The sequence below is a fragment of the Actinomyces sp. HMSC08A09 genome (assembly GCF_001807465.1).
In the GTDB taxonomy this organism is placed as follows: Bacteria; Actinomycetota; Actinomycetes; order Actinomycetales; family Actinomycetaceae; genus Actinomyces; species Actinomyces oris.
Genome location: NZ_KV789089.1, coordinates 1 through 56437, shown reverse-complemented (window position 1 = coordinate 56437; position 56437 = coordinate 1). Strand labels below are relative to the sequence as shown.

Sequence of the window (56437 nt, the reverse complement as noted above, 5' to 3'; positions counted from 1 at the left end):
CAGGGCGGCGGCAACTGAGCCGGTAGACCTGCGTTATCCGTCTGGCGAGGGCCTCGTAGCAGCAATGGCTGCGGCGAGGCCCTCGCCGGCTTTTCTCCACGGTTCGACGTCGGCCGCACCACGGCGCAACAGAGGCGAGCGAGGGGATCATGGCGACGTTGCGGCCCGGCCGCCTCCCGTGCCAGGCTTCCGAGAGGCCGGGCCGGTGGACAACGGACGACTAAGACACCGTTCGATCTGCAAGCCGTCCACCGGCCCGGTCTCTCGCCCTTCCCGTGGGTCGCCGGTGGGCAGACCTGGGCGGAGCACTTCTCCGAGGCGCTGGGGCACGTCATCTGATTGTGGTCGATCGAGCTCGTGCGTCGGGACGTGCGCAACCGCATCACCCACCAGCCCGACCCGTGGGTTCCGCTCGACGCCGAACCGGCCCGCTGAGCCCTCAAGGTCTGGCTCGTCTCTCGTAGCGTGGGCTGCACCGCATACAGCGGTGCAGCCCACGCTGTGTGGCTGTCACCCGCCCGTTCGTCCGATCACGAGGAGGAGCCCCCATGGTCACGCTCATCACCGGAGCGTCGTCGGGAATCGGTGAGGAGTTCTCCCGCCGCTACGCAGCCAAGAAGCACGAGCTTGTTCTGGTGGCCCGTCGGCAGGACAAGCTTGACGCCTTGGCTGAAGAACTCCGCGAGGAGCACGGCGTGGAGGTCACCACCATCTCCCTGGACCTGTCCGAGCCGGACGCCGCCCAACGGCTGTGGAACGAGACCGACCGCAGAGGTCTGCACGTTGACGTCCTGGTCAACAACGCCGGCTTCGGCACTGGGAAGGACGTCGCCGACGACGCCCCCGAACGCCTGGAGCAGGAGGTACGCCTCAACTGTCTTGCGGTGGTGGGCCTGACGGCCAGATACCTGCCGGCCATGCGCAAGCGCGGGAGCGGCACGATCATCAACATCTCCTCCGCCGCAGCCTTCCAACCGATGCCCCACATGGCCGTCTACGGGGCCACCAAGGCCTTCGTGCTCTCCTTCACCGAGGCGCTCTGGCGGGAGACGAGGAGGGACGGCATCCGTGTCCTGGCCGTGTGCCCCGGCTCCACAGACACCCCGTTCTTCCAGGTCGCCGACGAGGGCACGGTCGTCGGCAGACTCCGTTCCACGCGCCAGGTCCTCGATACGACGATGCGAGCCCTGAGAGGGAGCGGGCCCAGCGTTGTCGACGGGCTGGGGAACGTCGTCGTCGCACGATTCCTCACCCGTGTCCTTCCTCAGCGGGCGCTCCTGGCAGCAGTGGACCGGGTGTTCCGTCGCTAGGAGGGATCCGGCTCCGACCGCAGGCACCCGGAGGCGTGAGGTCCGGGCTACCAGGGAAGGAAGCCCGGGTAGGACTCGAAGGGGTAGAGCCGCCTGGGCAGGTACTGCTTCTGCTCCGCCCACTCGATGAGGGCGCGCCAATCGCGGGCGATACGCTCCTGAGCCTCCTGACGCCGGTCGTCAGGTCGAGACAGGCGCACGAATCCGGGGATGATCGTCGAAGTTCTGTCCAACCGCCAGAACGTGCCCTGCTTGCCGAATGCCTCGATCAGCGCCATGCGGTCCCTCGGCGGGAGACCCGCCAGCGGATCAGGGCGATCCCCCTGTACCGCCCCGGCCCCAACGAACCTGGCCCACTCCTCCATGGTCGTCAGATGCAACGCCAGATTGTGAGTATCGGGAGGTGTGAAGCCGTGGATGTCATAGGGTGCCTCCTGAAGGTCCACACGCGCCGTCTCGCGAAAGGCCACCCAGGGGATGTCCTTGCGCCACCACCAGCATCCGATGAACCGGAAGATGTGCACGCCCGAGGCGTTGAACACGGTGAAGCTCAGCAGCCGGATCCCCATGAGAGAGGCCACGAGCAGGGCCCCCAACACAAAGGCCCAGATCCCGTTCCCGTCGGGCACCCCCACCAGCTCCAGAAGCACTCCGATGGTGATTCCCACGACAGCCGCCAGAGGCGGGCCCGCAACGAGATGCAGCAGGATGTACCCCGGGTTGCGCAGTGCGGTGAAGATGAGGAATCGCCGCTCGATCCAGCGGGATGGAACCAGCGCCCAGTCGATGTACTTCGTTGACACCCTGAGATCTCCCCGCATGAGATGAACGCTCTCCAGAACCCGGGCTCACAGGGTGATGATGACGGTGGCGGCGGCGAAGACGACGCCGTAGGCCAGCTCCAGCAGGCCGGCGTCACGCAGGGAGGCAATAAGAGCGCGCCCCCGGGCGCCGGAGCGGACCGGCGCGGTGGCCCGGCGCACCAGTGGCAGGAGCATGAGCGGCGCCGCCAGCGCGATGACCAGGGTCAGCAGCGGACTGATGTGCCCACCGCCGTCGACGGGGCTGGCCGAACCGGTCTCGCGCGCCCACACCAGGGCGACCGGCCCCAGCAGCAGAGGCACGTGAAGCATGAGGGAGAAGGCGCGCCGGGCGCCCTCCTCCCCCAGGCGGACCGCCAGGGTCATCTTGCCGTGGGCGGGATCGGTGTCGATGTCGCGCAGGTTGTTGACCATGAGCAGGGAGCAGGCGAGCAGGCCGATCCCGCAGGCCGAGGGCCACAGCCACCCCGGCACCGTGCCGGCCTGGACATAGGTGGTGCCCACCGTGGCCACCAGGCCGAAGAAGACGAAGACGAAGACCTCCCCCAGGCCGGCGTAGCCGTAGGGGTGGGAGCCTCCGGTGTAGAACCAGGCGGCCGCGATCGCCGCGGCCCCGACGGCGAGCAGCCACCACTGGCCGCTGAGGACCACGAGTGCCAGGCCCAGGAGGGCTCCAATCCCGAAGCAGCCGAAGGCGGCGAGCTTGACGGTGCGGGGGGCGACCTGCCCGGAGGCGGTCAGGCGCGGCGGCCCGGTGCGATCGTCGTCGGTGCCGCGCACGCCGTCGGAGTAGTCATTGGCCAGGTTGCAGCCGATCTGCAGCGCCAGGGCCACGCCCGCGGCCAGCAGGCTCCGCAGCACTGAGAGCTCCCCCATCGCGGCGGCCGCCCCGGCGCCCAGGATGACGGGGGCGACGGCGGCCGGCAGGGTGCGCAGTCGCACCACCTCCCACCAGCTGGTGGCGCGGGGGACGCTGTTCTGCGCGTGCTCGCCGTTCTCGCCGCTCACGGCTTCCTCCGATCCTCTCGCAGTCCTCTAGGGTAGGCGGCAGTGACCCTACCAGCGCCGTGGCCCTCACCGGTGCGAGCGCCTGAGCCACACCTCGGCCGGTGAGGCAGCCGGCACCGCGATCGTCAGAAGGACCTCCGTGAGACAGCCCGATCCCCGCCCTCGCACTCCTTCACCCATGCCTGGGCCCGTGGCGGCTGAGCCCCCGGCACGCGAACGCGCCCTGGGAGCGCTGACCGGGCTGGCCCTCGGCGACGCACTGGGGATGCCCACCCAGTCGATGAGCCCGGCACAGATCCGCCGGTGCTACGGCGAGATCACCGGGCTGCGCGACGCCGTCGCCGAGCAGCCCATCGCCCCCTCAGTACCTGCCGGCACCGTCACCGATGACACCGAGCAGGCTCTCATCCTGGCCGGTCTCCTCATCGACGGTGGCGGCCGCATCGACCCCCACCAGCTCGCCGATGCCCTCCTGCGCTGGGAGGACGATATGCGCGCCCGCGGGTCCCTGGACCTGCTGGGCCCGTCCACCAAGCTCGCCCTGGAGCGGGTGCGCGCCGGGGCGGACCCGCACTGCACCGGAAGAGAGGGCACCACCAACGGCGCCGCGATGCGGGTGGCTCCAGTCGGCATCGCCTTCTCCGTGAGTGCCGACGGCGACGCACTGGCCCGGGCCGTTCAGGCCTCCTGCCTGGTCACCCACGACACCCGGCAGGGCTTCGAGGCCGCAGGTCTCCTCGCCGCAGCGGTCAGCGCGGCCATCGACGGCGTCGACGCGGCGGGGGCGTTGGGGGCGGCGCTGGACTTCGTGGCCGCCCACCCCGAGGCGGGCCACTGGACGGAGAAGGCCTCCGTCGCCGCCCGCACCCACCTGGCCCTGGAGACGAGTCGCGACCTGCACGGGGAGGCCCTGGCCGAGCATCTGCGCACCTACGTCGGAACCTCGGTGGAGTCGACCGAGTCGGTCCCCTGCGCGCTGGTGATCGTGCGGGAGTTCGCGCAGCGGCCCCTGGACGGACTGTGCTTCGCCGCTGAGCTCGGGGGAGATACTGACACCATTGCCGCGATGGCCGGTGCGGTCCTGGGGGCGAGCGCGCCCCACCTTCTCCCCGTCGAGCTGGTCGATCGGGTGCTGGAGCGCTCCGACCTGCGGCTCGAGCCGGTCTGTGATGCGCTGCTGGCGCTACGCGGCGGCGGGCGCTGTCAGCAAGACGCTCCGGAGCAGAGGCGACCATGATGGGACGGGTCATTCACACCGGCCAGGTCGTCATTGACCTGACCTTGCGCATCGAGGCGATTCCCGAGCCCGGCGGTGACGTGTTCGCCGACGAGTCCTCCATGGCGGTCGGTGGCGGCTTCAACGTGCTGGCCGCCGCCCGCCGGATGGGGGTCGAGACCCTGTACGCCGGGCCGCTGGGCGAGGGGCCCTTCGCCGAGGCGGCCCTGCGGGCCCTGGAGGAGATCGGGGTGGATCATGTCGGCCCGGTCGCAGCCGGCGACCAGGGCTACTGCGTGGCCATGACCGATGCGAGGGCTGAGCGCACCTTCATCTCCACCTGCGGGGCCGAGACTCGCGGCCCGGTGGATGCCTTCGACCACCTGGAGGTGAGTGGCGACGACGTCGTCTACCTCTCCGGCTACTCCCTGGCCGATGAGGCCTCCAGGGTGGCGCTGGAGCGGTTGGCCGGGAGACTGACCAAGGCCCGAGCGGGGTGCACGGCACTGTTCGACGTCTCCCCCATGGTTGGTTCGGTCCCCATGAGCTCGCTGGAGCACCTCGGTGCGCTGGGGCCCATCTGGTCTCTCAATGAGCGTGAGGCCGGGCTGCTCGCCGACCGTCTGGAGCTGCGGGTGGAGGCCGGTGACCACGCCGGCGTCTGCGAGGCACTATCGGGTCGGCTCGGCACCGTGCTGGTGCGGGTCGGGGAGCAGGGCTCCTGGTTCTCCGCCGGCGGCGCGGCGCGCCATACCCCAAGCACCCCGGTGACACCGGTGGACACCAACGGGGCCGGTGACGCGCACTCCGGTGTCCTGGCCGCGGCCCTGGCCCGGGGCATCGACCTGACGACGGCGCTGCGCTGGGCGAACGTGGCCGGTGCCTTGACCACGACGCACTTCGGCCCGGCCACCTGCCCGAGTGAGGCGGAGATCAGGGCTCTGGTGTAGAAGGCTCGGCGGTCACGCCTGTCGTGGTCGCGGCGAGGAGCCGGGCGACCTCGCGCCGGTCGACCTTCCCACTGGGACGCAACGGCAGGGCCTCCAAGACGACGACCCGTTTGGGGGCGTGGGCACCGTCCAGCCGGGCACGGGCGGCCTCGCGCAGAGCGGCTCCGTCCCGCCGCTTCAGGCTGCCCGGCCCCCTCCCCGTCTCAAGCACGACGGCGGCAACGACGGTGCTTCCCCACTGCTCGTCGGGCAGGCCGACGACGCAGGCCTCGGCCACGCCGTCGATACCGGTGAGGGCCTCCTCCACGTGGCGGGGCTCGACCTTGACGCCCCCGGTGATGATGACGTCGTCCAGGCGGCCCAGGACCTCCAGGCGCCCGTCGGGGTGCAGCCGGCCGCGGTCGGAGGTGGCCAGGAGGCGACTGGCGCCACTGCGGTGGAATCCCTCGCCGGCGTTGGGACTGCCTGCGGGGCTGTGGCCGGGGGTGTGGAGGTAGTCCTCGGCCAGGACGGGACCGGAGATGAGGATGCGGCCGGCGCCCTCGGCGTCGGGGGCCTCGATGGCGATCTCGACCCCCTCCAGGGGGCGGCCGTTGTAGACGCAGCCCCCGCCGGTCTCGCTCATGCCGTAGGTGGTGACCACGGTGACGCCCGCCCCGCGGGCCCGGTCCAGGAGCGCGGGGTCGGCGGCGGCGCCGCCCAGGAGGACGGCGTCGGCTCCTGCCAGGGTCTGGCGGGCCTGCGGGTCCTGCAGGACGCGCACCAGCTGGGTGGGGACCAGGGAGACGTAGAGCCGGGAGGCGGCCGCCCCGGTGGACCGGCGCGCCGAGCTCAGGGCCTCCGCGAGCGCCGTCGGGCTGAATCCTGCGCTCGTGTCGACCACGACGGGCTCGGTTCCTGCGTCCAGGGAGCGGATGAGGATCTGCAGGCCGGCGACGTGGTGGGCCGGCAGGGGCAGGAGCCAGGTTCCCGGGCCGCCGAGGCGCGCGTGGGTGGCGCGGGCGGAGGCCATGAGGGCGGCGGCGCTCATGGCGATGAGTCGGCCGGTACCGGTGGTGGAGCCCGACGTGCGCAGGATGAGGTCTGTGCGTGCGGGGACGCGGGTGATGCGGCGGGCCAGGTCGGACCGGACCTGCCCCTCGTCCTCCCCGGGGGCGATGGGGACGAGCAACGGGAGTGGTAAGCCCGTCCGGTGCTCCCCGTCCTCGGCGGTAGGGGCGGGACGGCCATCGCGGGTGGTGAGCAGGCCGCGCAGGGCCAGACGTTCGGCGAGGGCGGTGCGCAGGGCGGCGACGTCGTCGGGGGCGGTTCCGCCGGTCAGGAGGCGGAGGGCGGGCGGGGCGGGCACCCCACGATCGTGCCACGGCCCGGGCCGGCTGGGGATGAGGCGGGGGCACCGAGGGGCACCGAGAGGGTTCGGGCAGGTGAGGGGTCTGCGGGGCTCTCCGGCTCGGTTAGGGTTGGACCATGCGTATCGTCCTCATCGTCCTGGTGTTCGCTCTGACGCTGTACGCCCTGTTGGACTGCGCACGCACGCCGGATGAGAGCATGCCGGCGCGGATGCCGAAGTACCTGTGGATCACCCTGGTCGTCCTGTTCCCGACCATTGGCCCGATCGCCTGGATCATCTTCTCGCGGGTCAAGGCCGCTGAGGAGCGCGGCGGCTACGTCGAGCCCACCGTGTGGTCCTCCAAGGAGGGCACAACCTTCCGTCGCCCGCAGCGCCCCCGGCCCATGGCGCCCGACGACGACCCGGAGTTCCTCAGGGACCTGGAGCAGGACATCCGCCGTCGCAAGCACCACCCGCAAGAGCCCACCGGCGCTCCCGACGCCAGCAATAACGGAGCTGACGAGGATCCTGAGGCCGGCGAGACGGGCGGGACCGACCGCTCCGGGACCGACTCACACTGACCAGCACTGACGGGTGCGCGCCGGCCCGGCCTCTGCGCTCTGTTCTCAGGGCAGGGCGGGGCGGGCCTGGGGCCAGGGGGTGGTGTCGACGTCGTAGCCGTGGGCGGCGGCGTGGATGAGCCAGTCACCAGGGATCCAGGTGCGCCCGACGAGCTGGGGGTGCTCGGGCATGTAGCGCACCGACCACAGGATGAGGACGAGCTCGGCCCACTGGGCCCGGATCTTGAGGCGCACCGAGCCGGAGGCGTTGGCGGCGGCGACGACGATCTCACCGGTGGCGGTGAGCTGGACCTCCTGGATGTCGGCGTAGGAGATAGGCATGACGCCCTCCCCCGTGCCCAGGTAGATGCCGTGGGTGGACACACTCAGGCGGGCGCCGGCCAGGTGGCGCCACTTCTCGACGGCGTCGGCCTCGGCGGCGCGTCGGCGCCGGTGGTTGAGGTAGGCCTGTCCGCCGAAGAAGGCGGCCGTCAGGGCCAGGCCGACGGGGCCGCCCGCCAGGAAGAAGCCCCGGGAGGGGTTGTAGGCGGCGTCCCCGCGCCGCCACATGAGCAGCTCGGCGTCGCAGGTGGCCAGCATGACCTCCCCGGATCCCAGGGCCGGGCGCACGGGGTCGATGGTCGGTGAGACCGGGTTGGGGCGGCGGCCCTGTCGGGTGGCGGTCAGGACGGCGGCGGTGTGCCACCACACGAAGTCCTGTCCGGTCCAGGGGCGGCGCGGGGCGGGGCGGGCGCGGCCGGGGCGGCTGACCTCACCGGTCGGGCCGGTGCGCACGACCTCGCCGCCGAGCGGGCGCGAGGGCGGCTGCTGGGTCACCGGGCCGCCTCAGCGTGCCCGGCGGGGCTGACAGGGCTGGTGGGGCTGACGGGACTGACACTGCCCGCGGTCTGGGCGGAGGAGGTTCCGGGCACCATGTCGCGGGCCTGGCGCAGCAGGTCGCCGGCCGGCTCCCAGTAGGCCAGCCCCACCAGGGTGCGGTCCTCGAAGGTCAGGGAGGTCAGGGAGGCCAGGGCGCACTGGCGGCGGCGCGGGTCGTGGGCCAGGGGGCGGCCCTCCAGGAAGAGGCGCAGCGACCAGATGGGCAGCTGGTGGGAGACGAGGAGCGCTTCGTGGCCCTCGGCGAGGTCGAGCGCAGAGACGACGGCGCCGCGCATGCGTTCGACGATCTCCCGGTAGGGCTCGCCCCAGGAGGGGCGCAGCGGGTTGACGTAGCTGGACCAGTAGGTGGGGTGGGCCAGGATCCATCGGTTGCGGTTGACGGCCACGCCCTCGAAGGAGTTGCCGGCCTCGATGAGTCGGGGATCCGTCGTCGGCGCCAGGCCGAAGGCGGCGGCGGTGGGGGCGCCGGTCTCCCGGGCCCGCTCCAGGGGTGAGGTGATGACCCGGGTGATGTCGTGCCCGGAGGCGGACAGGACGTCGGCGACCTGCTGGGCCATCTGGTGCCCCAGGGTGGACAGGTGGTACCCGGGCAGACGGCCGTAGAGGATGCCCCCGGGGTTGTGCACCTCGCCGTGCCGCATGAGGTGGATCGTCGTGCGCGCCATGCGGTGATTCTCGCACGCCCACCGGCGACGGTCAGCCACCGGGGACCGTAGGGTGTTCCCATGACGACTCGCAGCGCATGGGGTCTCGGCCTGGCGACCGTGACCGACGACGGCAACACCCTCGACGTGTGGTACCCCCGACCGGTTCTCGGCGACGAGCCCGAGGACGGGCACGCCGACCTCCTGGCCTCCCTGAGCGCCATGGAGCGGCGCGATGAGGCCCGCGGCGTCCACACCACCGTGGTGCGCACCTGGGCCGACCTCGACGACGCCCCCCAGACCGTGGCCGGCGCCTACCTGCGCCTGCACACGCTGTCCCACCGCCTGGTCAAGCCCAACACGGTCAACCTGGACGGGATCTTCTCCCGCCTGCCCAATGTGGTGTGGACCTCCGCCGGCCCCTGCCGCGCCGAGGACTTCGAGACCACCCGTATGCGCCTGCGCGCCGCCGTGGGGCGCCCCATCCAGGTGCACTCGGTGGACAAGTTCCCCCGCATGACCGACTACGTGCTGCCCTCGGGGGTGCGCATCGGCAACGGCGCGAACGTGCGCCTGGGCGCCTACCTGTCCGAGGGCACCACGGTCATGCACGCCGGTTTCGTCAACTACAACGCCGGGACGCTGGGGCGCTCCATGGTCGAGGGCCGCATCTCTCAGGGGGTCGTCATCGGTGACGGCTCCGACGTCGGCGGCGGCGCTTCCACGATGGGCATGCTCTCGGGCGGCGGGCGCCAGCGCGTGGCCCTGGGCGAGCACTGCCTGCTGGGGGCGAACTCGGGGCTCGGGATCCCGCTGGGTGACGACTGCGTCGTCGAGGCCGGTCTGTACCTGACGGCCGGCACGAAGGTCTCCCTCATGCCGCAGGGCGGCGTGGTGCCCGGCAACCACGGCCTGTTCAAGGAGCCGCGCGTGGTCCCGGCCCGTGAGCTGGCGGGCACCTCCAACGTCCTGTTCCGCCGCAACTCCCAGTCCGGCGCCGTCGAGGCCCTGGCCCGCGGCGGCAAGAGCATCGAGCTGGGCTCACCCCAGCACGCCGGCCAGTAGGGCTCTTCTCCTACTCCCCCGCCGCCGCGCTTCTCGTACCGGCCGTCTTCCGCCTCAACCGCGGAAGGCGGCCGGTCGCGTCGGACGCCCCCGAAGGACAAGGTGCATTCCCCACACCAGCATCACAGTGTTCGTTATCATAGTGATGGGTTTTTCTACGCAATGGAGGGGAGGGCAGATGGCTGCGACACCCACGGCCACCCGCGTCCCCGAGGCTGCTCAGCCTGTTGGCGACGCGCTTCCTCCCCGGCGCAGGCGCCGCACCCCCGTGTGGGCCTCACAGCGCGTCCTCAAGGCGACGATGGCGATCACCGGCACGATCATGGCCCTGTTCGTCGTGGTCCACATGGTCGGCAACCTCAAGGTTCTCGCGGGCCCGCACGCCTTCAACGGCTACGCCGCCTGGCTGCGGCAGGTCGCCTACCCGCTCCTGCCGCACGAGGGGCTCCTGTGGGCGATGCGCCTGGCCCTGGGGGCCTGCGTCGTGGCGCACGTCGCGGCGGGAATCGCGCTGTGGCGACGGGCGAGGAGCGCTCGCGGGGCCTTCCGGCGCCGGGCCCTGCCCGCCCGCACCATCGGCGCCCGCTCCATGCTGGCGACCGGCGTCCTCATCGGGGTCTTCGTCCTCATCCACGTCCTCGACCTGACCATTGGCCGCTTCATCGCCCCTGAGGGCTTTCAGGCGCCGACGACGTCGAACGGCGAGCTGCAGGTCAGCGCCTACCACAACCTCGTGGCGAGCCTGTCGCGCCCCGGCATGGCGCTCTTCTACAGCCTGGTCATGCTGGCTCTGTCCCTCCATCTGGCGCAGGGCCTGTGGAACGTGGTCATCGACCTGGGCGGCACCGGCCCCAGGCTGCGCAAGGCCTGCCGCGCCCTCGCCCTGGGCGTGGCCCTGGCCGTCGCCGTCGTCAACGGCCTGCTGCCGGTGCTCATCTGCACGGGGGTGATCGGATGAGCGCGAGTGTGCCGGGTGCCGTCGGCGGCCTGTACGACGTCGGCGAGGATCTGGATGCACACCTGCCGGACTGTCCGCCCGAGCAGGCCTGGGCGCGCCGGCGCGACGAGTACCGCCTGGTCAATCCCGCCAACCGCCGCAAGCTGACCGTCATCGTGGTGGGCACCGGACTGGCCGGCGCCGGAGCGGCCGCGACCCTGGGACGCCTGGGTTACCGGGTGGAGTGCTTCAGCCTGCACGACGCCCCGCGCCGCGCCCACTCGGTGGCCGCGCAGGGCGGGATCAACGCCGCCCGGGCCCGCAAGGTCGACGGCGACTCCCTGGCGCGCTTCGTCAAGGACACCGTCAAGGGCGGGGACTACCGGGGGCGGGAGGCCGACGTCGTGCGCCTGGGGCTGGAGTCCGGCCGGGTCATCGACCACATGGAGGCGATCGGAGCGCCCTTCGCCCGCGAGTACGGCGGCCAGCTCGCCACCCGCTCCTTCGGCGGGGTGCAGGTCTCACGCACCTACTACACGCGCGGACAGACCGGCCAGCAGCTGGAGATCGCCTGCGCCCAGGCCCTCCAGGAGCAGGTCGCTGCCGGGAGCGTCCGTATGCACACCCGCACCGAGATGCTCGATCTCATCGTGGCCGACTCCCGCGCGCAGGGCATCGTCACCCGAGACCTGCTCTCCGGCGAGGTACAGGCCCACACCGCGCACGCCGTCGTGCTGGCCACCGGCGGCTACGGCAGCGTCTACCACTACTCGACCCTGGCCATGGCCTCCAACGCCACTGCCACCTGGCGCGCCCACCGACGCGGGGCGGCCTTCGCCTCGGCCTGCATGGTGCAGTTCCATCCCACGGCGCTGCCGGTGAGCTCCCACTGGCAGTCCAAGACGACGCTCATGAGCGAGTCGCTGCGCAACGACGGGCGCATCTGGGTGCCCGTGCGACCCGGGGACGAGCGGGCCCCGAACGAGATCCCCGAGGACGAGCGCGACTACTACCTGGAGCGCAAGTACCCGGCCTTCGGCAACCTCACCCCGCGCGACGTCGCCTCGCGCAACGCCCGCGAGCAGATCGAGTCCGGCCGCGGCGTCGGGCCGCTGCGCAACTCGGTCTACCTCGACTTCCGCGACGCACTGGAGCGGCTGGGCAAGGAGACCATCGCCTCGCGCTACGGCAACCTGTTCGAGATGTACCTCGATGCCACCGGGGAGGACCCCTACGAGGTGCCCATGCGCATCGCCCCGGGAGCCCACTTCACGATGGGCGGGCTGTGGGTGGACTTCGACCAGATGTCCACCATCCCGGGACTGTTCGTGGGCGGGGAGGCCTCGAACAACTACCACGGCGCCAACCGCCTGGGGGCGAACTCGCTGCTGAGCGCCAGCGTGGACGGCTGGTTCGTGCTTCCGCTGGCCGTGCCGAACTACCTGGCCGGGCTGGTGGGAAGCAAGCCCCTGAGCCCCGACGCGCCGGAGGCGCTTCAGGCCGTGGCCGACACCCGCGAGCGCATTGAGGCGCTCCTGGCGGTGGGCGGGACCCACCGTCCGGTGTGGTTCCATCGCCGGCTGGGTGAGATCCTCTACACCGGCTGCGGGGTCAGCCGTTCCGAGGCGGGACTGCTGCGCGCCCTGGAGGAGGTGCGCGCCCTGCGTGAGGAGTTCTGGGCCGACGTCACCGTGGTCGGTGGCCAGGCGCGCCTCAACCAGGAGCTGGAGAAGGCGCTGCGGGTCGCCGACTTCCTGGAGCTGGCGGAGGTCATGGTCCTCGACGCCCTGGACCGGCGCGAGTCCGCCGGCGCCCACTTCCGCGAGGAGTATGCGACCCAGGGCGGTGAGGCCCAGCGCAATGACGAGACCTGGTGCTCGGTATCGGCCTGGCAGACCGGGGACGACGGCGGGCACACGCGCCGCACGGAGCCGCTGAGCTTCTCGCTGGTGCCCATGCAGGTGAGGGACTACCGATGAGGATCGAGCTGGAGATCTGGCGGCAGGACGGGCCGCGGGCGCAGGGCTTCTTCGAGAGCCACGTGGTGGAGGACGCCGAGCCCCAGATGAGTCTGCTCGAACTGCTCGACCGCCTCAACGACCAGATCATCGAGGCCGGCGGCGAGCCGGTGGTCTTCGAGTCGGACTGCCGGGAGGGGGTGTGCGGGGCCTGCGGCTTCCTCGTCAACGGGGTGCCGCACGGCCCGCTGGACACGACCCCGGCCTGCCGTCAGCACCTGCGGGCCTTCCCGGGAGTGAGACGCTTCCGGCTGGAGCCGTGGAGGTCGGCGGCCTTCCCGGTCATCCGGGACCTGGTGGTGGACCGCACGGCACTCGACGAGCTCATCCGGGCGGGTGGGACCGTGGACGTGGCCGCGGGGACCGCACCGGATGCCGACGACATCGCCCAGGGGCACCTGCAGGCGGAGCGGGCGCTGGACTTCGCCGCCTGCATCGGCTGCGGGGCCTGTGTGGCGGCTTGCCCGAACGGGGCGGCGGCGCTCTTCGCGGGGGCGAAGCTGGCGCACCTGTCGCTCATGCCGCAGGGGCGTATCGAACGGGGGCGCCGGGCTCGGGCGATGACGCGGGAGCTCGATGCGCTCTTCGGGCCGTGCTCTGAGTTCGGCGAGTGCCTGCCGGCCTGCCCGGCGGGGATCCCGATCGAGGCGATCGCACTGCTCAACCGGGAGGTGCTGCGCGCCGGTCTGCGCGGGGCGACCCGCGACGACTAGGGCCCGTTGCACAAATAGGGACGCGTCCGCGAGTTCGTACCTTAGGTCGCGCGTTCGCACCCTTGACCTCTCGAACGCGCGAGCTAAGGTACGACCGCGACGTCGACGACCGGCGAGAAGCGGGGCTCAGGCTGCGGGCTTGTGGGCGACGAGGGAGATGCCGACCATGTCCTTCTCGTAGCGCTTGAAGGTGGCTGCCATCTCCCGGACGCGCTGGCGCAGCGCCTTGTCGGCGGCGACGTTGCGGGCGATCCGTAGGAAGCCTCCCAAACCCTCATCACGGATGTTGCGTCCGACCTTGAGCAGAGCCATGGGGGCGGTGTCGACCCAGTCGACGACGAGTCCGGCGCCCTCCATGAGCTCCTTCCAGGCGGCCGCCGTCATGGGGCGGGCGTTGACGTGGATGGAGCGGGCCAGGTCGCGGCGCAGCTGGGTGTAGTAGTCCTCGTCGATGTCGTCAGGGGTGACGCCGAGCTCGTGGATGGCGTAGCGCCCGCCGGGGCGCAGGACGCGGGCGGCCTCGGCGACGATGGCGGCCTTGCCCTTGTCCCCCTGCATGGTGAGCATGGCCTCGCCGACGACGACGTCGGCGCTGGCCTCGTCCAGGCCGGTGTCGGCGGCCTCGCCCTGGCGGACGGTGCCGAGGTCCCCGACGACGGCGGCCACGCGCCGGGCGGCGTCGGGGTCGCGGTCGATGGCCGTGTAGGAGGCGGGGTGGTCCTTGATGATCTCGGCGGCAGTGCGCCCCAGGCCCGGGGCGAGCTCGACGACGTCAGCGCCAGTCAGACCGGCATGGTTGAGCATGGCGGCGGACAGGGCCGCGCCGCCGGGACGCAGGACGCGCTTGCCGGCGCGGGCCAGGACCCAGTGGCCGGGGGCTGAGGCGATGGGGCGGTCGGCATGAGGCAGAGGCAGGTCGGTCGAGGCGGCAGAGGCAGCAGGCTTCTTGCTCATAAGGCCAGCCTAACCACAGTGGTTGCGGTTCGGACAGAGTTCGCCGTCGATGACTCTGCAACGCGAGCAGGACTCCCCGACGGCTCAGGCCTCAGAAGATAAACGCCAGCGTGGCAGCCAAGTTCGGCTCGCGCCCGCCAAGTAAGACACCAGCACGCAGCTATATGGCGGGCTAGGCAGATGCGACGTCTTGAAGGTTGTCGAGGAGGCTCCTGATGACCTCGGCGCCGCTCGCAAGCGCGTCAATCTGTTCTTCGACGTCGCGGAGCCGACGGCGCAGCTCGGGCGCGACCGAGGGGCACGCCCTCAACGCACCGCTTTCTGTGGCACATGGCAGCACCGTCCTGATGAGCGAGAGGGGCAAGCCGGCGTGGGACAGCGCGACGATCTGGCGGGCAGCGAGAACCTCTCCAGCACCGTAGTCGCGATAGCCGTTGTCACGACGCACGGGCGCCAGCAGCCCCTCAGCCTCGTAGTAGCGCAGCATCCGTGGACTGGTCCCAGCATGCCGGGCAGCTTCGTTGATGCGCATACGCCCCTCTTCGATCAACTTACTGGACCGCGCCAGCATCTCTTGACATTGACAGCACTGTCAAGGCTTAGCGTTGAGGCGCTCTCTACGGACTGGAGGACGGTATGGGCAGAAAACTTTCACTACTCGGGTTCGCGGTCATGTTCCTGATCGGTTCGGACACCTTCGTCGTCGCGCCACTGCTGCCGTCACTGGCCAAGACATTCGACGTGTCGACGACGCAGAGTGGCTGGCTGGTCAGCATCTATGCGATCGGATACGCGCTCACCGGCCTGGTGTCCGGACCAATCTCGGACCGAGGTAACCGCCGGATCATCCTTACGCTTGGGATGGTGGTTTTCGCATTGGCAACAGTCGCCTGCGCAGTCTCCCCAGAATTCTGGACGATGTTCATCTTCCGTTTCATCACTGGCGGTGCGGCGGCCATTGCTGCACCGCAAGTGTGGGCGATGATTCCCGCCCTCGTCGGCCCGGATCAGAAGCGCATTCTGCGCGTCATGGGATATACGACCGCCGGACTGTCCATCGCTCAGGTTGTCGGGGTCCCTCTCGGAAGTCTCCTCGCAATCATAGACTGGCGCATTGTCTTCCCCATCATCGGGGTCTGTTCGTTGGGGCTAACAGTCACGCTCTGGTACCAGATCCCTGATATCCACCCGACCGCGGCAGCTAAGAAGGTGCCATACCTGACCCTGCTCCACGCGCCGCAGGCGATCACACGATTCCTGTCCTACCTCGTGTACACGCTGGCGTTCTTCACCGTGTTCACATACGCACCGACCTGGTTGGAGGACGGCCTGGGCACGTCGAAGGTCACCGTGGCGCTCATCATCCTGGCCGGCGGGGTCGGTAACACGATCGGCAGCCTTTTCGGCGTCCGACTGACCGGCCGTATGACCCCCACCCAAGCCATCTACCTGAGCGCCGTAGTGATGGGCATCGCCTATCTGACGCTCGCCATATCTCCGCCTCCGATCGTTGTGGGGTTGGTATTCCTGCCCCTCTTCGCCTGCGGAGGCGCAATGCTCAGCGTCCGCATGCTCCACCTGCAGCAACTTGACAGCACAGCGCGCGGCACCATCTCCACCCTCACTAGCGCCGTGATGTACCTCGGTACAACGGTGGCAGGGATTATCGGCGGCCCACTGCTCACTCTCACCGGCAACTTCACCGCTATCGGCATCACCGCATTCTTACTGAGCACCTTCAGCGCGCTAATGATCCGTCCAAGCAGCCTCGGAGAGGAGATCAATCAGTAACATGGAAACGCACTGAGGTAGCCAGCATCCGTCATCGAAAGTGGAAAACAATCGCCGACATGTGCCAGCGAAACCAGTACCGACTTCGCTCCGTTCATGGAAGATAAAATTCTAGCCGATCAGGATACACAAATCGGTGACAGTACGTGGATCCGGTACGGCTCGGAGCTCCGTAATGCAGTGGACTCCCAGCACCCAGCCAACTCCTGCGCCCAGTGGAGGCTCGACACCCACTCCTGCCGTCGCACCAGCACCCACCCAGGCGCCCACGGCCGCTCCGACAACTACTGCTTCAAAGCGCTCCCTCCCCAACACAGGGATCAACGCGAGCAGGTTGACGGCCCTGGCGATCCTCGGGCTGCTCGCCGGCACAGCAGTTCTCCACTACCGCCGCAAGGTCACCTCGTAGCCGGTGATACCCAGGCATGACCCGGCTCGCCGATCACAGTGTTGGGGCCGTTCCTCTCCCGGAGCGACCCCAACACTTGTCACGCTACGGTGTTCACATGGACCAGCTCATCACTCCCGCCATCCGGTGCAACGGCAACGCCGATGAGGCAGCCCAGTTCTACGCCGACGTCTTCCGCGAGGGCTCCGTCGTCGAGCAGGTGCCCGGCTACGCGGCCACGGTCAGCATCCACGGATTCCAGCTCTCGCTTATCAACGGCGGCGACCAGGACGCCCCGAACCCGTCGATCAGCTGCATCCTGAACTTCGATCCGCTCCTGTTCGGTGGCGAGGAGCAGGCCCGGGCCTACCTCGATGAGCTCTATGAGCATCTCTCCGCCGGCGGTGTGCTCACGGAGCTGGGCGAGTACCCCTTCTCGCCGCGCTACGCCTGGGTTCGCGACCGCTTCGGCATGACCTGGCAGCTCATGCTCACCGACCCGGCCGGCGAGCCGCGCCCCTTCATCCTGCCCTCCTTCATGTTCGGCGGCACCAACCACGCCAACGCCGAGGAGGCCACCGAGGCCTGGATCGCTCTGTTCGACGACGCCCGCCGCGGGGCCCTGCGTCGCTACGGGGAGGGCGGGCCGATAGAGGCGGGGGCCGTCATGTTCACCGACTTCACGCTGCGCGGCACCTGGATGGCAGCCATGGACTCGGGGGCCTTCCACGACTTCACCTTCACACCCGGGGTTTCCATGATCGTCTCCTGCCGGGACCAGGAGGAGATCGACCGCTACTGGGCGGGGCTGTCGGCCGTGCCCGAGGCCGAGCACTGCGGCTGGTGCGTCGACCGCTGGGGCGTCTCCTGGCAGGTCGTCCCCCACAACATTGCCGAACTCATGGCCGACGCCGCCACCCGCGAGAAGCTCCTGCGCATGAGCAAGATCAACCTGGCCTGCCTGTAGGCGAGGAGACGCGCTGGACGGCCCAACGCCCTGATCGACGACGTACTTCTGCGTCGGGGACGTACTTCTCCCCCAAACCACTGCGGGCGGACCTCAGTGGTTTGGGGGAGAACGCAGTCCTCGTCGGGAATGTACGTTCCCGAACCGCATCGCCCGGCCCCAGACAACCGGCCACAGACAATCAGCCCTGGGCAACCGGCGTGGCCCGTGAAGCTCAGACTCTGGTGACTCAGACCCTGGTGACGCGGTCGAGGCTGGGGACACCGGCGCGGGTGGCCGGGTACTGGCCGTCGTCGTGCTTGCGGCGGTGCATGGCCACGTAGTGGCGCTCGGTGGAGCCGTCGTAAACCTGTCGGGGCCGCCCGATGCGCTTGGCGGGATCGGCGATCATCTCGCGGTACTGGGCGATCCAGCCCGGCAGGCGCCCCAGGGCGAACAGGGGCGTGAACATCTTCGTGGGGAAGCCCATCGCCTGGTAGATGAGGCCGGTGTAGAAGTCGACGTTCGGGTAGAGGCTGCGCGAGACGAAGTACTCGTCGCGCAGCGCCGTCTCCTCCAGCTCCATGGCGATCTCGAGCTTGCGGTCGCCGTCGTCGGAGCCCAGGCGGGTCAGAACGTCGTGGGCGGTCTCCTTGACGATGGCGGCGCGCGGGTCGTAGTTCTTGTAGACCCGGTGGCCGAAGCCCATGAGCCGCACTCCGTCCTCCTTGTCCTTGACCTTGCGGACGAACTCGGCCGTGCTCATCCCCGAGCTCTGGATGGTGTCCAGCATCCGCAGGACGGCCTCGTTGGCGCCGCCGTGCAGCGGCCCGGACAGGGCGCCCACGCCCGCGGCCACGGAGGCGTACATGTTGGCGTCGGCCGAGCCCACGAGGCGCACCGTGGAGGTTGAGCAGTTCTGCTCGTGGTCGGCGTGCAGGATGAGCAGCATGTCCAGGGCCCGCACCACGGCCGGGTCGATCTCGTAGGACTGGTAGGGCATGCCGAAGGTCAGGCGGATGAAGTCCTCGACGTAGGAGCGCTGCGGGTCGGGGTAGAGCAGCGGCAGTCCGATGGCGCGCCGGGCGATGTAGCTAATCATCGTGGGCATCTTGGCCAGCAGCAGCACGGTGGCGAGCTCACGCTCGTAGGGGTCGTGCGGGTCGAGGGTGTCCTCGTAGTAGGTTGCCAGGCCCGCGATCCCGGCCTGGAGGATCGCCATCGGGTGGCCCGACGAGGGGAAGGAGGTGAAGAAGCCGCGGAAGTCCTCATGCAGGAGCCGGTGGCGCGAGATGCGCCGCTCCATGCGCGCGAAGGACTCGCGGTCGGGCAGATCGCCGTTGATGAGGAGGTAGGCGACCTCCAGGAAGGTCGAGGACTTGGCCAGCTCCTCGATCGGGTAGCCGCGGTAGCGCAGGATCCCGGCCGCGCCGTCGATGTAGGTGATCTGCGAGGTGCACGACGCCGTGTTGGTGAAGCCCGGGTCGAGCGTCACCACGCCGGTGGAGCCCAGCAGCTTGGACACGCCCAGGCCGTCGGCGCCGTCGGTCGCCGGGGTGCGCGGCAGCTCGAGGTTGGTGCCGTCAACGGCCAGCAGGCCAGGACCGCCGACGGCGCTGGTCCGGCTCTGCTCGGGCTGCTCGGCCGCGGCGGTGGTGGGGGTGCTCGTCATCATGCCTCCTGGGGGGCTCGGGGCCGCACGCATCGCGACGGCGAGACCTGGGCCCACGGGGTTCCGGCGGGCCCAGCGTCCACTGTACGGGGTGCGTCGTCACGGCGTCGTTTCATGGGCTCATCGCGGGCCACCGGATCGGCCGATCAGCCCGGATCAGCCCGCCGGGGGCAGCAGCCGGACGCCCACCCGCGCTTGATAAACTTATCAAGCCAGTCGCTTGTTGATAAACTTATCAGCATGAGGACTCCCCTTGACTCGCCGTTCAGCCCAGGCTCAGACACGGTGCCTCTGGTGTGGGCGGGGCGCATCGAGCACCTCAGCGACTGGCGAGACACCCTTCGCCCGCGCCGCGCCGCCGGCATCCACGAGCGCGGCCGCACAATCCTGGGGGAAGCCGGCTCCGGAAAGTCCGCGTTGGTGCGCCGGATCGCGAGTGAGGCCTTGGAGGATGGCGACTGGGTCACGCCGCAGCTGCGCATCCCGTCGGGGAGCGACCCCATCAAGCGAGTCGCCTCGGCTCTGCTGACCCTCGCCGACACGGCGGGTCTGCCAGCAGCCAGGGAGCAGCGCATCGGCGACCTCCTGCGCCGCGTTGAGTCCGTGGCAGCCTCCGGCATCTCCCTGTCCGTGCGCGCCCAGGACGGCCCCGAGCCGTATTCCGCCCTGACTGATCTGCTCATTGAGATCGGCCGTGCGGCCACCAAGCGCCATGCCGTGGTGATGATCCACATCGACGAGGTCCAGAACATCACTGATGAGCACGCGCGCTCCCAGCTGCTCATCGCCCTGGGTGACGCGCTCACTCACGAAGAGCCCACGACCCTTCCCGGCGGACTGAGCGTTGGCTCGGCGCTGCCTATCGCCGTCTACCTGACCGGGCTGCCCGAGTTCGCGGACATGGCCGGAGCCCGATCCGGTGCCACCTTCGCGCGCCGCTTCCAAACCACCACGCTGGAGACCATCGACGACGACGACCTCCTGACCGCACTCCACCCCTTCATCAGCCAGGGATGGCCCATCACCACGGCCGACGGCGGCACAGATCGGATCTTCATGGAGCCCGACGCCCAACGCGCCATCGTCGAGCTCTCCTGCGGAGAGCCATTCCTTTTCCAGCTCGCCGGGCAGTGCGCCTGGCACGCCAGCACTGACAGCATCATCACCGCCGAGCACGTCCGTACCGGATGGAGCAGGCAGGCGGTCCACGAGGCGGATTCGCATGTGCAGCGCATCCTCGACCGGCTCCCACCACGCGAGAGGGAGTTCGTCGAGGCAATGGCCGAGCTCGCACCCGAGGAGCGTTCTCTGACGAACATCGCTAACCGGCTCGGCCACAAGAGGGCCACGGACGCGGGCCCCACCGCGCAGCGGCTCGACCTGACCCGCAGGATTATCCGGCGCGGTAGGCCCTACCGATTCCAACACCGCGCCGTCGGGGCCTATCTCACTTCCGAGTGGCCCGAGGTCGACTGACCGGGACCGGCCGGTCTCAGCCGGCGAAGAGGGCGGCGGCCTCGGGAGAGCGCAGGCGCGCGGCGGCGGCGGCCACGCGCTCGTCAGTGTCGGTCAGGCTCATGCGCACCCGCCCGGCCCCGGCCTCGCCGTAGAAGTCGCCGGGGGCCACGACGATTCCGAGCTCGGCGAAGGCCCCCACGAGCTCGTAGGCGCTCATCGACTCGGGCCCCCGGAGCCACAGGTACAGGCCGGCCACGGAGGCCGGATCGTTGACGAGCCCGGCAGCAGCGGTCGCCTCGACGAGCACCTCACGGCGCTCCCGGTAGACCTCCTTCTGCACCTCCATGTGCGCCTCGTCGCCGAGGGCGGCCACGAGGGCCGCCTGCACCGGAGTCGGCATGAGCATGCCGGTGTGCTTGCGCACCTCGGTGACAGCGCCCACGAGCCGCGCGTCGCCGGCGAGGAAGGCCGCCCGGTAGCCGGCCAGGTTGGACTGCTTGGAAAGGGAGTACAGGGCGAGCAGGCCGCTTCGGCCCGCGGCTCCCCCGACCCGGGGGTCCAGGAGGCTCGGGATCGGCTGGGTGTCCCACGGCCCCTCCCAGCCGAGCTCGGCGTAGCACTCGTCGGAGATGACGACGGCGCCCCGCGCCCGGGCCCAGGCGACGATCCGGGCCATCTGTTCGACGCTCAGGACGTGCCCGTCGGGGTTGCCGGGGCTGTTGAGCCAGACGACGGCCACGGGCGCGTCCTCGGCGATGCCCCAGGTGGCGGGGTCGGCGTCGGTGTCCACGGGCACGGGAGTGGCCCCCACGAGGCGGGCGCCGACGTCGTAGGTGGGGTAGGCGGCACGCGGGTGCAGAACGAGGTCGCCGGGATGCACCCCCAGGTGCAGCGGCAGGAGGGCCACGGACTCCTTGGAGCCGATGGTGGGGATGACCTCGTCATCACCGAGGCCGGCTACGCCCCGACGTCGCTCCATCCACTCGGTGATGGCGGCACGCACCACGGGGGCGCCGACCGCCGTCGGGTAGCCGGGGGCGTTGGCTGCCGAGAACAGGGCGTTGCGGGCGATCTCAGGGGTGGGGTCGACGGGCGTGCCCACCGCGAGGTCGACGACGCCGTCCGGGTGCTGGGCGGCCCGCTCCCGGTAGGGGGTCAGCGAGTCCCAGGGGAAGTCGGGCAGGGCGAGTCGGCGGGGCAGGTGGAGGCTGGGGAGGGTCTCAGGTGTCGCGCTGGTGGTCACGGGCCCTGATTCTTCCTCACGGGCCGGGGGCGTCTCCACCCCCGGCCCGCCAGGCTCAGTAGCCGTTGGCCTCTTTCCACTCCTCGTTCTGCGGGGGCAGGGCGGCGATCATGGGGTCGTCGTAGTCCAGCGCGCCGGTCCTCTGGGCGCCGCCGGGCGAGCCGAGTCCCTTGAGCTCGAAGAAGTCGATGTTGGCGCGGGTGTAGTCCTCCCACTCCTCGGGAACATCGTCCTCGTAGAAGATCGCCTCGGTGGGGCAGACGGGCTCGCAGGCGCCGCAGTCGACGCACTCGTCGGCGTTGATGTAGAGGCTGCGTTCACCCTCGTAGATGCAGTCGACGGGACACTCGTCGACGCAGGCGCGGTCCTTGACGTCGACGCAGGGCTGGGCAATGACGTACGTCATGGCAGCAGTGTCCTTTCTTCTCAGGGGAATCCTCCCGCGCGGGTGAGCGGGGTCGGGCCAAGTATGGTCCCCCGGCGCCCGTCGGCCCAAGAGGTGAAAGAGTGGCCGTCAGCACGCCGAAAACTCAGGGTTGCCACACCTCGATTACGTCACTGCCGCGGCGCGAATGTCACAGGTAACACCGACGTCGGAGCGCCGAGAAAGGCCTCAGTGTCCATGGCGCTGACATCAACCCCGCACCGGCGCTGCACCCCGGCAGGGCTCCAGGCTGCCGGGGCGCCCCGTCTCAGGAGCAGACGATGTCGTTGTCGGCGGCGTACTGGGTGGTGAGCACGTCGTCGGGCAGGGCCTTGCCGTCGTGCTTGCGGGTGCGGGTGACGGTGATGTCGAAGCCGGGGTTGCCACCCGAGTAGGGCTCGCAGCCGGGGCCGGACTTGCGCTCGGTGGACACCGGGCGGAAGTTGAACCGGTCCGAGGAGGTGATCGACACGTCGTAGTACTTCGTGGACCACATCCGCACATGGATCTGCTCGCCGTCCAGCCAGGCCTGGACCAACACCGCGTGGGACGTGGAGTTCGTGAACTTCACGTCGAGCTTGCCGGTCCACAAGGTGGCCTCGCGTCCGGCCGGGTAGCGGTCGAAGTAGTACTGGTGGGCATGGTGCTCGGTGTCGTCCATACCGGCCTCAAAGCCGGCGTTGAAGACGGTGGTGGCCACCTGGCTCAGCCCGCCGCCCAGGGAGTCGACGTGCTGCCCGTTGGAGATGACTCCGGCATCGGCGAAGCCATGCTCGTAGTCGACCTCGCCGAGGGTCTTCTCCAGGGAGAAGACCTCGCCGGGCTTGACGACGGTGCCGTTGACGAGCTCGGCCCCGCGGGTGAGGTTCTGGGTGCGCGGCGCGTCCCCGGCGTTGTACGGGGTGGCGAACTCGCCGATCGCCTCGCTGATGCCCCACTCGTTCTGCGGCGTCTTCACCGTCGGCTCGGACACGACCATCGGCAGGGTCACGGTCCGGCCGGCGACGTCGGTGGCGGAGGTGCCGGCCTTGAGCAGGCTCGCGGACAGGGCGGCGGTGTCGATGGTCTTCCCCTGAGCGGCGGGGACGTACTGGGGACGCGCCCCGGGGGCGCCGGTGGCGGAGCCGTCGATCTTCCAGGTGGCGTTCTGGGCGGGGGTCTCGACCTGGCCGACTCTGGCGACGATGGCGTCGCGCAGCGCGGTCGGGTCGAAGGTGGCGCTCAAGGTGCCGCCCTCGGAGGAGATCTTCAGCATCTCAGCGGTGTCCTGCGGTGAGAAGGCCGCGGCCGCGCCAGGGTTCTTGCTCTGCGCGCCGGCTCCGGCCGTGTTCACGGTCAGTCCGCTGGAGAGCAGCGGCGTGAGGGTGCCGTCAACGAACGCGGAGGCCTCCTCGTCGGTGATGGCGGGGGTCGCGGTGCCCTCGGCCATGGCCAGAGTCTTCTTCCCCAGGGGCCAGGTGCCGCCGATCCGCTTGAGAGAGGCCTCGACGTCGAGTCCGATGCCGTTGCTCGCGGGCGTGGTGACCGGCTTGGTGCCATCCAGGGTCACGGTCGCCGAGACCGCACCATTGGCCATCGTGTCGACCCGGTCCTCCAGGGCGCCGCGCAGCGCGGTGGAATCGACCCGGATGACGGCGTCAGTGTGCTGACCACCGAGGCGCTGGGCCAGGGTGAGGGGGTTGAGGGTGAATCCGGTGAGCTTCTTGACCGAGGCGTCGGTGTCGACCGAGATTCCCGACTTGGCGGGCACGAGCTCGGAGCTTCCCTGCCCGACGGTGAGGGTGACGGGCTGGGCGAGCTGGTCGCCGACTCCCTTGCCGATACGCTCGTGGGCCTTCTTGGGGCTCAGGCCGGAAACATCGACGCCGGAGACGGTGGTGCCAGAGGCAATGTGCTGGGTGGTCCACCAGGCGATGCCGCCCCAGGCCAGCAGCAGGGCCGCAGCCCCGGCGGCGCAGGCAGCGGGGATGAGGCGCCGACGGCGCGAGGAGCCCGACCCGACTGCTGCGCTGTTGGTCTTCTTCGCGACGTTCTGGGCCTTGGCGGGCTTGTGCGTCGTCGCGGCCGCGGCCAGAGTCTCGGGGACGGCTGCGGGGGCGGCGTTGTCCCCCACCGGATCGGCATCGCCCTCGGTGGGCTCAGCGGCTCGGGCGGCGTCGACGGCGGGTGTGGACTGCTCGGGCGCCGAGGGCGACGCCCCGGACAGGCTCTTCGGCACGATCGACGGCGGCATGTCGCCGGAATCGGGGCTCCACGCGGTGCCCCGCCGGGTCTCGGCAGACGCATCGGCGCCGGCCGACTCATAGGGCGAGAAGGCCTCAGCAGGGGTGGTGGCCTCGTCGACGACGCGCATCGATGCCGGCGTCGCCACCGGTTCGGCGGCTTCAGTGGCGGGAGCCTTCTCCTCAGCCTGCTCGACGACGGCCGGAACCGCCTCAGACTCCTCGGAGTGCTCGACGGACTCAGCCGGCTCAACAGGCACAGCGGACTCGGCAGGCGCAGCAGGCTGGGCCGCCTCGGCCACCTCCGCGGGCTTCACGACCTCGACCGTCCCGGCGGACTCCCCCTCCTGGGCCTCGGCGCCGGGCTCCTCAGCCGCCTCAACCGGTTCGGCAGACTCAGCCTCCTCGTCCTGGGACTCGTCGTCAAGGTTGAGAGTCGGGGTGCCATCGGCGTCCCCGCCCTCAGCGGAGTCGCCCTCGGCCGTCCCATCCTCGGGCCGCTCGACGGCCGGAACCTCCTCGGCCTGCTCGATGGACTCGGCCGGCTCGGCCACCTGAGCGGGCTTCACGGCCTCGACAGCCTCAGCAGCGGTCTCCTGCGCCTCACGGGCCTCAGCGCCGGGCTCCTCATCCGGATCGTCCTGGGACTCCTCATCGAGGTTGAGGGTCGGGGTGTCATCGGCGTCCCCGCCCTCGGCGGAGTCATCCTCGGCCGTCCGCCCCTCAGGCCGCTCGGCGGCCAGAGTCTCCTCAGACTCCTCGACCGCCGCAGCATCCTCGGCCTGCTCAACGGACTCGGCCGGCGCAGCAGCCTCAACGGACTCGACGGCGTCGGCTGCGGCCTCGGGGGCGGCAGGCTTCTCCCCGCGGTTGACGGACTGGCTCATGGGCGGCGGTTCCTCTCAGGCCTCGGCACGACGACGGCGGGCGTTCTCGCGGAAACGCTCCTGGGAGTTGAGGATGACCTTGCGGATGCGCACGGCCTCCGGGGTGACCTCGACGCACTCGTCGTCGGCGGCGAACTCGAGGGCCTCCTCCAGGGTGAGGCGGCGCGGCGGCACAAGGGCCTCGAAGGTGTCCGCGGTCGAGGAGCGCATGTTGGTCTGCTGCTTCTCACGGACCACGTTGACGTCCATGTCCTCGCCGCGGGGGTTCTCCCCCACGACCTGCCCCTCGTAGGTCTCCTGGGTGGGCTCGACGAAGAAGCTGCCGCGGTCCTGCAGGCGGATGAGCGCGTAAGCGGTCACGGCCCCGGCGCGGTCGGAGACGAGGGAGCCGGTGGTGCGCGAGACGATCTTCCCGGCCCAGGGGGCGTAGCCCTCGGCGATGGAGGAGGCGATGCCGGTGCCACGGGTCTCGGTGAGGAACTGGGTGCGGAAGCCGATGAGGCCGCGGGCCGGCACGAGGAACTCCATGCGGATCCAGCCGGTGCCGTGGTTGGTCATGGTCTCCATCTGGCCCTTGCGGGCGGCCATGAGCTGAGTGACGGCGCCCAGGTACTCCTCGGGGACGTCGATGGTCATGCGCTCGATGGGCTCGTGGCGCTTGCCGTCGATGGTGCGGGTGACCACCTGGGGCTTGCCGACGGTCAGCTCGAATCCCTCACGGCGCATCTGCTCCACGAGGATCGCCAGCGCCAGCTCGCCGCGCCCCTGGACCTCCCAGGCGTCGGGCCGGGTGGTGGGCAGGACCCGCAGGGATACGTTGCCGATGAGCTCGCGGTCCAGGCGGTCCTTGACCTGGCGGGCGGTGACCTTCGCGCCCTTGGTGCGCCCGGCCATCGGGGAGGTGTTAATGCCGATGGTCATGGCGATGGCCGGGTCGTCCACGGTGATGAGCGGCAGGGGGCGGGGGTCCTCAGGGTCCACAAGGGACTCGCCGATGGTGATGTCCTCGATCCCGGCGACGGCGACGATGTCGCCGGCGTGCGCCTCTTCGGCGGGCTTGCGGTCCAGCCCCTCGGTGACGAGGAGCTCGGAGACGCGGGCGGAGGCCAGCGAGCCGTCGTGGCGGGCCCAGGCCACCGTCTGCCCCTTGCGCAGGGTGCCGTTGTGGATGCGCAGCAGCGCCAGGCGGCCCAGGAAGGGTGAGGCGTCCAGGTTGGTGACGTGGGCCTGCAGGGGGGCGCCCTCCTCGTAGGAGGGGCCGGGGATCCGCTCGATGATGGTGCGGAAGAGCGGCTCGAGGTTGTCGTTGGCCAGCAGCTCGCCGTCGGCCGGGGCCTCGGTGTCGGCGCGGCGGGCCTTGGCGGAGGCGTAGATGACGGGCACGTCCAGGACGGCGTCGAGGTCGATGTCGGGGTGCTCGTCGGCCAGGTCGCTGGCCAGGGACAGCAGCAGGTCGGTGGACTCTCCGACGACCTCGTCGAGCCGGGAGTCGGGGCGGTCCACCTTGTTGACCACGAGGATGACCGGCAGGTTCGCTGCCAGGGCCTTGCGCAGCACGAAGCGGGTCTGGGGCAGGGGCCCCTCGGAGGCGTCGACAAGGAGGACGACGCCGTCGACCATGGACAGCCCGCGCTCGACCTCACCGCCGAAGTCGGCGTGACCGGGGGTGTCGATGACGTTGATGACGATGCCCTCGGGGCATCCGGCATCCGCGGCGGAGGGGCCCGAGTAGTGGACCGCCGTGTTCTTGGCGAGGATCGTGATGCCCTTCTCACGCTCCAGCTCGCCGGAGTCCATGACGCGCTCACCGGTGGTCTCCTCGGTGGCCCGGGCCCCGAAGGCCCCCGCCTCCCAGAGCATGGCGTCGACAAGAGTGGTCTTGCCGTGGTCGACGTGGGCGACAATGGCGACGTTGCGCAGATCCTGGCGCACGCTCATAGGGGGCACTTCTTCCGGTGGGAGGACGCCGCGGGTCAGGCACCGCTCAGGCACCGACCACAGGGCACGAAACAGGGAAAGACTAGAGGACGCCGGTCGCGACCTGCCATGGCCGGGCCAACACCCGGCATGTGCCGCCCCTCACCTCGACCATTCAGGCGCCGGCAGCATCAACCGCCTTGCGGAACTGCGAGCCACCTGCTGCCGATCACTCCGCAGCCGATTCGACGTCCTCCACCTCCGGAGAAACGGCATACGCCCACAGGCACCCCAGCAGCACCACGACGCATACCCCAGCGGTCATCAGTACACCCGCATCCTGCCCCAGCCACACCGCAAGGGCAGGAACAGCCACATAGCCAAGCGGCGCGACGCCATCCCCGGCGAGGTAGTCCAAGGCGAACACAGAAGGCAGTGCGTCACGCTCGACTCGAGACTGAAGAAACGTCTCCCAAGCCACACTCGTTGACGCGATCACCGTACTTGACCCGAAGAGGGACACCGCGACCAGCCATAGAGGCGCACCGAGCACCACGCTGACCGGAACCGGAACGAAGCTGAGAAGCGCAATCAGGCAGAGCACTGGGCGCGACAAGCGGGATGGCAGACGAACCAAGGACCCCACGATTCCACCGACCGCAAACAAGGACTCGCTGACACCGATGAACCATAACGCCTGATACTCATCGCGCAGCACGACGGGGAATAGCGTCATGTAACTTCCCCACACAGTAAAGTGCCACACCCCGGAGGCGACCAGCACAACGAGAACACCTCGGGAACGTGCAGCGGCCTGCAGTCCCCGCTTCAGCGCGGCCACGCGATCCGCACCTCCTGTTCTGCGCCCCTTTGGCAGGCGGCTCTGGGAGAGCAGGCACACGAGCATCAGTAGGGAGACCAGCCACCAAGCATCTGAAACACCTCGCCATGACTGCACCAGCGCAATAGCTCCAGGGCCGGCGACCGCGCACAGGCCGGCGACGACTGCCCTGGCAGAATTCATCCGATCCAGCAGATCCGGCCGCACGAGGTCAGCGACATAGGACCCCATCGTTGGATACATGATCGATGCGACAAATTCCAAGGCGAACGACACAGTGACGTACACGCCGAGGCCAACCGAGCCGGCACGACTCAGCATCGCGATCCCGCCACAGATGACGATCCATGCAGCTGCCGCACCGCCGAACATGGTCTTGGGGCTGACGTGGACCAGCATCTGCGGAGCCAGCAACGCACCCAGGATGCCCGGCAGCGCCCCCACGCCGAGAACCAGCCCGACACCGGAGGCGCTGTAACCCTCCGATGCGACAGCTATCGCCAGCAATACGGGAACTGCCGAGTTCGCCAGAACATACAGGCCTCGCGACACAAGAAACTCAACGACGTAGTCCTCCGCCATCAGCTTCATTCGACTACCTCTCCCCCGCACTCCCAGCGCGCACTCGTCCCTCTCGCCGTCCATCAGAGCAGTGGTAGGTCACGTCACAGCAGCACGGTCACGGCCGCGAGCGCGACGGCGAGCAGTCCGGCGGCGGCGACGACCGGGCGGTTGAGGCTGCTGGTCACGCCGGCGGCCGCGCCGGGCGCTGTCTCGTCCGCGGCCCGAGCGGGACGGCTGCGCACCTGCTCGGCGTAGGCCTCAATGAGCGCCCCGGCGTCACCGGTGTCGAGGTTGGTGCGGTGAGTTCCCTCCCCCACCAGGTACTCCGGGCGCACCGCCGGGGCCGGCTCGGCGGCCCGCAGACCGTCGCGCCGCTCCTGCTGCTCGCGCAGCTCCTGGCGGCGCCGGAAGGACTCGGCCATGCCGCCGCGGCGGGGAGCGGCCGAGGCCCGCACCTCGACGTCGTCACGGGTGACGACCGACAGCCCCCAGCGGGTGCGGCACATCTCGACCTCGTCCCAGCCCAGCACGTGAGTGCGCCAGGCGTTGCGGATGGTGAGGGCCCGCGGGGCCAGGGTGATCTGCGGGGCCCACCACAGCAGCCAGGTGAGAAAGGTGAGCAGCCCCGCCCAGGCCAGGGTGCGCAGCCCGTGGGCGGCGCCGTCGGCCAGGCCGATCGTCAGGGACATCCCTGCCGCGGCCAGGCCGATGAGGACGGTGCCCAGGCGGGCCGGCAGGGAGCGGATGACGACGGTCGGCATGACCGGAGGCACAGTGGTGGTCACGGTGGTGGGCACGTCTTCTTGCACGGGCGCATCATGCCGCACCGACTCGCGTCCGTCGTCATCCGCTCCAGTTGAGGGCACCGGCTCAGCTCTTGACGTAGCCGATGCTCTCGGGCCGGAAGGAGGCCAGCCCCTGGGCGCCGAAGTTGCGCAGCGTCTTGGGCACGGCGGTCAGCTGCATGCGCTGGTAGATCGGGATGTTGAAGACGTTCTCCCACAGAATCTTGTCGAGATCGTTGGCGAGCTTGTTGCGCTCAGCGCCGTCGGGGGTCGAGCCGATCTTGGCGACGTGCTGGTCGACCTCGGGAACGGACAGTCCGGTGTAGTTGGACTGGCTGGTCGAGGCGTAGTACTGGCCCACGTTGGACAAGGGGTACTGGGTGTTCTCGGTGGTGAAGGCCGTCAGCGCGTAGTTCTTCTTGTTGATGTACTCCGGGAAGTACTTGTCGATCTCGACCGTGGAGACGCTGAGCTTGATGCCGACCTCGCCCAGCTGCTTCTGAAGGAGGTTGGCCTCGTTGGTGGCCACCGGGGCGTTGGAGGGGATGGTCATCACCAGCTCGAGCTTCGTGCCGTCCTTGGCGCGCACGCCGTCGGAGCCGGCCACCCAGCCGGCGCCGTCGAGCAGCTTCTTGGCGGCCTCGACGTCGTGTCCCCAGCTGGTGGAGTTGTCCTGGTAGCCCTCCTGGACGGGCAGGAAGAAGCGGTTGCCCATGAGGGTCTTCTTGGCGTCCACGGGCAGGCCCGCCAGGTCGGAGGCGGCGATGGCCTCGCGGTCGCAGGCCCGGGTGATGGCCTGGCGCACGGCCTTGTCCGCCAGGGGGCCGGAGGAGGCGTTGAACATGATGTGGCGCCACTGCAGGCCGGTGTTCTGGCGGACCTCGGCGTCGTCACGGCCGCTGGCCTGCTGGTAGACGTCGGCGGAGAAGATGTAGTCCAGGACGTCGATCTCCTTGTTGGCGAAGGCCTGTCCCATGGCCGAGTCGTCCAGAACGTGCAGGGTGACGGTCTCGAGCTTGGGGGCGGCGCCCCACCACTTGTCGTTGCGCTCCAGGGTGATGACCTGCTTGGACTCGTCGTAGCTCTTGATCTTGAAGGGGCCGGCGAAGTAGTCGTTGTTGAACTTGGTGGCGCCGGCCATCGACTCGTTGAAGGTCTTGGCATCGGCCATGAGCTCCTTGGGGGAGATACCGGCCAGGGCGTAGGACCAGTCGGGGTAGACCGAGTTGAAGGTGACCTTGGCGGTCTGCTTGTCCACGATCTCGACCTTCTCGACCTTGTCGATTCCCTCGACGGAGGCCCAGGAGTAGCTGGGGTCCTTGACGTGGTCGAAGAACGCCTTGATGTCCTCGGAGTCCCACTTGCGTCCGTTGCCCCAGGTGGCCTTCTCGTTGACGGCCACGGTGACCACGGTCTTGCCACCGGCCTCCGCTGCCTCGAGCTTGGTGAGGAAGTCGGGGTTCGGCGTCGCCTTGCCGTCCTCGGCCCAGTCGACGACGTAGGGGGCGACAAACTTCATGACCAGCCGTGTGTCGACGACGTTGCCGTCCACGGTCGCGGCGTTCCAGTTCGTCGGCGCCGAGCCGATGCCGAAGCGCAGCGTGCCCCCGTCCTGGAGCTCGTCGGGGGCGGCGGTGGGCACGCCGGCGGTGGAGCCCGAGGAGCCGGAGCCGTTCTTGGCGCAGGCCGCCAAGGCGGTCAGGACGGCCGCGGAGGCCGTCGTGGCGAGGAACATGCGACGGTTGAGCTTCATGGGAATCTCCGTTCACTAAGGGCGCCGTCGTCGGCGCGCGGTGGTGGGCAGGATCAGTGGACTGGATCGGTGGACAGTGTGATGGGTGGACTCGGGGGCGAGCGACGTCAGAAGACCGCGGTGCGCTCGGGGTAGTAGCAGGCGACGTCGTGGTCCTCACCCTGGGAGCGGAACTCCGGCATGGCTCCCAGGCAGGCCGATCGCTCGTCGTCGGTGAGTCCTGAGGCGAACTTCGGGCAGCGGGTGCGGAAGCGGCAACCCGAGGGCGGGTTGGCGGGGCTGGGCATGTCGCCCTCCAGGACGATGCGGCTGCGGCCGCGCTCCTTGGCCGGGTCCGGGATGGGGATCGCCGAGAGCAGGGCCTGGGTGTAGGGGTGGGCCGGGGCCTCGAAGATGGTGTCGACGTCGCCGATCTCCACGATCCGTCCCAAGTACATGACGGCGACGCGGTCGGCGATGTGCCGCACCACTGACAGGTCGTGGGCCACGAAGAGGTAGCTCAGCCCCATGGTGGCGCGCAGCTCGTCGAGCAGGTTGATGACGCCGGCCTGGATGGACACGTCCAGGGCGGAGACCGGCTCATCGAGGACCAGGAGGCTGGGTTCGAGGGCCAGGGCGCGGGCGATGCCGATGCGCTGGCGCTGCCCGCCGGAGAAGTTGCGCGGGTAGCGGTTGGCGTGGCTGGGCTCGAGCCCGACGAGCTCCATGAGCTCCTCGATGCGCGGCCCGATGTCCGCCTTCTTCCAGCCGTTGGCCCGCAGCGGCTCGGCGATGATGTCGAAGATCGGCAGGCGCGGGTCCAGGGAGGCCATGGGGTCCTGGAAGACGATCTGCAGGTCGCGGCGCACCTGGCGACGCTGGGCCCGCCCCAGGTCGGCCGTGTCCTTGCCCAGGACCACGATCGTGCCCTCCTGGGGCGCCTGGAGGGAGAGGACCTCCATGAGGGTGGTGGTCTTGCCGCATCCGGACTCGCCGACCAGGGCCAGGGTCTCGCCCCGGCGGACGTCGAAGGAGACGCCGTCGACGGCGTGAACGGTGCCCACGCGTCTTTTGAAGACGGCGCCCTTCATGAGGGGGAACTCCTTGACGAGGTCGGTGACGCGCAGGACCTCGGGGCGCTCGGCGTGCGGCAGGCTCATGGTCTCGGGAGTCTTGAGAGCCGGCACGGGGTAGATGTGGGAGTAGTCGAGCTGGTCCCGCTCGATCTCGTCTCGGCGGTGGCAGGCCGAGTACTGGGCGCCGGAGCCGGCCTCCTGGCCGTCGGTCCCGCCGCGCTCCACGAGGGCGAGCTGCGGCTCTCCCTGAGCGCACTCGGCCCGGGCCATGGGGCAGCGGGGGATGAAGGGGCACCCTCGGGGCAGCTCGAGCAGGGAGGGCGGGTTGCCCTCCAGGGTGGCCAGGGCCGAGTCCTTGCGCGCGTCCAGACGGGGCAGGGAGCCGAGCAGGCCGATCGTGTAAGGCATGCGCGAGCGGTAGAAGATGTCGTCGACGTCGCCGGTCTCCACGATGCGCCCGGCGTACATGACGGCCACCCGGTCCGCCATGCCGGCCACGACCCCCAGGTCGTGGGTAATCATGATGACGCCGGCACCGGTCTCCTTCTGGGCGGTACGCAGCACGTCAAGGATCTGGGCCTGGATGGTGACGTCAAGGGCCGTGGTGGGCTCGTCGGCGATGATGAGATCGGGGTCGTTGGCGATCGCGATGGCGATGACGGCCCGCTGGCGCATACCACCGGAGAACTCGTGGGGGTAGGCCTTGGCGCGCACCTGCGGGTTGGGGATGCCCACCAGGTCGAGCAGCTCGACGGCGCGCTTGTGGGCGTCCGCCTCGCTCATGCCGGGCTGGTGGATCCGCAGGGCCTCGACGATCTGGGCGCCCACCGTGTACACGGGGGTCAGGGCGCTGAGCGGGTCCTGGAAGACCATGGCGACCTGGGAGCCGCGGATGCGGGACATGTAGCCGTCGGGCCGCCCCAGCAGCTCGGTGCCGTGGAGGCGCACCGAGCCGGTGACCTCGGCGGACTCGTCGAGCAGTCCCATGACCGCCGTCGAGGTAACGGACTTGCCCGAGCCGGACTCACCGACCAGGGCCAGCACCTCACCGCGGGCGACGGACAGGTTGACTCCGCGCACGGCGTTGACGCGCCCGTCCTCGGAGGGGAAGGAGACCTGCAGGTCGGTGACCTCCAGCAGCGGAGCCGTGCTGGCGGGGTCCGGCAGCGCGTCGTCGCCTCTGCGGGCATCGACGGCGGGCACGGCCGCGGCACTCTTCGTGGCCTCGGCGGACGTGCGGGTGCTGCTCGTGGGGGTCATGCCTTGCCTCCTGACTTGGACGAGGGATCGATGGCATCGCGCAGACCGTCACCCATGACGTTGACGCACAGGAGCATGAGGACGAGCACGGCGGCCGGGGCCAGGAAGATCCAGGGGTAGGTGGTCGCGGAGCGCTGCCCCTCGGCGATGAGGGTGCCCAGGGACGTGTTGGGCGACTGGACCCCGAAACCGAAGTAGGACAGCGTCGTCTCGCTGATGACGGCGTAAGCCACGTTGATGGTGGCGTCCACGATGAGCAGGGAGGCGATGTTGGGCAGGATGTGCCGGGCGATGATGACGGGACTGGGCACGTTCATGAAGCGGGCGGCATTGACGTACTCCAGGTTCTTCACGCTCAGCGTCAGGGAGCGCACCACGCGGGCCGTGAGCATCCACCCGAAGCCGGCCAGCAGGATGATGAACAGCGCGATGGAGCCCTTGGCGGCTCCGGCCCGCTGGGAGAGGATCGCGATGATGAGGAAGGAGGGCACCACCAGGAGCAGGTCGGTGGCCCACAGGGCGATCTTCTCCCACCAGCCGCCGAAGTAGGCGGCCGAGGCCCCGATGACGGCGGCGATGCCCGTCTGGAGCAGGGCGACGAAGACGCCGATCATCATGGACTTGCGGGTGCCCTCCACGACCATCGCGTAGACGTCGCGGCCGCCCTGGGTGGTGCCGAACCAGTGATCGGCACTGGGGGCCTGCAGGAAGGCGGAGGAGTCGACGTCGGTGAAGGTCCAGTGGGTCGCGGCGTCACCGAGGAGCGCGAAGAGCACCATGAGCAGGAAGCCGATCGCGCCGACGACGGCCCCCTTGTTGCGCCAGAAGCGCCGGGTGATGATCTGCCTGCGGGTCAGACGCCGGGAGTCCCTGGGGGTCTCCTTGGTGATGTCGCCCAGGTCCTCGGGGCTCAGCGGGGCCTCCCCGCCCTGCTCGACGGCGGCGTAGCCGCCCACTGTCATCTGCTTGCCGATGGAGGCCATCCCGTTGGGTTCAGCATTGCGCGCCATGGGTCAGCTCACCCTCACTCTCGGGTCGACGATCGCCACGAAGACATCGGACAGGAGCGCGCCGGTGAGGGTGCACAGCCCGGAGAAGGCGACCACGGCCGTCACTCCGTTGATGTCCATACCGGAGATCGCGCTGATGGAGTACTCGCCCATGCCGTGCCAGCCGTAGACCCGCTCGGTGATGGCAGCACCGGTGAACAGGGTGGCCAGGGCGAAGGCGAAGTAGGTGGCCATGGGGATGAGCGCGGTGCGCAGCGCGTGGCGGGTCAGCGCCTTGCGCTTGATGAGGCCCTTGGCGCGGGCGGTGCGCACGTAGTCGGCGCCCAGGGTGTCGAGCATGAGGTTGCGCTGAAAGCGGGAGTAGGAGGCGATACCGCCCAGCGACATCGACAGGGTGGGAAGCAGCAGGTGCTGGAGGCGACCGAGGGCGCCCTCCCCCTCACCGGTGAACTCGAAGATCTGGAAGCCGGAGCTGCGGTTGATCTGGACGGCCAGGACCTGCAGGAGGATCGCGATGACCATGGCGGGGGTGGAGATGATAATCATGGAGATCAGGGAGATCGCGCGGTCGGAGAAGCGATACTGGCGCGTGGCGGTCCAGGCCCCCAGGGCCACTCCCCCGACCATGCCGATGGCGGCCCCCAGGAAGACCAGCCGCACCGAGACGAAGATCTTAGTGCCGATGAGGGTGTTGATGAGCTCACCCTTGGGGGTGCGCCCCCAGTCCCAGTGGAAGAGCACGTTGCGCAGCCAGGTGACGTAGCGGTCCCACACGGGCAGGTCGTGACTGATGTTGTACTTCACGAGGTTGGCGTGAATGGCGTCCCAGTTGAGGGAGGGATCCTGACGGTTCCACAGGGCCGAGGGATCCAGGGAGGCCGAGGCCAGCAGATAGGCCAACGACGTGGCGATGAACAGCAGGACCGCGTAGTTCGCGATCCGGCGCGCCAGGTACGGGAGCATGCGTTCTCCTCCTTCGGACAACCCACCGGTGCATGGAACACCAGCCCGTGGCACGAGCACCTGACAGCCGTGAAGGTGACACCGTGTACGAACAAATGAACAGGGTCACAATACCTGCCGAGCGAAACTCAATGGATACATTTCCAGCATTCAGGAAATGCCCAACTGGTCGATATTCGAGGGGAAATGAAACGCGGCGGTGGATTGAAAGTCCACCGCCGCGTCGTCAGATGTCCATCCTCAGCTCTCGGACCCGGAGGGTGCCTCATCGCCGTAGAGGTCGATGCCGGCTCCGGGGACGGCCCGGATGAGCTCGCGGGTGTAGTCCTGGCGCGGGTTGGCGAAGAGCTCGTCGGCGGCCCCGGACTCCACGACGCGCCCGTGCTCCATGACGACGACGTCGTCGGCGATCTGGCGCACGACGGCCAGGTCGTGGGTGATGAACAGGTAGGTCAGCTCCAGCTCGGACTGCAGGTCGGACAGCAGGCGCAGGATCTGGGCCTGGACCAGCACGTCCAGGGCGGAGACCGCCTCGTCGAGAACGACGATCTGCGGCTTGAGGGCCAGGGCGCGGGCGATGGCGACGCGCTGGCGCTGACCGCCGGAGAGCTCGTGGGGATAGCGGCGCATGACCGAGCGCGGCAGGGAGACCATGTCGAGCAGCTCGGCGACGCGCGCCTCGCGCTCCTTGGCGGTGCCGATCCCGTGGACCCGCAGCGGTTCCTCGACGACGCGGAAGATCGAGTACATCGGGTCCAGGGAACCGTAGGGGTTCTGGAAGACCGGCTGCATGATGCGCCGCAGGGCGAAGAGCTCCTTGGGACCCAGGGTGGACAGGTCCACCCCATCGTGGAACACCTTGCCGGAGGTGGGGTCGATGAGGTTCAAGATGATGTTGGCGACCGTGGACTTGCCCGAGCCGGACTCGCCCACGAGCGCCGTCGTCGTGCCCTTGCGGATACCGAAGCTGACGTCGTCGACGGCGGTGAGGGTCTTGTCCTTGCCCTTGGCGCCGCGCACCTCGAAGACCTTGGTGAGGTGCTCCACGCGCAGGATCTCCTCGGTGGCGCTCGATCCCAGGCTGGCGCCCAGGAGCTCATCGTCGGTGACCTGGATGCCGCGGGCGTGGGCGGACTCGATGCGCCGGGAGGCCAGGGAGGGGGCGGCCTTGACCAGCCGCTGGGTGTAGGGGTGACGGGGGTCCTGGAGCACCTCGAGGCTGGGTCCGGACTCGACGACCCGGCCGCGGTGCATGACGACGATGTGCTCGGCCCTCTCGGCGGCCAGCCCCAGGTCGTGGGTGATGAAGAGCATCGCGGTGCCCAGCTCGCGCACGAGGGTCTGGAGGTGGTCGAGGATGCGTCGCTGGACGGTGACGTCCAGGGCGCTGGTGGGCTCATCGGCGATGAGCAGGTCGGGGCGGGCGGCCAGGCCAATGGCGATGAGGGCGCGCTGGCGCATGCCGCCGGAGAACTCGTGGGGGTACTGCTTGGCCCGCCGGGAGGCCTCGGGCAGGCCGGCCTGCTCCAGCAGGAGGGCCACCTGCTCGTCGACGTCGATGCGCCCGCCGGCCGAGGTGGCCGCCTTCTGGGCGTGCCCAGTGTGCTCGGCATGTTCGGCATGTTCTGCCATGAGGTGGGCGAGGCGGTCGTCGGCGACGCCGGCCAGGCCGTTGGCCCGCAGCGCCTCCTTGACCTGGAAGCCGATGGACCACACCGGGTTGAGGTTGGACATGGGGTCCTGGGGCACCAGGCCGATGGAGGAGCCGCGCAGGGCGGTGAGCTCCTGGGTGCCCAGGTGGGTGATGTCGCGACCCTGGAAGCGGATCGTGCCGCCGGTGACCCGACCGGTTCCGGGCAGCAGCCCGATGACGGCGTGGGCCAGGGTGGACTTGCCCGAGCCCGATTCCCCCACGATGGCCACGGACTGGCCGGGGTAGAGGGTCAGGTTCGCCTTGCGCACGGCCGGGACGAGCCCGGTCGAGGAGCGGAAGGCGACCTCCAGGTCGCTGATCTCCAGGAGGGGGTCGCTCTCGGCCTTCCAGGAGGCCGCGGGGGCGAAGGTCTTGTCGGAGGCGCCTGAGGCGGTGGCGGTGGATGCGTTGGAGGGTGTCACTTGCGGGCCTTCGGGTCCAGGGCGTCGCGGACGACGTCGCCGAGCATGATGAAGCCGAGCACGGTCAGGGCCAGTGCGCCGGCAGGGAAGAGCAGGACGCTGGGGTGGCTGTTGAGGGCGTCCTTGGCGGCCGCGATGTCCGCGCCCCAGGAGACGACCGAGGAGGGCAGGCCGATGCCCAGGAAGCTCAAGGTGGCCTCCGAGACGATGAAGACGCCGAGCTCGACGGTGGCGGTCACGATGATGGGAGCGGCGGCGTTGGGCATGACGTGGCGCAGCAGCATGGCCATGCGTCCCGAGCCCAGCGCCCGCGAGGCGGTCACGTAGTCCTCGTTCTTGACGCTCATCACCGAGCCTCGCGTGATGCGGGCGATCTGGGGCCAGCCGAACAGGGCCAGGACCAGGATGACGGTGAGGATCGAGCGGTCGTTGCGGAACATCTGCATGACGACGATGGCCGCCAGGACGAAGGGCACGGCGAAGAAGATGTCGGTGACGCGTGAGAGCAGCGCGTCGAAGAAGCCACCGAAGAACCCGGCCAGGGCCCCGACGGCCGAGCCGACGAGAACCACGACGAGGGTGGTGAAGATGCCCACGCTCACTGAGGCTCGGGCGCCGTGGACGGTGCGGGCGAAGATGTCGCAGCCCTGGATGTCGAATCCGAAGGGGTGGCCCCAGGAGGGCCCCTGGTAGGAGTTGACCAGCGTGCAGTAGCCGGGGTCGCGCGGGGCGATGAGCCCGGGGACCAGGGAGAAGGCCACGGCCACGGCGATGAGCACCGAGGCTACCCAGAAGATGGGTCGACGGCGCAGCTGCCTCCAGGCGTCGACCCAGACGGAGGCCGGGGCGGACTCGTCGGCGACGGCGTCGACGGCACCCAGGCCGATCTCGTCGTCGGCGATGACGAAGCGCTCCTGGCCCGGGCGGACGGCAGGCGAGGGCGTGGCAGACACAGTGTTCTCGAGGTTCTCGGGGTTCTCGGGGTTCTCGGTGTTCTCAGGCATAGCGGATCCTCGGGTCCAGGGCGGCGTAGAGCAGGTCCACCAGGAGGTTGGAGACGATGAAGACGAGCACGAGCACGGTCGTGAAGGACACGACCATGGGGCCGTCACCGCGGATGATGGCGGAGTAGAGGGTGCCTCCCACGCCCTTGATGTTGAAGATGCCCTCGGTGACGATGGCGCCTCCCATGAGGACCCCCAGGTCCGCGCCCAGGAAGGTGACGACCGGGACCAGGGAGTTGCGCAGGACGTGGACGATCATGACGCGGGCCCCGCTCAGGCCCTTGGCCCGGGCGGTGCGCACGTGGTCGGCGGTGAGGTTCTCGGCCACCTCGGTGCGGGTCAGGCGCAGCACGTAGGCGAAGGAGACGGCGCCCAGCACGACCGCGGGCATGAGGAGCTCGGTGAAGCCGGGGCTCTCGCCGGCGGTGACCGGTAGCCACCCCAGGCGGACCCCGACGATGAACTGCAGAACGAAGCCGATGACGAAGGTGGGCACGGCGATGACCACCAGGGAGAGCACCAGGACGGTGGCGTCGAACCAGCCGCCCTTCCTCACTCCGGCGATGAGGCCGAAGCCGATGCCCGCGATGGCCTCGAAGGCCAGGGCCATGAGGGAGAGCTTGATGGTGATCGGGTAGGCCCGCACCAGCACGTCGAGGACGGACTCGGTTCCCCGCAGCGACTGGCCCAGATCCAGGGTGAACAGTCCCTTGAGATAGAGCAGGTACTGGACGATGAAGGGCTTGTCGAGGTGGTAGCTGGCCTTGATCTGGTCGATCACCTCGGGGCTGAGCGAGCGCTGGCCCCCGAGCGCGGCGATCGGGTCGCCCGGCAGGGCGAAGACCATGGCGTAGATGAGCAGCGTGGCACCGAAGAACACCGGGACCATCTGCAGCAGCCTGCGTGCGACGTAGCGAAGCATGTCTCCTTCTTCCTCCCTCAGAACTTGGAGATGGCCTCGGCCCGCGCCCACAGGCGTCTGGCCTCGTCCGGGTCGTAGGTGAGGACCTCGTTGCCCGGGACATCTGCCGTCCAGCCCACAACGGTGGGGGCGGTGAAGTCCTTGGCGGGCGTGCGGGTGCCGTAGTAGAGCTTGTCGCAGATGAGCTTGCGGTCGATGGCCCGGCAGATGGCGGCGCGGCGGGCGCGCCCCTCCTCGTCCATCTTCCAGTGCTCGTGGGTGACGTCGATGGCGATCCCCTGGAAGAAGGCGGCCGGCTTGTTGATGGCGCGCTCACCCAGCTGCTTCTGGAAGATGGGCAGGAAGGAGTCGGGGACTCCGTCGGCGATGTCGATGGCATCGGCGAGCAGGTCGTTGTAGACCGAGTCCAGGCTCGTGTACAGCTTGAAGGTGATGCCCTTGTTCGCCACGGTGCGCCCGCCGGCGTAGGCGGGGTTGGGCTCCAGGACGATTCGGCTGTCGTGGTCCCAGGAGACGAAGCGGTAGGGGCCGTTGCCCACGGGCTTGGCGCCGTATGCCTTGGGATCCTTGAAGGCGGATTCCGGCATCGGGTAGTAGGCGTAGTGCCCCAGGCTGATCTTGAAGTCCGACGCCGGAGCGTTCAGCTCGACGGTGAAGGTGAGGTCATCGACCTTGGTCAACCCGGTCAGCTCGGAGTCCTCGTCGTAGGAGAAGCCCTTGATCCTCTCGAAGAAGGAGGAGCCGAGCTGGGCATTGGACAGCAGGGCGCCGAACTTCCAGGCCTTGATGAAGGAGTCGGCGGTCACCGGGCTGCCGTCGGAGAAGGTCCAGCCCGGCTTGAGGGTGATCGTGAAGTGCTGATTGTCCGTGGTCTCAATGGAGGAGGCCACCTCGTTGATGACCTTGCCGTCCTTGTCGTAGCGGATCAGGCCGGCGAAGACCAGGTCGAGGACGCGCCCACCATTGGCCTCGTTGGTGTTGGTGGGCAGCAGCGAGTTCTGCGGCTCAGAGAGATTGGCCAGGATGACGCCGCCGTTGGCGCTGGAGCGGGCCTCCTCGTAGACCGGGGTGGCGGTCCAGTTGAAGTCGACGTTGGAGGCGTTGCGGGAGTAGCCGCCGAAGCCGTTCTGGTACCACAGCGGGATGCCGGGCAGGTCGGTGAAGAGCTGGGACTGGGCCTGGCGGAAATAGCTGTAGGCGGTCTGGGGGTCAGTGGCGGCCGCCGCCTGAGCCAGGAGGTCATCGAAGGTCTTCGAGGAGTACTGGGCGTCGTTGGCGCTGGCGCCGGTCTGGAAGGTGGCGTTGAGAAAGTTCTCCAGCGAGGGGTAGTCGGCCGACCATCCGGAGCGGAAGGCGCCCAGGAGGGTGTGCTTGGTGATGGCCGAGCGCATCTCGGAGAACTGGGCCACCGGCAGGGGCTCCATGGTGATGCCCAGGACGTTGGACACCGAGTGGCACACGGCCTCGGCCCAGGTCTTGTGGGGGCCGTCGGAGTTGTAGGCCAGGGTCAGCTTGCCACTGCCGCTGCCCAGACCGCCTCCTTCCGAGCTCGATCCGCGCGAGCATCCTGAGACCAGGAGCAGGCCGAAGGCGGCCGCGCCGAGCCCGAAGCCACGGCGCGACACTGTCAGGGCGTTGTTCATGCGACCTCCATGGGGCATGGAACCGACGAGGATTCGTCACTGGATCAGAGGGTTTCGGCACGCTGAGGAGCTCAGGCGCCGCCCACAGGCGGGGATAGTACGTCCACCGAGGAAACAGGACCGTCACGTAGCACGGGAGTCAAACCGTGAGATACCAGCGCATTCAGGCGTTCCAGGCCTGGGCGAGCAGCTCGTAGGAGCGGCGCCGCAGGGCCGGGTCGTGGGCGTAGGTGACCACGAGGATCTCGTCGAGGTCCCACCGGGCGGCCTGCTCACGCAGGCGGGTGGCGACGTCGTCGGCCGTGCCCACGAAGGACAGGGACATGGCCGCCTCGACGGCGTCCTCCCGGCCGGGCGCGTAGGCGCGCCAGGCCTGGGGGTCCTGGCTGGGCGGGTCCAGCGGCCCGGGCCGGTTGCCGACGATGCGGGCGGCGGCGGCCATGGCGGTGCTGAACAGCAGGCGGGCCTCCTCCTGGCTGGGGGCCACCATGACGTTGACGGCGGCCGCGACCCGGGGGACGTCCGGCGCGCACTGAGGGCCGGGAGCGTCGTCGGTACGGGGCTCCAGGACGGAGCGGTAGGTGGCGATCGCCGCCTCGGCCTGGACCGGGGCGAAGTGCGAGGCCACGGCGAAGGGAAGTCCGAGCCGGCCGGCCACGCGGGCACCGTTGACCGAGGAGCCGAGCACCCACACGGTCGGGCGGGTGCCCTCCCCGGGGATGGCCCGCACGCGGGGGCCGCCGGGCTCAGGGGCGTGGAGGGCGTCGTCGGGATTGCCGGGGGCGCCCAGGAGGAGGGAGCCGGGGACCCGTTCCGGCACGGGCTCGTCACCGAGGTAGGCGAGGATCTCCAGGATCTCCTCGGCGAAACGACCCGGTTCGGAGGCCCGCCGGCGCAGTGCAGCGGCCGTGCGCCGGTCGGTGCCCGGGGCCCGCCCCAGTCCCAGATCGACCCGGCCGGGGTAGAGGGTGGCCAGGGTGCCGATCTGCTCGGCGATGACGAGCGGGGCGTGGTTGGGCAGCATGATCCCGCCGGAGGCGACACCCAGGCGCTCGGTGGCGGCCAGGACCTGCCCCATGAGGACGATGGTCGCCGAGGACAGGTAGGTGGTGGAGCCGTGGTGCTCGGCCAACCAGTAGCGCTCATAGCCGGCGGCGTCGGCGGCTCGAGCCAGGGCGATCATGTCGGTAAGAGCGTCGGTGCGGCTGCATCCGGCGCTGACGGGGACCATGTCCATGACGGACAGGACGGGTACGGCCCGCCTTTCGGGCTGACTCATACGGGCACTCTAACCCCCTCCGACCACCCCGAAGCGGGCCCTCAGGCCCGTGTGCCCCGCCGAGCGTGGAGCCCGGCGGGGCACACGGAGGGTCCGACCCGCGTCGTCAGGCGGTCAGCGAAGGCGGCTGCGCGCGGGGAGCAGGCCGGTGGCGACCACGGACTTCAGGATGTCTCCCGCGATGAAGGGCACCAGGCCCAGGCTCAGGGCAGTGCTCCAGCTGGCGCCGGTGGCGACCTTCAGCCAGATGAGGCCCGGGACATAGACCGAGGCCGAGGCCAGCAGCATGAGGGCGACGCCGGTGGCGACCCGAGATGCCAGGGAGCCGGAGTGGCGCGACCATACGGTGGCGGCGCGTCCGGCGATGAGGGCGATGAGGACGTATCCGACGACGTAACCGAAGGTCACGATGGCGCCGCCCTTCCAGCCGTGCAGGACCGGGGCCCCAACAGCGGCCAGGGCACCGAGGAGCAGCGCGGACAGGGCGCCACGGCGCGAGCCGAGCACGGCACCGACAGCCAGGGCCGCGAAGGTACCCATGGTGATCGGAACGGGAGTGAAGGGCAGGGGGATCGTGATCTGGCCGATGAGGATCAGGGAGAGCGTTCCGGCCAGGACCAGGCCGGCCTCGCGAACGCGGGCGAGCGCGGGACTGTGGGCGAGGCTGCCGGCGGCTGACGTGGAGGAGAGTTTGGTGACCATGACTCCACCCTACGGGGATCGCAGAGTTGACGAACGACCGGTTCCCACCGAAGAGCCACCGCGCAACTTGTAGGTTTCCTACAAGAATTACCCGGGTATCCGCCTGAGAATCCGTGATTACCCGTCGGTTCTCACAGTTCAGGCAGGTGTCCGTCGATCCAGGTGAGGATGTCGCCGGTGACCTGATCCCGATTGGTCTCGTTGAGCAGCTCGTGGCGCCCGCCCGGATAAAGGATGACGCAGACCTCCCGCACGCCGGCGCGGCGGTAGAGGGTGGCGGAGCGCTGGACGCCCCGCCCCATGGCGCCGACCGGGTCCCGGTCACCGGAGGCCAGGAGCATAGGCAGCTGCGCGGGCACGGCCGTGGCGTGGGCGGCCGTATTGACGGACCTTCCTCCGGCAACGAGGTCGCGGAAGAAGCTGGCGGTGCACACGAATCCGCACCAGGGGTCGGCGACGTAGCGGTCGACCTCATGAACGTCCCGGCTGATCCAGTCGGCCTCGGTGCGATTGGGGGCGAAGTGGCGCTGGTAGGGGCCGAAGGCGAGCGCGTTGAGCAGCCGAGAGGGGTGGCGCGGGCCGCGCAGCCGGGACTCCCCGGCACAGACCGCGGCGGCGGGACGGGTCAGCGCACCAGTTCCTGAGCCGGTCCCCAGCAGGATGAGGCCGGCCAACTCGTCGCCGCGGCGCGCGGCCAGGTCGCGGGCCAGGAAGGAGCCCCAGGAGTGGCCCATGAGGAAGACTGGAACATCGGGCCAGGCCCGCCGGGCCGCGTCCAGCACGATGCCCATGTCGGCCACGACCCTCTCCCAGCCGCCCTTCTCGGCGACGAAGCCGAAGCCGCCCGGGGCGGCGGTGGCCCCGTGGCCGCGGTGGTCGCCGGCCAGGACCGCATAGCCCTCCTCCACCGCCGAGGCGGCGAAGCGGGCGTAGCGCGAGGCGTGCTCGGCCATGCCGTGGGCGATGACGATGATGCCCCGGGGGCGGGCAGCGCCGGGCACCTGCGGACGCGTCGCGGCCGAGGTGGGCGCTGGGGCGTCGGCCTCGGGGGCGTCGGCCACCAGGAGGGAGCCGTCGATGAGCCACTCGGGGAGCCAGATGTGCACGACCAGACGCGTTCCGTCGTCGGCTGTGAGCCGAGTAAGGCTGGTCTGCATCGGGTCCTCCTCAAGCAGCGTCGTCAATCGACGTCAACGGGGCGTCGGTCGGGCTCAGGTCGGCATCGGTCATCATTGATCGTGTCGACGACTGGCGGTCGGCGGCGACGTCGGGTCCGCGGACTGGGGCCGAGATCTCCCGTCACCCCAGGGTGGATCCTAGTTGTCCGACGTCGAGCCGGCAGCGTTACCGTCGAGGTGATTCTCAGATGCCCCAGGACGGGCACGCTGCAAAGCTGCCGTAGACGGCCACTGATGACTGACTGCACCGGAGCATCGCCTACATTCCTGATGGTTTCATGAGTCCCCGTCTTCCGTATCCCGACCGTTCTCCTCATATCCCCCACCCGTCCGGCTCCGCTCCGGCACCTGGTCTACGGTGGTCGCCATGGCCGCCCACTCCTTCACCCTCGTTCCCGCCGCCTACGTCTACCTCCTGCGTCCCGATCCGGGTGCCGTGGGCGAGGATGCCGCAGCGGCGAGCATCGCGACCCAGGTGCTCCTCCAGCTGCGGCGGAACACCGGCTACATGGACGGGCACTGGGCCTGCGGCGCCTCGGGGCACGTCGAGGCCGCCGAGAGCGTCCTGGAGACGGCTCTGCGCGAGACCGATGAGGAGCTGGGGATCGGCGTCGAGGCGACGGACCTCAGCGCACTGACGGCGATGCATCGCACCAATGACCTGGGCGGCGCGGCCCTGGAGCAGCGCATTGACCTGTTCTTCACGCTGCGGACCTGGACGGGCACGCCGGCCGTGCGTGAGCCGGCCAAGAACGCGGGTCTGCGCTGGTTCTCACTGGCCGACCTGCCCGAGGCGGTCCCGCCGCACGAGCGCCACGTCCTGGAGCTGCTGGCCGCCTCCCTCGACAACGGCAAGCCGGTGCCCCCGATCATCACCTTCGGCTTCGATGAGGGCCAGGACATCGACCGCTACGGCGTCGCCCTGCCGCACTGAGCTCAGCTCGCCAGGAAGGCCTCAATGGCGGGAAGCTCGCGGCGGGCCTGGGCCAGTCCGGCCTCGAAGGCGGTGACGATGCGGTCGTAGCGCAGCTCGCCGTTGGCGATGGGCATGCGCTCGGGCCGGAAGAGGTAGACGCGTCCCTGGCTGCGCAGGTGCTCCAGCTCCTCGACGGTGCGGTTGTAGTTCTCGGGGCGGTCGATGACGGCCTGGACCAGGGCCGGGTAGCGGGGGTAGAGCCGCTGGAGGATCCCGATCTCGTGGCGTCGCATGGGCGGCTTGCGGTAGCCCTCGGGGCGGGTCATGACCACGAGCAGCTTGTCGTAGCCGTCGGCACGAGCGGCATCGATGGCGAAGCCGCCGGTGGGCCCGACGGCGCCGTCCACGTAGGGGGCGCCGTCGACCTCGACCATGGGCATGAGCACCGGCATCGACGACGACGCCCGGGCCCGCACCAGCAGGTCGCCCATGGTGGGCATGTCCTCCAGGCCCCAGTAGACCTCCTCGCCGGTGTCGCAGCGGAAGGCGCCCAGGCGCACCGTGGTGGGTGAGGCGGCGAAGGTCTCCCAATCGAAGGGGATGGACTCGTCGGGGGCGGAGGTGTGCAGGTAGATGTGCTCGGAGTTGAAGTAGCCCTTGCCGGTCACGAAGCTGCCCCAGCCGCCGGCCTGAGGGTCGGTGGTCAGTCCCAGGTAGGCCTCGCGGGTGCGCCAGGTGTCCCGGGAGACGAAGTTGCAGGTGTTGGTGCAGCCCGCTGAGATGCCTCCGACCCAGGGGAAGGAGAGACCGGCCTCCAGCATGACGCGCACGAGGCCGGCCGTGTAGGCCCCGCGCATGCCGCCGCTCTCGAAGACGAGGGCGACGTCGTCGGGTCCGTGGGTGATGGGTGCGGGCCGGTGGTGAGGGTCGGAGACGGGGACGGGCCGTTGAACAGGGTCGGTGACGGGGACGGGACGCGAGATCACGCCCGGGAGCCTATGGCGTCCATGGGGGTCATCGCACGGGTGATTCCCGCCCCATGTCGGCCGAGCGGTCGGGAGAGTAGCGTGAGGCCATGACTTCCTCCAGCGCACTGCGCATTCTTGAGCCAATGACCATGCGCGGGCTGACCGCCCGCAACCGCCTGTGGCTGCCGCCGATGTGCATGTACTCGGTCGAGGCCCAGGACGGCATCGTCACCGACTGGCACGTGGTCCACTACGCCAGCCGTGCGGTGGGCGGCTTCGGCACGGTCATCGTGGAGGCCACGGCAGTCACCCCCGAGGGGCGCCTGTCCCCCAACGACCTGGGGCTGTGGTCGGACGAGCAGGTCGCCGGCCAGCGCCGCCTGGTGGAGGCGATCCACGCCGGCGGGGCCCTGGCGGGTATCCAGATCGGGCACGGCGGGCGCAAGTCGGGGACCCCTCCGTGGCGCCCCAAGGTGGAGGGCGCGCGCACCGGCACCCTGGAGGGCTGGGAGCTGCTGGCCCCCAGCGCGATCCCCTTCCCCCAGCACGCGGTTCCCAGCGAGCTGGACGAGGCCGGGATCGGTCGGATCGTGGAGGCCTTCGCGGCGGCCGCGCGGCGCGCCGTCGAAGCCGGCTACGACGTCGTCGAGATCCACGGGGCCCACGGCTACCTCATCCACGAGTTCCGCTCCGCCCTGTCCAACCAGCGCACCGACTCCTACGGCGGAAGCGTGGAGAACCGGCAGCGCTTCCCGCTTGAGGTGGTGCGGGCCGTGCGCGAGGCCATCGGGTCGCAGACGGTGCTCGACATCCGCCTGTCGGCCTCGGACTGGGCCGAGGGCGGCGTCACCGGGGAGGAGACCGCCGCCTTCAGCCGCGAGCTGGTGGAGGCCGGCGTCGACGTCCTGCACATCTCCAGCGGCGGGAACGTCCCGGCCGAGGTCCCGGTGGGGCCCGGCTACCAGCTGCCGCTGGCCGAGCAGGTGAGGCGGGCCGTGGCCGGCAGCGATGTCCCGGTGGTGGGCGTGGGTCTCATTGAGGAGGCGGCCCAGGCCGAGCAGGCGCTCATCTCCGGGCAGGCCGACGCGATCGCCGTGGGCCGAGCAGCTCTGCGCGACCCCTACCTGCCGCTGCGCTGGGCGGCCGACCTGGGGGTGCGCTCCTGGGACGAGGCCCCCTGGCCCATCCAGTACTGGCGCGGCACCTGGAGCTGACGGGACTCCATCTGTCCCGTCCGCTCCGGTCACCCCTGGGCCGCCGGCCCTATCCGACGGCGTCGAGGTAGAGCCAGCGGCCGGCGCGGCGGGTGAATCGGGAGCGCTCACGCAGGGCGTCGTCCACCACTCCCCCACGCCCGTCGCCGCTGCGGTAGGTGGCGGTGAACTCCACGAGGCCGGTCTCGTCGTCCATCCCGCCGTCGACGGTCTCGTGAATAACCAGTCCCGTCCACCGGGTCCCGGGGTGGCAGTAGGGCCCCTCGGGGCGGGTGCGCGGGTGCCAGGTGCGGAAGAGGTAGTCCTCGTCGCCGACGACGAAGGCCGTGTAGCGCGAGCGCATGAGGGCCTGGGCGGTGGGCGCCGGGGCGCCGTCGTGGAGCGGCTCGCAGCACTCGGCGTAGGTTGCGCCGCTGCCGCAGGGGCAGGGGGCGGCGCCGTGCACACCGGCGGCGCGGATCGGCGAGTCCGGCCGGTCCCCCCTGCGGCCGGCTCGCTGCCCCGCCACGCTCAGGCCCCCTGCCAGTAGGCGTGCAGGGCCTGGGCGAGCCAGGGGCCGTCCTTGACGCCGCCCATCTCGCGGGCCGAGTGCATGCTCAGCAGGGGCACGCCGACATCTACCGTGGTGATGCCGAGGCGAGTGGCGGTGATAGGGCCGATGGTGGAGCCGCAGGGCACGGCGTTGTTGGAGACGAAGTCCTGGCTGGGCACGCCGGCAGCGGCACAGGCCCGCGCCCAGATCGCGGCGCCCGCGGCGTCAGTGGCGTAGCGCTGCTGGGCGTTGATCTTGAGCAGGGGGCCATGGTTGATGAGCGGCTGGACGGCCGGGTCGTGCAGGTGGGCGTAGGCGGGGTGGACGGAGTGCCCGGCGTCGGCGCTCACGCAGGTCGAGCGGGCCAGGAGGGCATCGAGGCCGTCACCGCTGACGCCCAGGACCCGAGCCAGGCGCCGCAGGAGCGTCTCGAGGAAGGGGCCGCCCGCCCCGGAGCGGGTGTCCGAGCCGACCTCCTCGTGGTCGAAGGCGACCAGGATGACGGGCTCAGTGGGCTTGGTCCCGGCAGCCGCGAGCGCCTCGAGGGCGACCAGTCCGGCGTGGACGGATGAGAGGTTGTCCAGGCGGGAGGAGGCCAGGAACTCTCCGTCGCGGCCGAAGCGGGCGGGCGCCTGGGTGGGGTAGGTCAGGACGTCGTGGCCGGCGAGCTCAGCCGGGTCGATGCCGGCGATCTCGCACAGGTGGGTCTCGACGGCGTCGGGGGCGGCGTCGGGTCCGGCCAGCGACCACAGGGGCAGCAGGTGGGTCTGGCGATCCAGGTGGAGGGTGTCGTTGACGCTGCGGTCCAGGTGCGGGGCGATCTGGGCCACGCGGGCGATGGGGCCGGTGCGCACGAGGTGGACGGCGCCATCGCGGGTGGTCAGGCGTCCGGCCAGGCCCAGCTCGCGGTCGAGGAAGGAGGCGAGCAGGGGGCCGCCGTAGACCTCGGCGTTGATGAGCTGCCAGCCGGAGCGGACGAGGGCGGCGGCGGGCTTGAGCTTGAGGGCCGGGGAGTCGGTGTGGGCGCCGACGATGCGCAGGCCCGCCCCCGGGGCGAGTGTCTCGGGCAGCGCCCAGGCGGCGATGGCGCCGTCGCGGAGGACGTAGCCGCGCCGCGGCAGGTCCTCCTGCCAGGTGATGGTCTCGTCGGCACGGGTGAAGCCGGCCTCCTCCAGGCGGCGGGCGACCTCGGCGGCGGCGTGGTAGGAGCTGGGCGAGGCAGTGACGAAGTCGATGAGGGAGTCGGTGTAGGCGTCGTCGTCGTGCAGGATCGCGGCAGCGTCACGGGTGGGGGTGCTGGCGGCATCAGTCATGGCCCCAGTCTTCCACCGGTGCGCCCCACGCCCCGACCGACCTCCCAAGCAAACCCACCGCGAGGTAGGGCAGAATCGGGGTGTGAGCATCTCTCAGCCGGTCATCCCTCCCGCCTCGTCCACACCCGTGCGCGCCGTCCTGCTCGATGCCGACGGCGTCCTTCAGCTCATCGGCACCCCGTGGGGCGAGGCGCTCACCCGCGGCGGCGGCCCCGCCTTCGCCCAGGCCATGATCGATGGTGAGACCGACGCCCTGGCAGGTCGGGAGACCCTCACCGAGCTGCTGGAGCGGGTGGTGAAGGACCTGGGGCTGGAGCTGCGCGCATCGGACCTGTTGGAGATGTGGCACCGGGCCACACCCGACCCCGTGGCCTGGCAGCTGGTGAGAGACCTGCGCAAGGCGGGTTACACCACAGTCCTGGCCACCAATCAGCAGTGGGAGCGTCGGGCCTGGATGCGTGAGCAGCTGGGCTATGACGGCCTGTGCGACATCGACGGCTACTCCTGCACGCTGGGGGTGGCCAAGCCGGATGCCGCCTACTTCCACCGGCTGCTGGAGCTCGCGGGGGTGGAGGCGGACCAGGCCCTGTTCGTCGATGACAGCGCCACCAACATCGCCGCGGCCCGCGAGGTGGGCTTGCGCACTATCCACCACCCGGCCGACGCCGGCGGCGAGCTGTTGCGCCGCGAAGTCGCCCAGGCCCTGACGCCGGCCGCCTCTGCGCCGCACGGATGACCCGGCGGGCCGTTGTTCCTCCTTTCGGAACTTGCCCATCCGGCGCGGTCGGGGAAGACTCCCTCTGACAGGAGCGTTCACAGGGAAGGACACCTCATGGCAGGAACCGCGACGGACGACCGGGCCCCCGGGACCACGACCGCTGAAGGAGCTGCGCCCACCGTCGAGTCCTCCGCCTCCACGACCCGCCGTGCTCCGGAGGTCTTCCTGCGCCTCATCACGGCGATCCACTCCGTCCTGCCGGGCTTCGTGCGCCGTCGGCTGCCGGTGACCTTCATCGGCTACGCGATCATCAACGGCTCCGCCTTCCTCCTGGACATCACCTGCCTGTGGGTGTTCTACAACCACCTTCACTGGTTCTACCCGGTGGCGGTCACGGTCGGCTACGCCATCGCGGCGGTCTACTCCTTCCTGCTCAACCGGTGGCTGAACTTCCAGGCCCACGGGCACGTCGTCCAGCAGGGGGCGGGCTACATGGCCGGGGTCGTCAGCCAGTACGTCATCTTCATCCTGGGCCTGTCCTCACTGCTGCACTGGTTCGGGGTCAATGCCGAGCTGGCGCGCGTCATCTCGGCCTGCTGCGAGGGTATCTACCTCTACGTGTTCATCCGGCTGTGGGTGTTCCGCGGGGTGCCGGAGCCCGAGGAGCAGTCCCAGTAGGTACCCGATCGGGGACGTCCTTCTTCGACGAGGACTGCGTTGTCCTCCAGATGACTGGGATCCGGCCTCAGTCATCTGGAGGACAAGTACGTTCTGGGAGGGAAACGCAGTTCCCGATTCAGGGCGCCACGGCTCCTGAGACGCTCGCCCGGGCGGGAGTCCGGGGACAGGCCGCCCTGGCGGCGATGGCGGGCCGATGGAGGATGTCTGGCGGGTCGCCGGCGCCCCTGCGCGAAGGGACACCCAGGTACCGCACCCTCACCAGGAGGCGCGAGTCGTCTCGGTGGGGCCGTCGAGTTCGGTGAAGCCGGCGTCGGTGACGCTGACGGGCCGGGTGGTGGTCTCCCACTGCTCCCGGCTGGGCACGACGACGCGCACCCGGTAGCCGTCCTCGGCCCAGGCCCGCCTCATGGCGGGGGGCATGGCGCTGCTCTCCCAGGCCAGCTGGGCGGCGTGGCCGCACTGGGCGGCCAGCTTGCCCGAGGTCATCTCGTGCAGGGGGGTCACCTCGATCGTCACGAGGGCCCCGGTGGAGACCGACGCCGCCGTGAGCGCGATCCGCTCGGCCGCGGCCGGGTCCCGGGCGACGCGCGCAGTGATCTCGGCGGGCGGCGGGGGCAGCTCGTCACCGGGCGGGAAGTGGGTGCCCTCCACCTGGGTCTTGGCCAGGGCCCCGGGCAGGGGGCGCACCGGCCCGGGCACGAAGGCGCGGGCGGCCGCCTGCCCCCAGCCGGCCGGGCCGTCCTGGGTGACGGTGACGCCGTCGATGTCCTGGACCTCCTCCCAGCGCTTGCCGCGGGCCCGACGCACGAGCTTGCGGATGCGCCCGTCGCGCCAGTAGTCGACGGCCGGGTTCCACGGCCCGCCGGGGGCGGCGGCGGGTGAGGCCAGGAGGGAGACGACGGCGCGGGCGGCCGCCTCGGCGACGTCGATCCTCCGGGGCGGGTGGACCTTGTCGTAGCGCACGGCGATCTGCATACCCCAGGGCACGGTGTGGTCCGGGTTCCCGGACAGGGAGGGCAGAGGCTGCGAGGACAGGAACGGCGAAGACGGCGAGGCGGAGTGCGGCACGGGCAGGAGCCTACGGGGTCGCGATCGACGGCGTCAGGTCCCGCCGGATCCCCACCTCCTGCAGGACTGCTGGAGCGACAGCGCCGTTCGAGGGAAGCGATCAACCGCACCTTTTCCCACCAGACGGCCGATACGCCAGAGGTGAAGATCCTCCTGGGGCAGGAGATGAATCCAGCGGCGAGTCGTTTAGGTTGCCGTCATGCCACCACATGTTCCATCCACCGTCCCCGGTCCCCTTGGCCCACCGCCGCCGGCCGTGCCGCCCTCCCGCCCCCGGATGTTCAACGGCGCGACCGTTCACGGCATCAAGGGCATCCGCAAGCTGCGTCACCCCGCCGAGATCCCACTCCTGATCGCGACCAGCATGGCGACTGCACTGGCCTACCTGGTGTGGATCGCCCTGGTGATCTGGCTGGTCGCCGTGCCTGAGCCCACCGGTCTGGGGGCGCAGGTTCGCGACTTCTTCCTCAGCCAGGAGAACAGCGGCATGCAGTTCCTCCTGCTGGTGCCCCTCATCCCGATCATCCTGTGGGTGGCGCGCGCGATGCTGTACGCCAAGCTCCGCGCGACCGCGGTCCAGATGAGTCCCACCCAGTTCCCGGAGGGCTATCGGATGGTTGTCGAGGCGGCCCAGCAGTTCGGCCTGCGCCGGGTCCCCGATGCCTACGTGACCATGGGCAACGGTCAGATCAATGCCTTCGCGGCCGGCCACGGCTACCGGCGTTTCGTGGTCGTCCACTCCGACATGTTCGAGATCGGTGGCCGGGCCCGCGACCCTGAGGCGCTGCGCTTCGTGATCGGGCACGAGGTCGGGCACCTCGCCGCGGGCCACATCTCCATGCTGCGCCTGCTGTTCGTCACCCTCGGCCTCAACGTCCCGCTTCTGGGCAAAGCGCTGGTTCGGGCGCAGGAGTACACGGCGGACAACCACGGCTACACCTACGCGCCTGCGGGTGTGCCCGGGGTCGTGGGGGTGCTCTCCGGCGGCAAGTACCTGGGTGCCGAGGTCAACACCCACGCCCTGGCGGATCGCGCCACCCGGGAGAAGGGACTGTGGCTCCACATGACCGTCTGGCGGTCCACGCACCCGGTCATCACCTGGCGCGCCCACGCCCTGCGCGACCGCACCCGCCCGGGGCGGATCATGATCCGTCCGCCGGAGTTCACGGCGTGGTTCCCGCCGCCGGCTCCCAGCGGCAGCGGGCGGTCCGGTTCGTGGCCGACGCCGGAGCAGATGCTCTCGGTGCTGGACTCCACCTCCTCGGCCGTGCCCAGCGAGGAGCAGTTCGGTCGCTACCCCGGTGTGGTCTACGAGGTCCCTCGCGATGAGCTGCGCTGGGCCTCCCCCGTTCCCGTGCCCGTTCCGGTGGGAACCGCGTCTGTCGGACAGGGCGCCCTCTCAGCACCCTCGAGCGCGGCCGGTTCCACCGGGCCGCAGCAACCCGGCCCCTACGGGTACGCCTCACCGACGAGCCCCGTGCAGGACCGACACGTGGACTACCCGGGGGCGGCGCCCACTGAGGCAACGGCTCAGGACTCCCCGCGCTCCGAGACCGACTCCTACTGAGCCCGGTCGGGCGGGGCGAGCCCGCCTAGCACTCGGTCAGCGCAGCGGCGCCGGTTGGTGAACGGATACGTTCGCCGACCGGCACCGCACCCGTTCAGCTCGGGGCGACAGCTCCGGCCGCCGTCGTGAAGGAGTCCAGGGCCTCCCCCAGCTCCGCGAAGTTGTCGGCGACATGAGTGGCTTGGCAGCGGGCAGCGAGGTCGTCGAGCTCGGCCAGGCGACGGCCCACGGACTCGACCACGCCGGAGGCGGCACTGGAGAGCTCTGCGGCGATGGCGGGCAGCTCCGGGTCGCGAGACGCGGCTGAACCGGTCCACAGCATGAGGAGCTGGTTCGGGATCGTCATCATGCGGCTGGCCTCGCCGATGTAGGCGACCGCCTGGGCCGCGAGGGCGCGGTGGGCCTGAGCCTGACGCTCCATCTCGGCGATGCCCTCACGCAACGACTCGATGAGGTCGGGGATGGCCTGCGCCGAGTACTGCGGGTCTCCGACGCCGTCGATGAGCTCGACGGTGAACAGGGAGGTGATGGTGGTGTGCAGACGGGCCAGGGCGATGCGGAAGCGGGTGCGGGCGCCGTTGGTGTCGAGCTGGGCCAGGGTGTCGACGAGCCTCGCCACGAGGGGGCTGACCAGAACCTGCATCTGGGTCCACAGGTCCAGCAGGTCGGCCAGGGGCTTGATCCTGGGGTCGGAGCGGTCCAGGGCGGCGATGTGCTCGACACTCAGGCGAGGGTCCTCCAGAGTCCGGGTCAGTCCCTTCCCCGCGGCCTTGAGTGAGGCGGAGAGCTCGGCGAGCTGCTGCTGACCGGACATCCACAAGTCGAGCCCGGCGGCGATCCTGGTGACCGAGTCAAGCATGACGCGCAGGTCCCCGGCGGCGTCGGGGCGCACCGGGATACCGTCGGAGAGCTCCTCACGACGCGCCACCTCCGCCGGCAGGGCCGTGTTCTGGAACTCCTCGTAGGAGGACAGGCCCGCTCCGGCCAGCATCTCGGCGATGCGGCCCAGCCCCTCCTCGGCCGCCGCCCGACGGTTGGCCCCGCCATCGATGGCCTGGTCCTCTGTGGCGCGGGCGTCGCGGTAGATGGCACAGGCGGTGTCGAACAGGTCGGAGCACACCGGTCGGGTGCGCACCGAGAGGTAGCCGCCGTCGGACAGCGGGGTGACGGTGGCGAAGACGTCGTACTCGCTGCCGTCGGCGGCGAGGTTGCGCACGTAGGCGGCGAAGGGGCTGCCTGCCTTGAGGGTGTCCCACATGGCCTTGAAGGCACCTCCGGGCATCTCCGGGTGGCGAATGATGTTGTGCGGGGCGCCGGAGAGCTCATCACGCCGGTAGCGCGAGAGCTCGATGAAGACGTTGTTCGAGTGGCGGATGACGCCACGTGCATCAGTGGTGGAGAAGAAGAGCTGGTCGACACCCACTTCATGAACGGCTCCGGTGACCTGCGGCATAGGCAACTGCTCCTTGGAGAGATCGGGGGCTGGCGGCATCCGGCGCCCTGAGCCGGACAACCACTACCTTCCGCCCGTTGATTAACGGTTGGACGGATGAACAATACACGGCACTTCCGGGACAACACCGACGAGAATCAACACAAAAGGGTTGCCTATACGTTTAAAATACACCAAAGATTGACAATATTTCCCTCTTTTGAAAAGGCCTTCTCCAGCCCCAGGAAAACGAAACAAATTCCGCAGCTAGATTCCCAGAGTATTCTCAGGTACATTGAAGTGCTCCCTCAGGAGCAGTGGGTTACATAGTGACCGCCGCCGGACGGAACTGGTCGCGAGGGTTGGGGAGCCCAATGACCGATCGGATTTCGAGGCCGCCCGAGTTGATAGGGAGCTCGGCGCGAGCCGCTCTGGCGAAGGAGGGTTGATTCTCCTCTGGAATATGGGATCCAGGGGCGATGCCACCCTCAACGACAGGGGCCTGTGGGGCTCGGAGCAGTCCGAGACCCACAGGCCACGTCGTTCTTCTGCATCATTGACATCAATACATCATCATTGCATCGGTTTCTTCCCCACAGTCCCCTATCGAATAAGGCGGGGAAGCAGACGGACACCGATTGCCATGACGACGAGCTCCACCAACGTCTGAGCCACCACCACAATCGGCGCCATCCCCATGGAATCGGGCAGCGCGAGAGCCAACGGCAAAACCACCAACGAGTTACGGGTGGTCCCGGAGAAGGCGAGAGCCAGGCGCTCCTGGCGTCCCCGGTGAGCCATGCGCCCGGCGACATCTCCCACAACCGGCATCACCAGAGCGAAAGCCACGAAGAGGGGAACCACCCGGGCGACGACGTCGGGCCGGGAGGCGACGTGGGGAACCTGGGAGGCGACGACGAGCAGCAGGGTCGCCATCATGAGCGGAACCATGAGCGCCGTCGCTGCTGAAGCGAGCCGGTCGGCGGACCGGACCCGGGGTGCGGCGCACCGCGTGAGGATCGATAGCCCCATGGGCAGTGCGATCATGAGGACGAAGGCCTGCGCGAAAGGCCGCCAGCTGATACCACCTCCCTGAGCCCCGGGTGAGCCGGCAGCGAGGGCCAGCCACAGTGGCAGGACGAGGGCCTGGAGGAGCATGAGCACCGGAGATGCCGCCAGGATGCGTGACCATGCGCCGCCGGCCAGTCGGGTGAAGACCATGACGTAGTCGACGCAGGGCGCCAGGAGCACCAGGAGGGTGCCGACCAGGAGCCCCGACTCATCGGCGACCAGTCGGGACAGAGGCAGGACCACCGCCGGCACCACGAGGAAGTTGACCGCCACAAGCGCCGCCATGAACCGGGCATCGCCGAAGGCGGCCCGCAGGCGATGGAAGGGGACACCGAGAAAGGTCGTGTACAGCAGCGTGACCAGCACCGGGGAGACAGCCGCCTCCAGAAGGCTGCTGGCTGCGGGAGCCGCCAGCCCCAGGACGGCGCCGGCCACGAGCGTACCCAGGTACAGGACCACCTGGTGGTGCTCCATCCACGCGACCACCGGGGCCTGATCGCCTGCGCCCT

Annotated in this window: 49 protein-coding genes and 1 pseudogene (1 of these 50 cut by a window edge); 19 read left to right on the top strand and 31 right to left on the bottom strand. The window is 69.8% G+C overall.

Annotated elements, in window-relative coordinates:
* The 3 genes and pseudogenes from HMPREF3165_RS02155 to HMPREF3165_RS02150 all read left to right on the top strand — a co-directional run.
* Positions 1-18: the end of a hypothetical protein gene (locus HMPREF3165_RS02155; RefSeq protein WP_070510550.1), read on the top strand. 519 nt of this gene lie to the left of the window's left edge; 18 of the gene's 537 nt are visible here — the last part of the coding sequence; the start codon falls outside the window, past its left edge; the stop codon is at positions 16-18.
* A 246-nt stretch (positions 19-264) separates the two neighbouring features.
* A pseudogene (locus HMPREF3165_RS13585) lies at positions 265-435 on the top strand (DUF1440 domain-containing protein); the annotation flags it as partial.
* A gap of 113 nt (positions 436-548) precedes the next feature.
* Positions 549-1310, top strand: a complete 762-nt coding sequence (locus tag HMPREF3165_RS02150; RefSeq protein WP_070510548.1) for an SDR family NAD(P)-dependent oxidoreductase — start codon at positions 549-551, stop codon at positions 1308-1310.
* A gap of 47 nt (positions 1311-1357) precedes the next feature.
* On the opposite strand, the gene HMPREF3165_RS02145 is transcribed toward HMPREF3165_RS02150, so the two are convergent.
* Positions 1358-2113, bottom strand: a complete 756-nt coding sequence (locus HMPREF3165_RS02145) for a hypothetical protein (RefSeq protein ID WP_256274780.1) — start codon at positions 2111-2113, stop codon at positions 1358-1360.
* 45 nt (positions 2114-2158) lie between these two features.
* Positions 2159-3139, bottom strand: a complete 981-nt coding sequence (locus HMPREF3165_RS02140) for a 1,4-dihydroxy-2-naphthoate polyprenyltransferase (RefSeq protein WP_070510544.1) — start codon at positions 3137-3139, stop codon at positions 2159-2161.
* Positions 3140-3317: 178 nt separating this feature from the next.
* Between HMPREF3165_RS02140 and HMPREF3165_RS02135 the strand changes: the two genes are divergently transcribed.
* Positions 3318-4376 carry an ADP-ribosylglycohydrolase family protein gene (locus HMPREF3165_RS02135; RefSeq protein ID WP_070510543.1) on the top strand — a complete coding sequence of 353 codons (1059 nt, stop codon included), beginning with the start codon at positions 3318-3320 and terminating at the stop codon, positions 4374-4376.
* Positions 4373-5305: a PfkB family carbohydrate kinase gene (locus tag HMPREF3165_RS02130; RefSeq protein WP_070510541.1), complete on the top strand. Its 933-nt coding sequence runs from the start codon at positions 4373-4375 to the stop codon at positions 5303-5305. Before HMPREF3165_RS02135 ends, HMPREF3165_RS02130 begins: the two co-directional genes overlap by 4 nt.
* On the opposite strand, the gene HMPREF3165_RS02125 is transcribed toward HMPREF3165_RS02130, so the two are convergent.
* Complete coding sequence (locus HMPREF3165_RS02125; RefSeq protein ID WP_070510539.1) at positions 5289-6653, bottom strand: AMP-binding protein; 1365 nt, start codon at positions 6651-6653, stop codon at positions 5289-5291. The two genes, HMPREF3165_RS02130 and HMPREF3165_RS02125, sit on opposite strands and share 17 nt — an antisense overlap.
* 119 nt (positions 6654-6772) lie before the next feature.
* On the opposite strand from HMPREF3165_RS02125, the gene HMPREF3165_RS02120 reads away from it, so the two are divergent.
* Entirely contained in the window at positions 6773-7216 is a 444-nt protein-coding gene (locus HMPREF3165_RS02120) for a PLD nuclease N-terminal domain-containing protein (protein ID WP_070510537.1), read from the top strand.
* Positions 7217-7261: 45 nt separating this feature from the next.
* On the opposite strand, the gene HMPREF3165_RS02115 is transcribed toward HMPREF3165_RS02120, so the two are convergent.
* A complete protein-coding gene (locus HMPREF3165_RS02115) occupies positions 7262-8032 on the bottom strand; it encodes a hypothetical protein (protein ID WP_070510535.1) in 771 nt (256 codons plus the stop codon).
* Positions 8029-8760: a histidine phosphatase family protein gene (locus tag HMPREF3165_RS02110; RefSeq protein ID WP_070510533.1), complete on the bottom strand. Its 732-nt coding sequence runs from the start codon at positions 8758-8760 to the stop codon at positions 8029-8031. Before HMPREF3165_RS02110 ends, HMPREF3165_RS02115 begins: the two co-directional genes overlap by 4 nt.
* A 60-nt stretch (positions 8761-8820) precedes the next feature.
* Here HMPREF3165_RS02110 and dapD point away from each other — a divergent pair, with 60 nt between their 5' ends.
* The 4 genes from dapD to HMPREF3165_RS02090 all read left to right on the top strand — a co-directional run bounded on the left by dapD (position 8821) and on the right by HMPREF3165_RS02090 (position 13472).
* Entirely contained in the window at positions 8821-9804 is a 984-nt protein-coding gene (gene dapD, locus HMPREF3165_RS02105) for a 2,3,4,5-tetrahydropyridine-2,6-dicarboxylate N-succinyltransferase (RefSeq protein WP_070510531.1), read from the top strand.
* Positions 9805-9982: 178 nt separating this feature from the next.
* Positions 9983-10762: a succinate dehydrogenase cytochrome b subunit gene (locus tag HMPREF3165_RS02100; RefSeq protein WP_083303151.1), complete on the top strand. Its 780-nt coding sequence runs from the start codon at positions 9983-9985 to the stop codon at positions 10760-10762.
* Positions 10759-12720, top strand: a complete 1962-nt coding sequence (locus tag HMPREF3165_RS02095; RefSeq protein WP_070510529.1) for a fumarate reductase/succinate dehydrogenase flavoprotein subunit — start codon at positions 10759-10761, stop codon at positions 12718-12720. The genes HMPREF3165_RS02100 and HMPREF3165_RS02095 overlap by 4 nt, the downstream gene beginning before the upstream one ends.
* Positions 12717-13472, top strand: a complete 756-nt coding sequence (locus tag HMPREF3165_RS02090) for a succinate dehydrogenase/fumarate reductase iron-sulfur subunit (protein WP_070510527.1) — start codon at positions 12717-12719, stop codon at positions 13470-13472. The genes HMPREF3165_RS02095 and HMPREF3165_RS02090 overlap by 4 nt, the downstream gene beginning before the upstream one ends.
* 126 nt (positions 13473-13598) lie before the next feature.
* Here the strand turns inward: HMPREF3165_RS02090 and HMPREF3165_RS02085 are convergent, their stop codons facing one another.
* Positions 13599-14426 carry a class I SAM-dependent methyltransferase gene (locus HMPREF3165_RS02085; protein WP_070510525.1) on the bottom strand — a complete coding sequence of 276 codons (828 nt, stop codon included), beginning with the start codon at positions 14424-14426 and terminating at the stop codon, positions 13599-13601.
* 172 nt (positions 14427-14598) lie between these two features.
* On the bottom strand, positions 14599-14958 hold the full coding sequence (locus HMPREF3165_RS02080) for a MerR family transcriptional regulator (protein ID WP_070510617.1): 360 nt from the start codon (positions 14956-14958) through the stop codon (positions 14599-14601).
* A gap of 104 nt (positions 14959-15062) precedes the next feature.
* Here HMPREF3165_RS02080 and HMPREF3165_RS02075 point away from each other — a divergent pair, with 104 nt between their 5' ends.
* From HMPREF3165_RS02075 to HMPREF3165_RS02070, 3 genes are all read left to right on the top strand, one after another.
* The gene (locus HMPREF3165_RS02075) at positions 15063-16217 is read left to right on the top strand and encodes an MFS transporter (RefSeq protein WP_070510523.1); all 1155 of its coding nucleotides are present in this window, start codon (positions 15063-15065) and stop codon (positions 16215-16217) included.
* A gap of 175 nt (positions 16218-16392) precedes the next feature.
* Complete coding sequence (locus tag HMPREF3165_RS12610; RefSeq protein ID WP_232211308.1) at positions 16393-16626, top strand: LPXTG cell wall anchor domain-containing protein; 234 nt, start codon at positions 16393-16395, stop codon at positions 16624-16626.
* Positions 16627-16723: 97 nt separating this feature from the next.
* The gene (locus tag HMPREF3165_RS02070; RefSeq protein WP_070510521.1) at positions 16724-17572 is read left to right on the top strand and encodes a VOC family protein; all 849 of its coding nucleotides are present in this window, start codon (positions 16724-16726) and stop codon (positions 17570-17572) included.
* Between the two features lie 229 nt (positions 17573-17801).
* Here the strand turns inward: HMPREF3165_RS02070 and HMPREF3165_RS02065 are convergent, their stop codons facing one another.
* Complete coding sequence (locus tag HMPREF3165_RS02065; protein ID WP_070510519.1) at positions 17802-19223, bottom strand: citrate synthase; 1422 nt, start codon at positions 19221-19223, stop codon at positions 17802-17804.
* 240 nt (positions 19224-19463) lie between these two features.
* Between HMPREF3165_RS02065 and HMPREF3165_RS02060 the strand changes: the two genes are divergently transcribed.
* On the top strand, positions 19464-20699 hold the full coding sequence (locus HMPREF3165_RS02060) for an ATP-binding protein (RefSeq protein ID WP_070510516.1): 1236 nt from the start codon (positions 19464-19466) through the stop codon (positions 20697-20699).
* A 16-nt stretch (positions 20700-20715) separates the two neighbouring features.
* On the opposite strand, the gene dapC is transcribed toward HMPREF3165_RS02060, so the two are convergent.
* From dapC to HMPREF3165_RS01975, 17 genes are all read right to left on the bottom strand, one after another.
* On the bottom strand, positions 20716-21924 hold the full coding sequence (dapC, locus tag HMPREF3165_RS02055; RefSeq protein WP_070510514.1) for a succinyldiaminopimelate transaminase: 1209 nt from the start codon (positions 21922-21924) through the stop codon (positions 20716-20718).
* A gap of 55 nt (positions 21925-21979) precedes the next feature.
* On the bottom strand, positions 21980-22330 hold the full coding sequence (gene fdxA / locus HMPREF3165_RS02050; RefSeq protein ID WP_009394099.1) for a ferredoxin: 351 nt from the start codon (positions 22328-22330) through the stop codon (positions 21980-21982).
* A gap of 286 nt (positions 22331-22616) precedes the next feature.
* On the bottom strand, positions 22617-25457 hold the full coding sequence (locus HMPREF3165_RS13580) for a VanW family protein (RefSeq protein ID WP_256274772.1): 2841 nt from the start codon (positions 25455-25457) through the stop codon (positions 22617-22619).
* Between the two features lie 15 nt (positions 25458-25472).
* The gene (gene typA, locus HMPREF3165_RS02040; protein WP_070510512.1) at positions 25473-27395 is read right to left on the bottom strand and encodes a translational GTPase TypA; all 1923 of its coding nucleotides are present in this window, start codon (positions 27393-27395) and stop codon (positions 25473-25475) included.
* A 208-nt stretch (positions 27396-27603) separates the two neighbouring features.
* Positions 27604-28806: an MFS transporter gene (locus HMPREF3165_RS02035; RefSeq protein WP_070510510.1), complete on the bottom strand. Its 1203-nt coding sequence runs from the start codon at positions 28804-28806 to the stop codon at positions 27604-27606.
* A 74-nt stretch (positions 28807-28880) separates the two neighbouring features.
* Positions 28881-29576: a hypothetical protein gene (locus HMPREF3165_RS02030; RefSeq protein ID WP_256274771.1), complete on the bottom strand. Its 696-nt coding sequence runs from the start codon at positions 29574-29576 to the stop codon at positions 28881-28883.
* Between the two features lie 73 nt (positions 29577-29649).
* Positions 29650-31317: an ABC transporter family substrate-binding protein gene (locus HMPREF3165_RS02025; RefSeq protein ID WP_070510508.1), complete on the bottom strand. Its 1668-nt coding sequence runs from the start codon at positions 31315-31317 to the stop codon at positions 29650-29652.
* A gap of 107 nt (positions 31318-31424) precedes the next feature.
* On the bottom strand, positions 31425-33632 hold the full coding sequence (locus tag HMPREF3165_RS02020) for a dipeptide ABC transporter ATP-binding protein (protein WP_070510506.1): 2208 nt from the start codon (positions 33630-33632) through the stop codon (positions 31425-31427).
* A complete protein-coding gene (locus HMPREF3165_RS02015) occupies positions 33629-34615 on the bottom strand; it encodes an ABC transporter permease (protein WP_070510612.1) in 987 nt (328 codons plus the stop codon). The genes HMPREF3165_RS02020 and HMPREF3165_RS02015 overlap by 4 nt, the downstream gene beginning before the upstream one ends.
* A 30-nt stretch (positions 34616-34645) precedes the next feature.
* A complete protein-coding gene (locus HMPREF3165_RS02010; protein WP_003787284.1) occupies positions 34646-35605 on the bottom strand; it encodes an ABC transporter permease in 960 nt (319 codons plus the stop codon).
* A gap of 240 nt (positions 35606-35845) precedes the next feature.
* The gene (locus HMPREF3165_RS02005) at positions 35846-37720 is read right to left on the bottom strand and encodes a dipeptide ABC transporter ATP-binding protein (protein ID WP_070510504.1); all 1875 of its coding nucleotides are present in this window, start codon (positions 37718-37720) and stop codon (positions 35846-35848) included.
* On the bottom strand, positions 37717-38724 hold the full coding sequence (locus HMPREF3165_RS02000) for an ABC transporter permease (RefSeq protein WP_070510502.1): 1008 nt from the start codon (positions 38722-38724) through the stop codon (positions 37717-37719). The genes HMPREF3165_RS02005 and HMPREF3165_RS02000 overlap by 4 nt, the downstream gene beginning before the upstream one ends.
* Positions 38717-39646 (bottom strand): ABC transporter permease, encoded by a 930-nt coding sequence (locus HMPREF3165_RS01995; protein WP_070510500.1) that lies wholly within the window; start codon positions 39644-39646, stop codon positions 38717-38719. The genes HMPREF3165_RS02000 and HMPREF3165_RS01995 overlap by 8 nt, the downstream gene beginning before the upstream one ends.
* A gap of 17 nt (positions 39647-39663) precedes the next feature.
* Positions 39664-41289 carry an ABC transporter substrate-binding protein gene (locus tag HMPREF3165_RS01990; RefSeq protein WP_070510498.1) on the bottom strand — a complete coding sequence of 542 codons (1626 nt, stop codon included), beginning with the start codon at positions 41287-41289 and terminating at the stop codon, positions 39664-39666.
* Positions 41290-41452: 163 nt separating this feature from the next.
* Positions 41453-42568 carry an MsnO8 family LLM class oxidoreductase gene (locus HMPREF3165_RS01985; RefSeq protein WP_070510497.1) on the bottom strand — a complete coding sequence of 372 codons (1116 nt, stop codon included), beginning with the start codon at positions 42566-42568 and terminating at the stop codon, positions 41453-41455.
* A 114-nt stretch (positions 42569-42682) separates the two neighbouring features.
* Positions 42683-43270, bottom strand: a complete 588-nt coding sequence (locus tag HMPREF3165_RS01980) for a biotin transporter BioY (protein ID WP_070510495.1) — start codon at positions 43268-43270, stop codon at positions 42683-42685.
* 131 nt (positions 43271-43401) lie between these two features.
* Complete coding sequence (locus HMPREF3165_RS01975; protein WP_070510492.1) at positions 43402-44427, bottom strand: alpha/beta hydrolase; 1026 nt, start codon at positions 44425-44427, stop codon at positions 43402-43404.
* 388 nt (positions 44428-44815) lie between these two features.
* On the opposite strand from HMPREF3165_RS01975, the gene HMPREF3165_RS01970 reads away from it, so the two are divergent.
* The gene (locus HMPREF3165_RS01970) at positions 44816-45382 is read left to right on the top strand and encodes an NUDIX domain-containing protein (protein ID WP_070510490.1); all 567 of its coding nucleotides are present in this window, start codon (positions 44816-44818) and stop codon (positions 45380-45382) included.
* 2 nt (positions 45383-45384) lie between these two features.
* Here HMPREF3165_RS01970 and HMPREF3165_RS01965 read toward each other — a convergent pair whose 3' ends face one another.
* The gene (locus tag HMPREF3165_RS01965) at positions 45385-46350 is read right to left on the bottom strand and encodes a patatin-like phospholipase family protein (RefSeq protein WP_070510488.1); all 966 of its coding nucleotides are present in this window, start codon (positions 46348-46350) and stop codon (positions 45385-45387) included.
* An 89-nt stretch (positions 46351-46439) separates the two neighbouring features.
* On the opposite strand from HMPREF3165_RS01965, the gene HMPREF3165_RS01960 reads away from it, so the two are divergent.
* Complete coding sequence (locus HMPREF3165_RS01960) at positions 46440-47546, top strand: NADH:flavin oxidoreductase/NADH oxidase (protein WP_070510486.1); 1107 nt, start codon at positions 46440-46442, stop codon at positions 47544-47546.
* Positions 47547-47595: 49 nt separating this feature from the next.
* On the opposite strand, the gene HMPREF3165_RS01955 is transcribed toward HMPREF3165_RS01960, so the two are convergent.
* Both HMPREF3165_RS01955 and HMPREF3165_RS01950 read right to left on the bottom strand, forming a co-directional pair.
* Complete coding sequence (locus HMPREF3165_RS01955) at positions 47596-48054, bottom strand: YchJ family protein (protein ID WP_070510484.1); 459 nt, start codon at positions 48052-48054, stop codon at positions 47596-47598.
* A gap of 2 nt (positions 48055-48056) precedes the next feature.
* Positions 48057-49391 carry a M18 family aminopeptidase gene (locus HMPREF3165_RS01950; RefSeq protein WP_070510482.1) on the bottom strand — a complete coding sequence of 445 codons (1335 nt, stop codon included), beginning with the start codon at positions 49389-49391 and terminating at the stop codon, positions 48057-48059.
* An 82-nt stretch (positions 49392-49473) separates the two neighbouring features.
* Between HMPREF3165_RS01950 and HMPREF3165_RS01945 the strand changes: the two genes are divergently transcribed.
* Positions 49474-50127: an HAD family hydrolase gene (locus HMPREF3165_RS01945; protein ID WP_070510481.1), complete on the top strand. Its 654-nt coding sequence runs from the start codon at positions 49474-49476 to the stop codon at positions 50125-50127.
* Positions 50128-50223: 96 nt separating this feature from the next.
* Positions 50224-50787, top strand: a complete 564-nt coding sequence (locus HMPREF3165_RS01940) for a GtrA family protein (protein WP_070510478.1) — start codon at positions 50224-50226, stop codon at positions 50785-50787.
* A gap of 258 nt (positions 50788-51045) precedes the next feature.
* On the opposite strand, the gene HMPREF3165_RS01935 is transcribed toward HMPREF3165_RS01940, so the two are convergent.
* Positions 51046-51858, bottom strand: a complete 813-nt coding sequence (locus HMPREF3165_RS01935) for a peptidyl-tRNA hydrolase (RefSeq protein WP_370991887.1) — start codon at positions 51856-51858, stop codon at positions 51046-51048.
* Positions 51859-52135: 277 nt separating this feature from the next.
* Here HMPREF3165_RS01935 and HMPREF3165_RS01930 point away from each other — a divergent pair, with 277 nt between their 5' ends.
* Positions 52136-53425 (top strand): M48 family metalloprotease, encoded by a 1290-nt coding sequence (locus HMPREF3165_RS01930; RefSeq protein WP_070510475.1) that lies wholly within the window; start codon positions 52136-52138, stop codon positions 53423-53425.
* Between the two features lie 94 nt (positions 53426-53519).
* Here HMPREF3165_RS01930 and HMPREF3165_RS01925 read toward each other — a convergent pair whose 3' ends face one another.
* Both HMPREF3165_RS01925 and HMPREF3165_RS01920 read right to left on the bottom strand, forming a co-directional pair.
* Positions 53520-54878 carry a PAS domain-containing protein gene (locus tag HMPREF3165_RS01925; RefSeq protein WP_070510473.1) on the bottom strand — a complete coding sequence of 453 codons (1359 nt, stop codon included), beginning with the start codon at positions 54876-54878 and terminating at the stop codon, positions 53520-53522.
* Between the two features lie 582 nt (positions 54879-55460).
* Positions 55461-56437, bottom strand: a 977-nt coding sequence (locus HMPREF3165_RS01920; protein WP_256274767.1) for an arsenic resistance protein, incomplete at its 5' end; no start/stop codon positions are given.

Bases quoted from the DNA above. Each gene is read 5' to 3' on its own strand.
- HMPREF3165_RS02150 (WP_070510548.1), top strand. From the start codon at position 549: ATGGTCACGCTCATCACCGGAGCGTCGTCGGGAATCGGTGAGGAGTTC.
- HMPREF3165_RS02135 (WP_070510543.1), top strand. From the start codon at position 3,318: ATGCCTGGGCCCGTGGCGGCTGAGCCCCCGGCACGCGAACGCGCCCTG.
- HMPREF3165_RS02130 (WP_070510541.1), top strand. From the start codon at position 4,373: ATGATGGGACGGGTCATTCACACCGGCCAGGTCGTCATTGACCTGACC.
- HMPREF3165_RS02120 (WP_070510537.1), top strand. From the start codon at position 6,773: ATGCGTATCGTCCTCATCGTCCTGGTGTTCGCTCTGACGCTGTACGCC.
- HMPREF3165_RS02110 (WP_070510533.1), bottom strand. From the start codon at position 8,760: ATGGCGCGCACGACGATCCACCTCATGCGGCACGGCGAGGTGCACAAC.
- dapD (WP_070510531.1), top strand. From the start codon at position 8,821: ATGACGACTCGCAGCGCATGGGGTCTCGGCCTGGCGACCGTGACCGAC.
- HMPREF3165_RS02100 (WP_083303151.1), top strand. From the start codon at position 9,983: ATGGCTGCGACACCCACGGCCACCCGCGTCCCCGAGGCTGCTCAGCCT.
- HMPREF3165_RS02095 (WP_070510529.1), top strand. From the start codon at position 10,759: ATGAGCGCGAGTGTGCCGGGTGCCGTCGGCGGCCTGTACGACGTCGGC.
- HMPREF3165_RS02090 (WP_070510527.1), top strand. From the start codon at position 12,717: ATGAGGATCGAGCTGGAGATCTGGCGGCAGGACGGGCCGCGGGCGCAG.
- HMPREF3165_RS02085 (WP_070510525.1), bottom strand. From the start codon at position 14,426: ATGAGCAAGAAGCCTGCTGCCTCTGCCGCCTCGACCGACCTGCCTCTG.
- HMPREF3165_RS02080 (WP_070510617.1), bottom strand. From the start codon at position 14,958: ATGCGCATCAACGAAGCTGCCCGGCATGCTGGGACCAGTCCACGGATG.
- HMPREF3165_RS02075 (WP_070510523.1), top strand. From the start codon at position 15,063: ATGGGCAGAAAACTTTCACTACTCGGGTTCGCGGTCATGTTCCTGATC.
- HMPREF3165_RS12610 (WP_232211308.1), top strand. From the start codon at position 16,393: ATGCAGTGGACTCCCAGCACCCAGCCAACTCCTGCGCCCAGTGGAGGC.
- HMPREF3165_RS02070 (WP_070510521.1), top strand. From the start codon at position 16,724: ATGGACCAGCTCATCACTCCCGCCATCCGGTGCAACGGCAACGCCGAT.
- HMPREF3165_RS02065 (WP_070510519.1), bottom strand. From the start codon at position 19,223: ATGACGAGCACCCCCACCACCGCCGCGGCCGAGCAGCCCGAGCAGAGC.
- HMPREF3165_RS02060 (WP_070510516.1), top strand. From the start codon at position 19,464: ATGAGGACTCCCCTTGACTCGCCGTTCAGCCCAGGCTCAGACACGGTG.
- fdxA (WP_009394099.1), bottom strand. From the start codon at position 22,330: ATGACGTACGTCATTGCCCAGCCCTGCGTCGACGTCAAGGACCGCGCC.
- HMPREF3165_RS13580 (WP_256274772.1), bottom strand. From the start codon at position 25,457: ATGAGCCAGTCCGTCAACCGCGGGGAGAAGCCTGCCGCCCCCGAGGCC.
- typA (WP_070510512.1), bottom strand. From the start codon at position 27,395: ATGAGCGTGCGCCAGGATCTGCGCAACGTCGCCATTGTCGCCCACGTC.
- HMPREF3165_RS02035 (WP_070510510.1), bottom strand. From the start codon at position 28,806: ATGAAGCTGATGGCGGAGGACTACGTCGTTGAGTTTCTTGTGTCGCGA.
- HMPREF3165_RS02025 (WP_070510508.1), bottom strand. From the start codon at position 31,317: ATGAAGCTCAACCGTCGCATGTTCCTCGCCACGACGGCCTCCGCGGCC.
- HMPREF3165_RS02020 (WP_070510506.1), bottom strand. From the start codon at position 33,632: ATGACCCCCACGAGCAGCACCCGCACGTCCGCCGAGGCCACGAAGAGT.
- HMPREF3165_RS02015 (WP_070510612.1), bottom strand. From the start codon at position 34,615: ATGGCCTCCATCGGCAAGCAGATGACAGTGGGCGGCTACGCCGCCGTC.
- HMPREF3165_RS02010 (WP_003787284.1), bottom strand. From the start codon at position 35,605: ATGCTCCCGTACCTGGCGCGCCGGATCGCGAACTACGCGGTCCTGCTG.
- HMPREF3165_RS02000 (WP_070510502.1), bottom strand. From the start codon at position 38,724: ATGCCTGAGAACACCGAGAACCCCGAGAACCCCGAGAACCTCGAGAAC.
- HMPREF3165_RS01995 (WP_070510500.1), bottom strand. From the start codon at position 39,646: ATGCTTCGCTACGTCGCACGCAGGCTGCTGCAGATGGTCCCGGTGTTC.
- HMPREF3165_RS01990 (WP_070510498.1), bottom strand. From the start codon at position 41,289: ATGAACAACGCCCTGACAGTGTCGCGCCGTGGCTTCGGGCTCGGCGCG.
- HMPREF3165_RS01985 (WP_070510497.1), bottom strand. From the start codon at position 42,568: ATGAGTCAGCCCGAAAGGCGGGCCGTACCCGTCCTGTCCGTCATGGAC.
- HMPREF3165_RS01980 (WP_070510495.1), bottom strand. From the start codon at position 43,270: ATGGTCACCAAACTCTCCTCCACGTCAGCCGCCGGCAGCCTCGCCCAC.
- HMPREF3165_RS01975 (WP_070510492.1), bottom strand. From the start codon at position 44,427: ATGCAGACCAGCCTTACTCGGCTCACAGCCGACGACGGAACGCGTCTG.
- HMPREF3165_RS01970 (WP_070510490.1), top strand. From the start codon at position 44,816: ATGGCCGCCCACTCCTTCACCCTCGTTCCCGCCGCCTACGTCTACCTC.
- HMPREF3165_RS01960 (WP_070510486.1), top strand. From the start codon at position 46,440: ATGACTTCCTCCAGCGCACTGCGCATTCTTGAGCCAATGACCATGCGC.
- HMPREF3165_RS01950 (WP_070510482.1), bottom strand. From the start codon at position 49,391: ATGACTGATGCCGCCAGCACCCCCACCCGTGACGCTGCCGCGATCCTG.
- HMPREF3165_RS01940 (WP_070510478.1), top strand. From the start codon at position 50,224: ATGGCAGGAACCGCGACGGACGACCGGGCCCCCGGGACCACGACCGCT.
- HMPREF3165_RS01930 (WP_070510475.1), top strand. From the start codon at position 52,136: ATGTTCAACGGCGCGACCGTTCACGGCATCAAGGGCATCCGCAAGCTG.
- HMPREF3165_RS01925 (WP_070510473.1), bottom strand. From the start codon at position 54,878: ATGCCGCAGGTCACCGGAGCCGTTCATGAAGTGGGTGTCGACCAGCTC.